The sequence below is a fragment of the Zavarzinia sp. genome (assembly GCF_041650655.1).
In the GTDB taxonomy this organism is placed as follows: Bacteria; Pseudomonadota; Alphaproteobacteria; order Zavarziniales; family Zavarziniaceae; genus Zavarzinia.
On record NZ_JBAZKR010000022.1, the window covers coordinates 1 to 50615 of the forward strand.

A 50615-nucleotide genomic window follows, 5' to 3' on the forward strand; every position below is an offset into this window, starting at 1 on the left:
ACTGCTGAAGCGAGGCGGGGGCGGCGTAGCAGACATAGCAGCTGTCCGGCGCCGCCCCCCGTTGCGCCCCCTCCGGCGCCCTGGCCGCGTCGAAGCCATAGAGTTGGGGATAGTGGAAATCGATCGGCACCTCGGCCCGGTAGAAGAGGCAGACGTTCGGGTGATCCTGGAGATTGCGGCCGACCCCCGGCGCCTCCAGCACCGGCGCGATGCCGGCCGCCGCCAGTTCCTCGCGCGGGCCGACGCCCGAGACCATGAGGAGCTGCGGCGTGACCAAAGCACCGGCGCAGAGCACCACCTCGTGCCCGACCGCGGCCTGGCGGGTCTCGCCGTTCCAGTCGTAATCGACCGCGATCGCCCGCCGGGCACCGTCGAAACGCAGGCGCTGCACGCTGGCCCCGGTGCGCAGGGTGAGCCCCGGGATGTTCCGCCCGTGCAGGAAGGCGCGGTAGGAACTGCGGCGGTCGGTGCCTTGGTAATTCATGTCGTTGCAGCCGGCGACGCCGCCCAGGTCGCCGTCGTTCATATGGTCTTTCCGGGCGAATCCGCTCGCCGTCGCGGCGGACAGGAAGGCTTCGGCGAAGGGGGTGAGGGGGCGGGGGCGGATGCCCAGCTCGGCTTCGACCGCGTCATAGGCCGGCGCGATGTCGTCCCACTGCCAGCCCTTCGGCCAATGCGCGAAATCGCGCCGGTCGCCCCGCGTATAGACCATGCCGTTGACCGAGCCGCTGCCTCCCATGCCGCGGCCGGTGCCGATGAAGATCGAACGGCCGCCGCAATGGTCCTGCGGCGCCGACATGCGGTGCCACATCAGGGCTTCGTTGGCGAAGGCGTATTTGAAGCCGTCGGACGACAGGGTCTCGGGATGGGCGGTGGCCGGCTCCCCCGCCTCGAGCAGCAACACGCTGCCCGAAGCCGCCAGCCGCGCGGCCACGATGCAGCCGGCCGAGCCGCCCCCCACCACGACATAGTCGAAGCGTTCCCCCTCCATGCCGCTTGCGCCCCTTTTTTGTAATGCGCTTTGCAAAAGCAGTAATTTCAATTACCAAGTTACGGAACGCCGTTTCGGATGTCAACGGGGCGCAAAGCGATCGACTTTGGCGCCGGCCTCTGGGAAGAACGGCGCAAGCGAACGACAAGTCAGGGGAGGGGCTGAAAACTCATGACGGGGCAGGATTTTCCGGCAGGCGCCACGCTGGTGGTGGGGGGCAGCGGCGGCATCGGCCGCGCGGTGACCAAATGCTTCGCCGAGGCGGGTTCGGACATCGCGGTCACCTATCGCCGCAATGCCGAGGTCGCGGCTGAAGTGGTGGCGGAAGGCGTGGCGCTGGGTCGCAAGGCCAGCCGCCACGCGGTCGACCTGACCGATGCGGCGGCGGTCAAAGCCATGATCGCCGACGTGGTGGCCGAGCATGGCCGCATCCACACCGTGGTCTTCGCGGCGGGGCCGGTGGTCGAACAGGTGCCGATCGCCGAGGTGACGCCCGAACTCTGGCGTCAATCGCTGGAGACCGAGACTTTCGGCTTCTTCAACGTGGTTTCCGCCGTGGTGCCGCATATGCGGGAGAAGGGCGGCGGTTCCTTCGTCCACCTCGGCTCGGCCGGGCATCTTCGCTGGCCGGTGAAGGACGGGCTCTCGGTCGCCCCCAAGGCCGCCAACGAAGCCCTGATCAAGGGCTTGGCGCGGGAAGAAGGGCGGAACGGCATCCGCGCCAATTCGGTGCTGGTCGGCGTGATCGAGGCCGGCATGTTCCTCGAACTCAAGGCCCGCGGCGTGTTCGACGAGCGCTGGATCAAGGAGACCTTGAAGATGCTGTCGATCAAGCGCCTCGGCCGGCCGGAGGAGATCGGCCATGCCGCCGTCTTCCTGGCCTCGGCCCGGGCCGCCTATGTCACCGGCCAGACGATCAACGTCTCCGGCGGCTTCGGCCTATAGGTCGCGGAAGCGGGCGGGGCGCAGGCCGGCGGCGTCGAGCAGGACGCCGCATTCGTCGGACGCGAGGAAGGCGAGTTCCCGCTCCCGGGGTTCCAGCAGGCTGTCGAGGCTGCGCAATTCGGCATCGACCCTTCCGGGGTGGCAATGGAGCAGGATGCGCTGCCCCGGCCCGGCCAGGCAACGGCGGAACACTTCGGCATAGGGCGGAGTCTCGCCGAAATCGTAGAAGCCGCGGAAACTGTCGTTGGTCGGAATCGCATTCCGCGCCGCCAGCCCGGGCAGGCCGGCCGCCAGGGTCGAAACCACCTGCGCCTTGGCGGCCCCGATCCGGCGGCGAAGGATGCTGCCCAGCGGTTCCCCGCAGGTGCGCAGCCAGACCGAGCCGGGCGGGTAGCGCCGCGCGATCTCCTCCACCACCAGGCGGCGGATACCGGGCAGGACATGGGCGTGCTGGTGCCCGTCGACGAAATCGGGCGGGCCGCCCCAGGCATCCTCGAAAGCGTCGAGTTGGGCACCCAACTCGTCTCTGATCGATTCGCGCGGCAGGCTGCCGGTCAGGGCACCCCTGATCAGCCGGCCGACCGGCGGCAGCGCGCCGGCGTCGGCGAGGCCGGCGGCGGCGGTCAGGGGGCGCTGGTCGGTCAGGGTCAGGTGCAGGCCGACGTCGACTGGATATTGTTCGGCCAGGCGGCGCAGGCCCTGGGCGCGGCGCCGCCAGGCGGGGAGGCCGGTCATGGCGCCGGTCGCGGTCAGCCGGCCCTTGGCGATCAGCGCGTCGACGGCGTCGCAGATTCCGTCGCTCAAGCCATAGTCGTCGGCGCAGAGAACGAGAGAACCGGGCTCAGGCACGACCGCTCCTCAGACAAAGAAAGAACACAATTTTTTCCTATCACGGTCCGCAATCGGGCGGCGCCGATCGTGGCACGGCCCCAACCGGCAGGCGGCGGCCTATGTTGCACACCAAGAACGACGATCTGGAAGTTTCTCTGCGTGCCAGTCCGGACGGCGGGACCAAGCTCCTCTCGATCGTGGTGCCCGTCTACAACGAGGCGGCTTGCCTCCCCGAGCTGCATCGGCGGGCCTCGGCGGCGCTCGACGCCTATCCGGCATTGGCGCGGGAATTCGTCTTCGTCGACGACGGCAGCCGGGACGACAGCTTCAATGTTCTGACCGCACTCTCGTTCCAGGATCCGGCGGTGCGGGCGATCCGCTTCGCCCGCAACTTCGGCAAGGAGGCGGCGATGGCCGCCGGTCTTCGCGCCGCCCGCGGTGACATCGTCGTGCTGATGGATTCGGACCTGCAGCACCCGCCCGAAGTGATCCCAGAGATGATCGAGGCCTGGGCCAAGGGCGCGCAGATGGTGAACGCCGTGCGCCGTGCCAAGCCGAGGACCAGCTTCGCCCATCGCACCCTGCGTCATACCTTCTACCGCATGTTCCGGGCGGTCTGCGAAGTCGACATTCCGGAAGGGGCCGGCGATTTCCGCCTGTTCGACCGCCGCGCAGTCGACGCCATCAATGCCATGCCCGAGCGCAACCGCTTCATGAAGGGCATCACGAGCTGGGTCGGCTTCCGCCAGGTCTCGATCGAATTCGACGTCGCCGAACGGGCCGCCGGGGTCAGCTCCTTCTCCTTCTGGCGCCTGCTCCGCTATGCCATGGACGGGCTGTCGTCCTTCTCGATGATGCCGCTCCGTGTCTGGTCGCTGTTCGGCATCGGCCTCGCGCTGCTCTCCGCCCTCTACGGCGCCTATCTGATCGGCGAGACCCTGTTTCTCGGCATCCGCACGCCGGGCTTCGCCTCGATCATGGTCGGCATGCTGTTCCTTTCGGGCGTGCAGTTGATCAGCCTGGGCGTGATCGGCGAATACATCGGACGCATTTTCACGGAAGTGAAACAGCGGCCGCTGTATCTTGTCGCCGATGAAGTGGGTGCCGCCCGGCACCTGCCCACCGCCACCGTTCCCGCCGCGGCCAACGCTCAGACCTCCCTGCTCGACGAAATCGCTCGATGACCGTTCAGGCTACCGAATTCGACAGGGCCTCCCGCCCTGCCGGCCTCTTGGTGCGCGGGCTCGCGGCCCTGCGCGCCCTCTGGCTCTCGCCCGCGGCGACCCGGCTCGTCAGCATCGCCCTCTTCGCGGCCACCATCGCCTGGGTGCTCCATGTCTTCCGGGACTATGGCATCAGCAACGACGAGCCGGTTCAGCATACCTATGGCCAGCTCCTCTGGGCCTGGTATGAGAGCGGTTTCACCGACGACCGCGCCTTCCACTACATCAACCTCTATCTCTACGGCGGGCTGTTCGACCTGATCGCCGCCGGGCTGGACGGGCATGTGCCGCTGCCGACCTATGAGCTGCGCCATCTCCTGTCGGCCACCTTCGGCCTCGTCGGCATCTTCGGCACCTGGAACCTGGCGCGCCTGCTGGCGGGCGAGAAGACCGGCATCGTCGCCGCCTTGATCCTCGTCTTCACCGGCATGTATGGCGGCGCCATGTTCACCCATACCAAGGACGTGCCCTTCGCGGCCGCCATGGTGTGGAGCCTCTATTTCATCACCAGCGTGGCCCGCGGCCTGCCCGGGCTGCCGGCCTGGCGCCATGTCGCCGGTCTCGGCGTCGCGGTCGGCTGCGCCATGGGGCTCCGGGTCGGCGGCGTCTTCGCCGTGCTCTACCTGATGCTCACGGTCGGCGGCGGCATGATGCTGCTCGGCGGCTGGCGGCGACTGCCGGCCCTGGTCGGCCGGCTCGCGGTGGCGGGCCTGATCGCCGTCGCGATCATGGCGGTGTCCTGGCCGTGGTCGGTGCAGGCGCCGGGCAACATCTTCACCGCCATGGGCGCCTTCAGCAATTTCGCCTTCGATCTCTCGACCCTGATCAACGGCGTCGATACCGAGATCGACCAGGTGCCGCGCTATTACATGTCGGAATATCTGGCGATCAAGCTGCCGGAGATCACCCTCCTCGGCATGGTCGCGGCGCTCGGCTTCGGCGTGGCCGGTCTCATGAACAAGGCCTGGCGGCGGCGCCTGGCCGATCACCTGCCGCTCGTTCTGGCGCTGGCGGTGCCGGTCGTCTTCACCCTCATCTCGCGGCCGCCGCTCTATAACGGCATCCGGCATTTCCTCTTCGTCATTCCGGTGGCCACGGTCGTCGGCTCGATCGGCCTCGCCGCGCTGTTCCGCTGGTCCTACGGCAAGGCCGCCGGGCTCGGCGTCGGTGTCGCGGTCGTGGTGCTGGCGCTCTTCGCCTTCGATGCCGCTAGCTTCATCCGCCTGCATCCTTACGAATATGTCGGCTACAACCAGTTGGTCGGCGGTCTCAAGGGGGCGACGGGGCGCTTCGAGGGCGACTATTGGTCGGACTCGCTCCGCCAGGCGGCGATCGAACTGCGCCACGGCGTCGAGTTCGAGGCGAACCGGCAGGACAAGCCCTATACGGTCGCCGTCTGCGCCGAAGATCCGCAGGTCGCTACCTACCTGGGCCCCAAGTTCCGCATGGTCGACGACTGGGACGACGCCGACTTCTTCATCACGGCGACCAATATCGGCTGCGACAATGCGATGCCCGGCCCGGTCTACCGCGCCATCACGCGCGACGGCGTGGCGCTCTCCGTGGTGATCGACACCCGCGCCCATCACCGCGAGATGATGGACCAGCTCCGCGACGAGGACAGCCCGGACTCGGAAGACACTTCGGCCATCGACCACTGAGGCCGGTCATGCCGCGAGGGCTGCGTTCTCGCGGCGGAGGTCGTCGCAGAAGGTCGAGACCACCATGTTCGGCTTGCCCACGGCCGGGGTCGCCAGGAAGACCTCGGACGGCAGGGTGAAGCGCTCCGGCGCCACCGCCTGCATCCGCCCGGCGGCGACGAAGCTCCGGGCGTAATGCTCGGGCAGGAAGCCGATGAAACAGCCCGACAGGATCAGATGGGCTTGGGCTTCCATGTTCTCGACGCTCGCCTTGTGGGAGACATGGCCGATCGCGTTCAAGTCGCGCTCCAGGCTGTAGGCCCGCGCCACGAAGTGGGAACGGCCGAGGGCAATGGCATCGATCGCCTCGGGCGGCTTGCCGAACAGGTGGTGGCCGATGCCGCAATAGAGCTGGCCCTTCTCGGTATAGAGCTTCTCGTAGTTGACCCCGGCGACCGGCCGGGGGAAGAAGCCGACCGCGAGATTGAGGCGCCCGTCCAGCAGGGCGTGATTGAGCCCGGCCGGGCGGTCGACGATCAGGCGCAGGTGCACGTCGTTGTCGCGCGCCTCGAAGCGGCGGATGGCGGCGGCGATCGGCGAATGTTCGTCGGTCACCGTCGAATCGGCGATGCCGATCGCGAGTTCGCCGACCAGCTTGCCGCGCAGCGAGGCGGTCTCGGCCCGGAAGCCTTCGAGGGCCGCGAACAGCCGTTTGGTCGAGAGGAAGACACGCTCGCCCTTGTCGGTCAGGCGGAAGCCGCCGCGGCCGCGCTCGCACAAGACGACGCCGAGCCGTTGCTCGAGGTTCGAGAGATGGATCGACAGCGTCGACGGCGTCAGGCCGAGCTGCGCCTGCGCGCCCGCGAAACCGCCGTGCTCGGCCAAGGCATGGAAGACCCGGAGCAGGCGAAGGTCGATATTGTCGACATTCATGACCGCAAGGCTAACGGATGGCGGCCCGGTGGTACAACATCCGGCCGATGACATTCATCAGGAGCTGGGCTGCCAGGATGGCGGTCGTCCCTGTATGGTCGTAGTCCGGTGCAACCTCGACGAGATCGATGCCCACCACCGTACCCCGCTTGGTCAGCGCCTCCAACAGCTCCAGGACCTCGTAATAGAGGAAGCCGCCGTGGGACGGCGTGCCGGTGCCGGGCGCGATCGAAGGATCGAAACCGTCGATGTCGATGGTGAAATAATAGCGGGCACCGGCCGGGATGCGGTCGATCACGGCCTCGAGCCCCAGTTGCCTGAACTGGCGGACCGAGATGATGTCCGAGCCCATGCGCCGCGCGTCGTCATAGCCTTCCTTGGCGGTCGAGGAGACGTTGCGGATGCCGATCTGGGTCAAGCCGCTGACCCAGGGCTTCTCCGCCGCCCGGCGCAGCGGATTGCCATGGCCGAAGCGGACACCCTGGCGCTCGTCGACGAAATCGAGATGGGCGTCGATATGGACGATGTGGAACGGCTCCTGCCCCTCGAAGGCGTTGATGCAGCCGATGTTCACTGAATGATCGCCGCCCAGCACCACGGGGATCGCCCCGGCGGCCAGGATCTTGCGCACGCCGAATTCGATCGCGGCGAGAGAGCGGATCTGGTCGGTGTGGATGATGTCGGCATCGCCGATGTCGAGGATGCGGCCCTGGTCCGCGGTCAGATAGGTGACGTCGTCCTCGTGGTCATAGGCGCCGTCGTGCCCGAAGGAGAACAGGGTGGAAGCTTCGCGGATGGCGCGCGGGCCAAGGCGGGCGCCGGCCCGCCACTGCGTGCCCATGTCGAGGGGGGCGCCCAGCACCGCGACGTCTGCTTCGATCCTGTCCCAGTCTGTGCAGATGCCGCTCTTGGCAAAGGTGCAGAAGCCGGTGAAGGGCAGGTCCAGCCGCCCGCCCTCATAGCCATGGGCCATCTCACTTCCCCCGGTTGCCGGCGATGACGCAGAGCAGTTCGAACATCAGCGTCGCCCCGAGCAGGGAGGTCATGTTGGAGACATCGAAAGGCGGCGAGACTTCGACCACGTCGGCGCCGATGATGTCGAGCCCGGCGAGGCCACGGATCATGCGCTGGCCCTCGAAGGTCGAGAAGCCGCCGATTTCCGGCGTGCCGGTGCCCGGCGCCTGGGCGGGATCGATCGCATCGACGTCGAAGGAGACATAGGTCCGCCCGCCGCCCACGATCTCGCGCGCTTCGGCGATGATGTCCTCCGCCGTCCGCTTGATGAATTCCTCGATGAAGATGATGCGGAAGCCGACCGCCTTGGCGAAGTCGAGGTCCGAGGGATCGTAGATCGAGCCGCGGATGCCGATCTGCACCGCCCGCTTGGGATCGATCAGGCCTTCCTCGACAGCACGGCGGAAGGGCGTGCCGTGGGTATAGAGATTGTCGCCGAAATAGCGGTCGTTGGTATCGGAATGGGCGTCGAAATGGATCAGGCCCACCGGCCCGTCTGCGGCCAGGGCACGCAGGATCGGCAGGGTGATCAGATGGTCGCCGCCGGCTGCGATCGGGGTGCAGCCATGGGCTTTCAAGCTGTTGAAGAAGCCGGTGATCAGCTTCAGCGATTCCATCACGTCGATCGGATTGACCGGGGAATCGCCGAGGTCGGCCACCACCGCGAGGTCGTAGGGCGAGACGCCGGTGGCGTGATGGATGCGGCGCATGAAGGCGGAAGCGTTGCGCACCTCGCGCGGGCCGTGGCGGGCGCCGGCCCGGTTGGTGGTGCCGCCGTCGAAGGGAACCCCGACGAGGGCGATGTCGACGCCTTCCGCGGTCGCCCGCATGGGCAGGCGCATGAAGGTGGGCAGCCCGGCATAGCGCGGGATCAGCGCGGCATCCTGGGGCTGGGGGTTCGACGGCTGGGTGGTCATGATGTTCGGGAACCTGGCTATCAGTGAAGGATCTGGCTCAGGAAGTCCTGGAGCCTGGGGCTTTTCGGCCGCTCGAAGAAGTCTTCGGCCGGGGCCTGCTCGACGATCTCGCCCTGGTCCATGAACAGGCAGCGGTCGGCGATGCGGCGGGCGAAGCCCATCTCGTGGGTGACGCAGATCATGGTCATGCCGTCGGCGGTCAATTCCTCGATCGCGCGCAGCACCTCGCCCACCATCTCGGGATCGAGGGCGGAGGTCGGCTCGTCGAACAGCATGATACGCGGCTCCATGCACAGCGCCCGGGCGATCGCCACGCGCTGCTGCTGCCCGCCCGAGAGCTGGGCCGGGAACTTGTGCGCCTGGTCGGCGATATGGACCCGGGCGAGATAGCGCATCGCCCGCTCCTCCGCCTTGCCGCGGGGGAGTTTCAGGCTGGTCCGGGGCGCGAAGGTGCAGTTCTCCAGGATCGTCATATGGGGGAACAGGTTGAACTGCTGGAACACCATGCCCGCCTCGCGCCGGACGTCGAGGATCGAGGCGCGGTCCTTGCCGAGGGCGATGCCATTCACCGTGATGGCGCCGCCGTCATGGGCTTCGAGGGCGTTGATGCAGCGGATCAGGGTCGACTTGCCGGAGCCGGAGGGGCCGCAGATCACCAGTTTCTCGCCCCGTTCGACGGTGAGGTCGACGGCGCGCAGCGCATGATACTGCCCGTACCATTTCTGCACCCCGGCCAGGGCGACGGCGGGATAGCGGTCGAGCTTGGCGAATTCCATCCGGGGCTCCTAGGCGGCGCTGATGTGACGGTTCAGCCGGCGGTCGATCCAGCCGAAGCCCGTGCGCATGACGAAGTTGATGACCCAATAGATCACGCCCGCCGTGATGATCGGCGTGAAGGGGTCGTAGGTCAGATAGAAGATCTCGTTGGCCGCCGAGGTCAGGTCGACCAGGGTGACGGCGCCGACCGCCGCCGTGCTCTTCATGAACAGCAGGGCTTCGTTCTGATAGGCCTTCAGGCCGTAGCGGACGGCGATCGGCAGGCGCACCTTCCACAGGATCTGGCGCGGGCTGAGGCCCAGGGCGGCGGCGGCTTCGACGAGGCCGGCCGGCACCGCCTCCATGCCGCCGCGCAGGATCTCGACGATATAGCCCGAATGATTGAGCGCGAAGGCGACGACGACGCAGAAGAAGGCGTGCTGGAACAGGAGCCAGGCCCAGCCGTGGCGCACGATGTCGAGCTGCGCCAGGCCGTTGTAGATCAGATAGAGCAGGATCAGGCTGGGCGCGCCGCGGCACACCGCGACATAGGCGGCACCGAAGGCGGCGAGCCAGCGGCGCTTCGACATCCGCGCGAAGGCGATCAGCAGGCCGAGGGGGGCGCCCACCGCCATCACGGTGAAGGTGACCATCAAGGTCACCCAGGCGCCGTTGAGCAGGGCCGGCAGGTTTTCCCGGGCGAGGGCGAAATCGAAGGTCATGGCCGGGCCCCCACCACGTCAGGCGCCCGCCTTGCGCTGGCCACGGTCGAGCCGCTGGGCCGCCCGCCGTACCGCGGGCATGGTCAGCGTGCTGATCAGCACGAAGAACAGCAGGGCGGCGGTATAGAAGACGAAGGGCTGCTTGGTCGAACCGGCCGCGATCTTGGCCTGGGCGATCAGGTCGTTCAGCCCGGCCAGCGAGACCAGTGCGGTATCCTTCAAGAGCACGATCCAGATATTGGCGAGGCCGGGCAGGGCGAGGCGGAGCGCCTGGGGCAGCACGACGTCGAACCAGAGATGGCGGCGCGGCACCGACAATGCCTCGCAAGCCTCGAACTGGCCCTTGGGCACATTGACGATGGCGCCGCGGATCAGGTCGCCCAGATAGGCGGCATAGACGAGGCCGAGGGCGGCGACGCCGGCCTGGAACGAGGTCACGTCGAGGCGGAGATTGACGCCGAGCGGGGCGAGCACGCTACGCACGATCTCGGCCCCGCCGAAATAGAACAGGAAGATCACCAGGAGCGACGGCACCCCGGTGAAGACCGAGGCATAGGCCCGGAAAGCCCACCAGCGCGGCCCCTTGCCCTTCAGCGCGAAAAGGCCGAGGCCGATCCCCAGCACGAGGGCCAGGAGATAGCCGAAGACGGCGAGCTGGATCGTGATCAGGGCGCCGTAGAAAAGCTCGTCGCCGTAACCCTTGTCGCCGAAGGACAGAAGCTCCATCCATATAACTCCCGGGCGCATGCCCCATGGGCGCTCTCGCTGGTCGAAAAGGGGCGGTTTCCCGCCGAGGCTCCGGTGCAGCCGCTTCAGGTGTCCGTCTTCCCACTTCCGTCATGGCCGGGCCTGGCCCGGCCATCCATGTCCGCTCGTCGCCGACGGTGTTCGCGTGGATGCCCGGGACAGGTCCGGGCATGACGAACGCGGGTGTTTTAGACATGCCCGGCCGGCGCGGGGGGCTGCGCCGGCCGGGCTTCCGTGCGATCAGCCGGCCTTGCCGACGCAGGCCTTCTCGTCCGGCGAGATCGGCACGGAGAGGTATTTCTCGCGGATCTTGGTGAAGCTGCAGTCCGCCAGCATGGCTTCGAGGGCGGCGTTCATCTTCTCGACCAGCGCTTCCTTGCCCTTGGGCACGGTCCAGCTCGAGCCGCGCTCGGCTTCGGGCAGCGTCGGGTCGCCGGTCCAGACGGTGAAGTCGGCCAGGCGCCAGTCCTTGCCTTCCGGCTTGTCGATCAGCGACGAGGTCCAGTTCAGGTTGGCGCCGAACACCATGTCGAGACGGCCGGCCAGCAGGTCGAGGCGCATCTGGTCGGGGTTCGTATAGAGCTTCGGCGTCAGCACGTCGCCATAGGTGGTCTGGACGTATTTGGCCTGGGGCGTGCCGCTCTGCACGCCGATCACCACGTCCTTCATCGCCTCCTTGTTGGCGAAGTCGTAGGTCTTGTCCGTGCGATAGACGAAAGTGTCGTGGTTGAAGATGATCGCCTTGGCGAACAGCATCTTGGCCTTGCGCTCGGGCAGCGGGGTGAGCTGCGAGCCCAGCATGTCGATCTTGCCCTGGAGCAGGGACGGGATCAGGGCCTGGAAGTCCATGACCGAGAATTCGCACTCGATCGCCATGCGCTTGCACATCTCGCGCACCAGATCGGGCTCGATGCCGACCAGGGCGCCGTCGGGCTGCTTCATGCTGAAGGGCGGATAGGTGCCTTCGTTGCCGACGATCAGGGTTTCGGCCGAAGCCGGTGCCGCTGCCGCGAACAGGCAGAAGGCGAGGGCGCCGAGGCGGGGTAGACGCATCACGTTACTCCTGGTTGGGGGAAGGCGTTGCTCTTGGACACCGGGTGCGCTTCGGGCCGGCCCTGCCGTCACCGAATTCGCCCCGCCGGCTTCGGGTTTCGTCGTCTCGTCCTCAGTGTAGGGGAGGGGGGTGCGGTACTGTCAATCGGACCGGACCTGTCCAATATTTGATCGAGACTGCACAATTTTTCCGCAAGCCCGCGGAATTAAAGGATTTGCGCGGCCTATTATTTGGACTTTATCGGACTTCAAATGACGCTTTGAAAGATTCATAATCGCCGCTCGCGGCGGTTCTGCGAGCTTCGGCCGTGGACGACGACGACAATCGGGGCCGACATGAAGCGTATCATCCTGTTTTCGAGTGACCTGGACGATCCCGCCGCCTGGGGCGAAGCGGTAGCCGCCCGCCGGCCGGACCTCGCCATGGTGGACTGGCGCGCGATCGAGGATCCCGAGGCGGTCGAATTCGCCCTCATGTGGAAGCCCCCGCCGGGCGGGCTTTCCGCCTATCGCAACCTGAAGGGCATTCAATCGCTGGGCGCCGGGGTCAATCAGCTCGATCTTACGGCCCTGCCGCCGGGCGTACCGCTGGCTCGCCTGGTCGACGCCAGCCTGACCGACACCATGGTCGACTATGCCCTGGCCGCCACGCTTCGCCATTTCCGCGGCTTCGATCGTTTCGAGCGCCAGACCCGCGCGCGTCTCTGGGACTATGCGCCGGCACCGGCCAAGGCGGATTTTCCGGTCGGCGTGATGGGTATCGGCGTGCTCGGCGGCGCCGTTGCCGCGGCACTTCGCGATTTGGGCTTTCCCGTGCTCGGCTGGTCGCGCACGGCACGCGCGATCGAGGGCGTGCAATGTTTCGCCGGCACGGGCGAACTGCCGGATTTCCTGGCCCGCTGCCGCCTGGTGATCAATGTCCTGGCGCTCACGCCGGAGACGGCGGGGATCCTGAACGCCGGCACTTTCGCCCTGATGCAGAAGGGCAGTTTCGTCGTCAACATCGGGCGCGGCGCCCATCTGGTCGAGGCCGACCTGATCGCCGCGATCGAAGCCGGACAGATCGCCGGGGCGACCCTGGACGTCTTCTCGGAAGAGCCGCTGCCGGCCGATCATCCGATCTATGGCCGGCCCGAGATCCTGGTGACGCCCCATGTCGCCGGCAGTATCGCGCCTTCCAGTGCCGCCGCGACCGTGATCGAGAATTTCGAGCGGGCGGTCCGGGGCGAGACCATGCTGAACGCCGTCGACCTCGCCCGAGGCTATTGATCAGGCGGCTGTTGATCAGGCCGCGACGTCGAGGATCGTCGTCCGGTACATGAGGCGGAGGTAACGCTCGTAATCGAAGACGGTCGCGGTATGCAGCGTGCCGCGATTGTCGAAGAACACGAGGTCGCCCTTGTTCCACTTGTGGCGATAGGTGAAGCGCGGTGCCGTCGTGTGCACCGTCAGGCGTTCCAGCAGCGCTTCCGCCTGGGCGGCACTCATGCCCGGGATCTCCGCCACCACCTGGGGCGCCAGCCAGAGCGATTCCCGCCCGGTCACTGGGCTCCGGAACACCAGGGGCTGAGGTACGGGTGCGAATTTCCGCTTCGCTTCGTCGGACAGCGGCGTGCGCGTCGGGTCCATGGCTTCGAGCTGTTCGTGCAGCCGGGCCCAGGAATGGATGCAGGTGAGCCCGCGGAGATAGGCCTTCTCGTCCTCGGGCAGGGCCTCGAAGGCGGCGGTCGAATCCGCGAACAAAGTGTCGCCCCCCTCGGGCGGGATTTCGACCGCGTAGAAGAGGGCGGCGATCGACGGCTTGGCGACATAGGAATAGTCGAAATGCCATTCCTCCCGCGCATTGACGAAGAGCGACTTCATCACGCCGCCTTCCTTGAGATTACCGATCTTGATGATCTCGGGATGGCCGTCGAGCAGATATTTGCTGTCGATATGGGCTTCGGTGAAACCGATGCGCCGGCTCCAGTCGACGATCTTCTCGGGCAGCGCCGGCTGGTTCGGCAGCACGATCACGCGGTATTCATGGAAGGCACGCTCGACCTCGGCCCAGACGGCGTCGTCGATCGACGCGCCGATGTCGACGCCGTCGACCCGGGCGCCGAAGGTGCCGCCCAGCGGCGTCACGGTGATATGGGTATAGGGGGCCGCCGTCGACATTTCAGAACTCCCGCAAAAGCTCACGCCGGCTTCCGATGATGCCCATGAATTCGGGTTGCGCAACAAGCTTTGACCGGCCTCAAAACATGCTTTTCACATTCGTTCACTAACCGTGATTGTCCCGGGCCGGCACGACGTGTTACCGGATTCACATCATGATGAACGTGTCCTTGCCGGGTGGAGAGGTCGACATGCTGGAAGTGTCCAAGATCGCCGAATTGCGCCGCCAGCTCGCCGCGGCGCTCCGCCTCGCCGTCCGCTTCGGCCTGCACGAGGGTGTCTGTAACCACTTCAGTGTCCGCGTGCCCGGGGACGAGGAACTCTATCTGATCAACCCGATGGGCGTGCATTGGTCGGAGATCACGGCGAGCCGGCTGCTCCTGGTCGACGGCGCCGGCGTCGTCCTCGAAGGCAGCGGCGTGGTCGAGCCGACCGCTTTCTTCATCCATACCGAAGGCCACAAGGCGAGGCCAGACGCGGTCTGCATCCTGCACACCCACATGCCCTATGCGACCGCGCTGACCTGCGTCGAGGGCGGCCGGCTCCGCTTCGTCCATCAGAACGCATTGCGTTACTACGGCCGCATCGCCTATGACGATGGCTACAACGGCCTCGCCATGGACGCGGAAGAGGGCGAGCGGATCGCCGAGGGGGCTTCCGGCGGCGAGGATATCATCTTCCTCGCCCATCACGGCGTCGTCGTGCACGGCCGTTCGGTCGCCGAAGCCTTCCACGACCTCTACTACCTCGAACGCGCGGCCCAGGTGCAGGTGCTCGCCGCCTCGACCGGGCTGCCGCTCCGCGAGATCAGCCCCAATGTCGCGGCCCAGACGGCGAAGCAATTCGCCGATCTGGCCGAATTCGAGTCGTCCTATCACTTCGCGGCGCTCGAACGGGTATTGGCGGCCGAGACGCCCGATTATCGCGACTGAGACGGGCTTGAGCGGCGGGGGAGACAGGGCGTCCGGCCGGCGGCTGGACGGGCGGGAGGCGGGCGTGCTGGCCAGGCTCGCCCTGCCCATCGTTATGGCCCGCATCGGCCTCACCCTGATGCTGGTGGTCGACAATATGATCGTCGGCCATTTCGGTACCGCGGCGCTCGCCTCCTTCGCCCTCGGCCTCGTCCTGGTGCAGACCATGCAGACCGTCGGCCTCGGCCTCTTGATGGGCGGCATGGTCGAAATCTCGGCCGCCTTCGGGCGTGGCGACATGGCGGAATGCGGGCGGATCTGGCGCCGCTCCCTCCTTTATGCCGCGGTGATCGGGCTCGCTTTCGTGGTCGTCGCCCATCAGGCCCCGGCGATCTTCGCCGCCCTCGGCCAGGCGCCGGAGCTCGCCGCTTCGGCGGGCCATATCTCCGCGCTGATCGGCTGGTCGCTGCCGCCCATGCTGATCTATATCGCCTCGATCGGGCTCCTGGAGGCGACCGGCTACCCCTACGTCGGCGTCGTCATGCTGGCGCTCGCCAATGTGCTCAATCTCGTCCTCAACCTTGTGCTGGTCGACGGCGCCGCGGCCATGGGGGCGGAGGGGGCGGCGCTCGCCACATTGATCGCGCGCCTGGTGCTGGCCGCCGGCACGGTCGGTTACATCGTCTTCCTGATGCGCGAGCGGGCTTCCCTCGGCCGGCCGTCATGGCGCGATCATGCCTGGTCGGCCGGCCGGCACCAGCGCCGCATCGGCTATGCCGAAGGCATGAGCATGGGGATCGAGAGCGGCTCCTTCTCGGCCCTCACGCTCTTCGCCGGCCAGATGGGTGCGGTCGAACTGGCCGCCTATACGGTCGCCATCAACATCAACATGATGCTGTTCATGCCGGCGGTCGGCGTCGGCGGTGCGGCGGCGGTGCGCGTCGCCCAGGCCCGCGGCCGGCACGACGGGCCGGGCATGGCCCGTTCGGGCACCACCGGCCTCGCCGTCTTCGCCGCCCTCATGCTGACCGTGGCCCTGCTCTTCCTGGCCGTGCCGGAGGCGGTGACGGCGCTCTATACCGCCGATCCGGCCTTGGCCGTGGTGGCGGTTCCGATCGTCGCCCTGATCGGCTTCCTCGCGCTGATCGACGGGGCTCAGCGCGTGGTCGCCAATATCCTGCGCGGCTATGGCGAGACCTGGCTGCCGACCACGAGCCATTTGTTCTCCTATGTCGCGGTCATGGTGCCGGCGGCCTGGATGCTCGGGGTTCATTTCGGGCTCGGCGCCCGCGGGCTGATCGCGGCGATCGCCTTCGCCTCGGTGGTGGCGACGGCGCTGCTGCTGTTCCGATTCCGGCAATTGGCGGCGCGGCCGCAGTTCAACGAGGAGGTGACATGGGCAAGTTTCTGAGCCAGGCGCAGATCGACGGTTTCCAGCGCGACGGTTTCGTCAGCCGGCTGCCCGTCCTCTCTCCCGACGAAGTGGCGCGCCTGAACGCCCTGACCGAAGCCTTCGAGGCCGAGCGGCCGGGAGACACCGCCTGGGCCTTCGACATCAAGGCCAATCTCCTGTTCGACTGGGTCTACGAGCTGGGCCGCCACCCGCGCCTGCTCGACGCGGTCGAGGACCTGATCGGCCCGGACATCCTGATGACCAACGCGACCTTCCGGATCAAGAACCCGGGCAGCCATGTCGATTATGGCTGGCACCAGGATTCGGCCCGGATCGAGGTGACGCCGTCCTTCGTCATCGCCTATGTGGCGCTCTCGCCTGCGACGATCGAGAACGGCTGCCTCCAGGTCATCCCGGCGACCCACGACCGCGTCCGCCCCTTCTCCCTGACCGAGGGGCCGGGCCAGCGGAAGCGCCTGGTCGCAAGGGTGATCGACGTCGACCCCAGCCAAGCGGTCAATCTGGAACTGGAGCCCGGCGACGTCGCCATCTTCCACGGCAATGCGGTGCACGGCTCGCCCGCCAATATCAGCGCCATGCGCCGGGTCGCCATCCTCTACGACTACACGCCCGCGGCGGGGCGGCAGAACATCGGCATGGGTTCGGGCCAGCTCGTGCGCGGACGCGACCCCTACGGCTTCTGGGGCCACGAGCCGGTGCCGGAACCCGGCCTGACCGAGGGCAATGTGCTGGCCCGGCGCCGCATTCTCTCGACCTATCACGAGAATGTCCTGATGGGCCCCCGCCTGCCGGGCGAGACGGTGACCTTCCCCGATCGGCCCTATTGACCGTTCTTTCGGAACGCGCCCCAATCCCCCCGCCCGCAACGACGGGCCGGGGGGAGACGACATGAGCCTGATCGCCGAATTCGAAACCGTGACGCTCCGCCGCGAGGGGCCGATCGCGCTGCTGACCCTGAACCGGCCGGCGCGCATGAATGCCTTCGACCAGCAGATGCCCTTCGATCTGATCGACGCCTTCGACGCGACCGATGCCGATCCCGAGGTGCGCGCGGTGATCGTGACCGGCGAAGGCAAGGCCTTCTGCGCCGGGGCCGATCTCGGCTCGGGCGGTGCCACCTTCGATGTCGAAGCGTCGGCCGGCCATCCCCGCGATACCGACGAGACGCGGGAACGGGATGCGGGCGGCCGGGTGACTCTCCGCATCTTCGCCAGCCTGAAGCCGGTGATCGCGGCGATCAATGGCGCCGCGGTCGGCATCGGCGCCACCATGACACTGCCCATGGACATTCGCCTGGCGGCCGAAGGGGCGCGCATCGGCTTCGTCTTCGCCCGCCGCGGCATCGTGCCGGAAGCGGCCTCTTCCTGGTTCTTGCCGCGCCTGGTCGGGATTTCGACCGCGCTCGAATGGTGCATGACCGGGCGCCTGATCCCCGCCGCGGAGGCGGAGCGCCGCGGCCTCGTCCGCTCCGTTCATGCTCCGGCGGACCTGCTGCCGGCGGCCAGGGCGATCGCGCTCGAGATCGCCGAACAGGCGGCGCCGGTCTCGGTCACCCTGACCCGGCAGATGATGTGGCAGATGCTCTGCGCCGATCATCCGCTGGAGGCGCATCGACTGGACAGCCGCCTGATCGCGGCGCGCGGACGCAGCGCCGACGCCCGGGAAGGCGTGGTCTCCTTCCTGGAAAAACGCCCGGCCGATTTCCCCGAACGGGTCCCGGCCGACCTGCCGCAGCCCTTCCCCTGGTGGCCGCCCCGGACTTGGCGCTGACCGCACGGGCGGGGCGGGGCTTTCCGCCCCTGGACAGGCGAGGCCCGATCCGGAATATGACAGTCGAAAGACGGTCCGGAGGGGTGTCGAGGTGAGTGAGGCGGCGATCCATCGGCCCGGCGGCCAGCGCGACCATCGGGTCGACATGTTCCGCGGTTTGGCGCTGGTGCTGATCTTCTGGGACCATATCCCGGGCAATGTCGTCGGCCTGCTGACGCCGCGGAACTACGGCCTCAGCGATGCGGCCGAGATCTTCGTCTTCCTGGCCGGTTTCAGCTCGGTGCTGGCCTATGGCCGGAAGCTCGGGCGGGACGGCCATCTGGTCAGCGGGCTCCGGGTGTTGCGCCGGGTCTGGACCCTCTATATCGCCCATGTCTTCGTTTTCGCCCTGTTGACCGGCGTCGTTTTCGTCACCAATGCCCATGTCGAGACGCGCGACTTCGTGCAGGAGATGGGCCTCGGCTATTTCGTGAACGACACGGAACGGGCGCTGCTGGCCGAACTCACGCTCCGCTTCAAGCCGAACCTGATGGACCCGCTGCCGCTCTATATCGTGCTGCTGGCCGGTTTTGCGCTCGCCCTGCCGCTGCTCATGCGCCGGCCGTGGACGGCGCTCTGCCTCTCGGCCGCGCTCTATCTGGCGGCCCGGCTCTATGGCGTGAACCTGCCGGCCCAGCCGGACGGCGCCTGGTTCTTCAACCCGCTGACCTGGCAGGTGCTCTTTGTCGCCGGGGCGGTCGCGGCGGTGACCGGTTTCGGGCCGGTGTCGCCCCTGGTCACCGCACGGCCCTGGCTGCGCGGGGCACTTGCCTGGGGCTGCGGGATCTATCTTCTGCTCTCGGCCCTGCTGGCCCTGTCGTGGCACTTCCCGGCGATTCACGGCGCCCTGATCGGCGAGCCGGTCGGCCGCGTCCTCTACCCGATCGACAAGACCAGCCTGGCGCCGCCCCGCCTCCTGCATTTCCTTGCCCTGGCCTATGCGGCGGCGGCGGTATGCCGGCCCGGGGCCTGGCTGGAGACGCCGCCGTTCCGCGCGCTCCGCCTGCTCGGCCGGCATTCGCTGGAGATTTTCTGTGCCGGTGTCCTGCTGGCGCCCATGGCCGATGCTGCCAATGCGCTCTCGGGCGATGCGGCGTCGATGCAGGTGGCGACCTCGGCCGCCGGACTCGCCGCCATGATCGGTTTCGCCGTCCTGCTGGAATGGAGCGCGGCCACGCTCCGCCGCGAAGGGGGCCGGGTCCAGCGGCTCACCATCATCCGCGGCGCCAACGAAGCCGAGGCCCCGGAACAGCGCCGCCGCGCTGGCTGAAACACGGTTTTATGCGCCAGATCAAAGCGGCCACTTTCGCTGCCGTCCAGGATGGGACAAAAGCGTAGAGGCGTGAGTCCCATGTTCAAGCATATCCTGGTGCCCATCGACGGGTCGGCCCTGTCTGCGTCGGCCCTCGATCAGGCCTTTGCCCTGGCCCGCGAGACCAAGGCCAAGGTCACCATCCTCACGGTGATCGAACCTTTCCACATGGTTTGGGCCGGTATCGACGAAGCCGGGCTGACCATGGGCGAATATGAGGAAGGGGCGCGCGAGCGGGCGGCGGCCACCCTGGCGGCGGCGGAAGCCAAGGCCAAGGCAGCCGGCGTCGACTGCCACGTGCTGCCGGTCGAACATGCCGAGCCCTACCGGGCGATCCTGGACGCGGCCGCAGACTGCGGCTGCGACCTGATCGCCATGGCGTCCCACGGCCGACGCGGGCTCGCCGCCCTGCTGCTCGGCAGTGTGACGGTGAAGGTTCTCACACATTCGACCCTGCCGGTGCTGGTCTATCGCTGATACGGTTGGCGTGTAGGGCGTCCGGTCTCCGCGAGGCGGCAGGCGCGGGCGACGGAGGTCGGTGATGACGGGTCAGGTGACGGCCGGAACGGCCGACGGAACACTGGACGAGATCTTCGGGCGGATCGCACCCGAAGCCCGCAACCTGATGGCCATCGCGCAGGCGGCGCAGCAGCGCCTCGGCCACCTCTCGGATGCCACGATCGAGGGGATCGCCGCGCGTCTCCATGTCCCGCCGGTCGATGTCCGCGACATGGTCTCCTTCTATGCCTTCCTCAATCTGTCGCCCAAGGGCCGCTTCCACATCCGCCTGTCGCGCTCGCCCGTCTCGCTGATCAAGGGGGCGCAGGCGGTGGCCGACGCCTTCGCCGCGGCGATCGGCGTCGCCATGGGCGAAACCTCGGCCGACGGCCATTTCACACTCGATTGGACCAGCGACATCGGCATGGCCGACCAGGAGCCGGCGGCGCTGATCAACGGCACCGTGGTGACCCGTCTCGAACCCGCCGACGCGGCCCCGATCGTTGCCGCGCTGCGCCAGCGGGACGGGGCCAACAGCCTGCCACTCTTTCCGGGCGGTGACGCGGCCGGTGCCGCCCTGCCCAAGGCGGTGGTGGCGAGCGGGCTCGAGCTGCGCGGGCCGGTCTTGCTGGGCGCCGCGGCGGCGGACGGGCAGGGGCTTCGTGCCGCCCTCGACCTGGCGCCGGAAGAGGTGATCCGCGAGGTGACGCGCTCGCGCCTGCGCGGGCGGGGTGGCGCCGGCTTCCCGACTGGCATGAAGTGGAAATTGTGCCGCCAGGCCCCCGGCGCCGCGCACCATCTGCTGTGCAACGCCGACGAGGGCGAGCCCGGCACTTTCAAGGACCGCCTGCTGCTGGCCGAATTCCCCGACCTCGTGTTCGAGGGCATGACCATCGCCGGCTATGCCATCGGCGCCACCGAGGGGCTGATCTATCTGCGCGGCGAATATGCCTATCTCTGGGACCGTTTGCAGGACGCGCTGGAGGACCGCCGCCGCCGCGGTCTGCTCGGCCGGTCCGTGTGCGGCCGGGAAGGCTTCGATTTCGACATCCGCATCCACCTGGGGGCGGGGGCCTATGTCTGCGGCGAGGAATCGGCGCTGATCGAATCCCTCGAGGGCCGCCGCGGCACCCCGCGCGACCGCCCGCCCTTCCCGACCGAAAGGGGCCACCGCTCCGAGCCGACCGCGGTCGACAATGTCGAGACCTTCGCCTGCGTCACCCGTGTGCTGGGCCTCGGCGCCGACTGGTTCGCCCGCCACGGCACGCCGGAATCGACCGGGACCAAACTGCTCTGCGTCTCCGGCGATTGTCCGAGGCCGGGCGTCTACGAAGTGCCCTTCGGCATCACGGTGAACGAGGTGCTCGACATGGTGGGCGCGCCGGAAGCGGGCTTCGTGCAGATGGGCGGTCCTTCCGGCCAATGCGTGGCGCCCAAGGACTACGGCCGGCGCATCGCCTTCGAGGACCTGGCGACCGGCGGTTCCGTGATCGTCTTCGGGCCCGGGCGCGACGTGCTCGACGTCGCCCGCCAGTTCGCCGATTTCTTTGCCCATGAATCCTGCGGCTGGTGCACGCCCTGCCGGGTCGGCACCACCTTGCTGCGCCAGGGCATGGAGCGGCTGCTGGCCGGTCAGGCTTCGGTCGGCGAACTCCGCCAGCTCGAGGAAGTCGCCGTCACCGTGGCGCGGACCAGCCGCTGCGGCCTCGGCCAGACGGCACCGAACCCGATCCTCAGCACCATGCGCAATTTCCCCGAAGCCTATGAGGCGCTGCTCCGCCCGGGCGATTTCGTGCCGAGGCTCGATCTCGAAGCGGCAATCGCCCCGGCCGCCGCGATCCGAGCGGAGGCCCGGTCATGACCGACACCTTCACCTTCACCATCGACGGCGTGCAGGTCGAGGCGGAGCCGGGCCAGACGGTGATCGAAGCCTGCGACGCTGCCGGCGTCTACATTCCGCGCCTGTGCCACCATCCGGAGCTGCCGCCGGTCGGCCAATGCCGGCTCTGTACCTGCAAGATCGACGGCCGGATGCTCGGCGCCTGCGTCACCCCGGCGGCCCGCGGCATGGTGGTGGAGAGCGATACCGAGGCCCTGAACGAGGACCGCCGCCGCCTGGTCGAGATGTATTTCGTCGAGGGCAACCATTTCTGCCCGACCTGCGAGAAGAGCGGCGACTGCGAGCTTCAGGCGCTCGGCTACCGGCTCGGCATGGTCGGGCCGCAGCTCTCCCACCTGTGGCCGAAGCGGGAAATCGACGCCCGCCATCCGGACATCTACATCGACCACAACCGCTGCATCCTGTGCTCGCGCTGCATCCGGGCTTCCAAGCTGCTCGACGGCAAGTCGGTCTTCGGTTTCGAAGGGCGCGGCATCGAGATGCGCCTCGCGGTGATGGCGGAGACGTTGGACGAAACCGCACTGGCGGCGGCCGACCGCGCGGTCTCGGTCTGCCCGGTCGGCTGCATCGTGGTGAAGCGGCGCGGCTACCACGTGCCTTACGGCAAGCGGCATTTCGACGAGACGCCGATCGGCGCCGACATCGAAGCGCGGCGCAAGGGCTGAGGGAGGGGGCGATGCCGAAACCGAAACTCGCCACCGTCTCGCTGGCCGGCTGCTTCGGCTGCCACATGTCGCTGCTCGACATCGACGAACGCCTGGTCGAACTGATCGACCTGGTCGACCTCGACGTCTCGCCCCTCGACGACAAGAAACAGTTCGACGGCATGGTCGACGTCGGCCTGGTCGAGGGCGGCTGCGCCGACGAGCACAATGTCCATGTTCTCCGCAATTTCAGGGCCCATTGCCGCGTCCTGGTCGCCGTCGGGGCCTGCGCCATCACCGGCGGCGTGCCGGCCATGCGGAACCCGGTCGGTCTCCGCGAGTGCCTGGAGGAAGCCTATGTGAAGGGGCCGACGGTGGAGGGCGGCTTCATCCCGTCCGATCCCGAACTGCCCCTGCTGCTCGACACCGTGCGGCCGATCCACGAGGTGGTGAAGGTCGACTATTACCTCCAGGGCTGTCCGCCCTCGGCCGATGCGATCTGGGCCGCCCTGCGCGCCCTGCTCACCGGGGGCGAGCCGGTGCTGCCCTACAGCCTCTTCAAGTACGAGTAACGGGAGGAACGGACGATGGGCACGCCGCGCAAGATCGTGATCGATCCCGTCACACGGGTCGAAGGCCACGGCAAGGTCACGCTCCACCTGGACGAGGCGGGTGAGGTCACGGAAGCGCGCTTCCACATCGTCGAATTCCGCGGTTTCGAGCGCTTCATCCGCGGCCGCATGTATTGGGAAGCGCCGATCGTCATCCAGCGCCTGTGCGGCATCTGCCCGGTCAGCCACCATCTGGCGGCGGCCAAGGCGATGGACATGGTGGTCGGCGTCGACCGCCTGACGCCGACGGCGGAAAAGCTCCGCCGCCTGATGCACTACGGCCAGATCCTGCAATCCAACGCGTTGCACATCTTCCACCTGGCCTCGCCCGATCTCCTGTTCGGCTTCGACGCCCCGCCCGAGCAGCGGAACATCATCGCCGTCCTGAACCAGTATCCCGAGATCGGCAAATGGGCGATCTTCATCCGCAAGTTCGGCCAGGAAGTGATCAAGGCGACCGGCGGGCGCAAGATCCACCCGACCACGGCGGTGCCCGGCGGCGTCACCCAGAATCTCGCCGTCGCCGACCGTGACGCCTTGCGGGCCCAGGTCGACCAGATCGTCGACTGGTGCCGGGCGGCGCTCGTCCATCACCTCGGCTTCGTCGAGGCCAATCCGGCCTTGCACCGCGATTTCGCCAGCTTCCCTTCGAACTACCTGAGCCTGGTCGGGCAGGGCGGCGCCATGGATCTCTACGACGGCCGGCTGCATGCCATCGACGCCGCCGGGGCGACCCTGCTCGATGCGCCACCGGCCGATTACGTCAGCCACTTCGCCGAGGAAGTGCGGAACTGGAGCTATCTCAAGTTCCCCTATCTGCGCAGCCTCGGGCGCGAGGCGGGCTGGTACCGCGTCGGTCCGCTGGCTCAGGTCAATGTCTGCACGTCGATCGGCACGCCGCTGGCCGAGGCGGCGCGGCGCGACTTCATGGCGACGGGCGGCGGCGCCCCGGTCCACGCCACGCTGGCCTATCACTGGGCGCGGCTGATCGTGCTGCTCCACTGCGCCGAGGTGATCCGCGACCTGCTGTTCGACGACGATCTCCAGGGCAACGAGCTGATGGCCACGGGCACAAGGCGCGAGACCGGCATCGCCTGTGTCGAGGCACCCCGCGGCACCCTGATCCACCACTACACGGTCGACGACAAGGACCAGATCACCAGCGCCAACATCATCGTCTCGACGACCAACAACAACGAAGCCATGAACCGCGCCGTCGCCAAGGTGGCACGGGAGGAACTCTCGGGCCGGGACATCACCGAAGGCCTTCTCAACCACATCGAAGTGGCGATCCGCGCCTATGACCCGTGCCTGTCCTGCGCCACCCATGCGCTGGGTCAGATGCCGCTGATGGTCACCCTGCTGGACCACGAAGGCCATGAAATCGCGAAAGGAGTGAAGCAATGAGCCCGCCCCTGAAGCGCAGCCGGCCGCGCGTTCTCGTGTTCGGCTACGGCAATCCCGGCCGCCAGGACGATGGCGCCGGCCCCGCGGTGGCCGAAGCGCTGGAGCGCATGGGCCTGCCCGACGTCACGGTCTGGATCAACGACCAGCTCACGATCGAGGATTCGATCGCCATCGCCACGGCCGATGTCGTCTGTTTCGTCGATGCGGCGAGGACCGGCCGCGCCGGCATCGCCGTCCATCCGGTCCAAGCGGCAGAGACGGTCGAGGTGGCGAGCCATGCCCTCTCGCCCGAAGCCCTGCTGGCCATCGCGCGCGATCATTTCGGCGCCGTGCCGCCCGCCTATATGGTGGCCCTGCGCGGCCACCGCTTCGGCCTGGGCGAGGGACTGTCGCCCCGGGTCGCGGCCAATGTGGCGGTCGCCGCCGGCCTGATCCGGCGCGGCGTCGTCATGGCGGCGGACACACCGGCATGAGCAACATCGGCCTCGGCCCGAAGCGCCGCACCATCCTGCTGGTCGACGGCGATGCCCATGCCCGTGCCGCGCTCCGCAAGGTGCTGGAAGGCGCCGGCTTCTCGGTGGGCGAGGCCTGCTCGGCCCAGGAGGGCGAGCGGACGGCGCTGCGCATCCTGCCCGACGCCATCCTGACCGATCTCATGGTGGAGACGATCTATGCCGGCCACGAGATCGCCGATCGGCTGCGCGCGGCCGGCCACGAGATCCCGCTCTATGTCGTCAGCGCGGCGGCGGATGCCCTGGTCGGTGCCGTCTCCTTCAAGGAACTGGGCATTTCCGGTGTCTTCCTGAAGCCGATCGATGCCGCGATCGTGGTACAGACGCTGAAGACCCGCCTCGGCGCCGCCTGACCGTCGCGCTCAGCGCCAGCGCGAGGCGGCACTGTCGTCGCTCGGTTTGGCGGCGACCCATTGACTGCCGGCCGCCGTGATCTCGCGCTTCCAGAAGGGCGCGTCGGTCTTCAGCCGGTCGATCAGGAATTGCGTCGCCTCCAGCGCCGCCTGGCGGTGCGGCGAGGCGGCAGCGACCAGCACGATGCGGGCCCCCAGCGGCAATTCGCCGACCCGATGGATGATCAGGCAATCGGCCAGCTCGAAGCGCTTGCGCGCCTCCGCCTCCAGGGCTTCGAGCGCGCGCTCGGTCATGCCCGGATAGTGCTCGAGGGCGATCCCCGTGACGTCCTGCTGGTCGCCGTGGCGCCGGACGAGCCCGACGAAGGAGGCGACGGCGCCCACCCCCGGCCCCTGGTCCAGCCGGGCCAGTTCTGCCCCGACGTCGAAATCTTCACTCTGGACGCGGATCACGGCGGAAGCCTCCCTGCGGCTACTCCAGATGGGCGGCGAGGAAGTCGAGCGTGCGTTCCTTGGCGAGCTTGGCCGCGGCGGCATCGAAATTGGCCCGGCGATCCGAATTGAAGCCATGGTCGGCGTCATAGACGTGGATCGCCACTTCCGGATGCTTTTCCGCCAGGATCTCGATCTTCTCCTGCGGGATTGTGGCATCCTTGGCGCCGAAATGCAGCATGGTCGGGCACTTGGGCGCCGCGTTCATGAAATTCAGGATGGCGGTGCCGTAATAGCCGACGGCGCAGTCGAGCCCGTCCACCTTGGCGGCGGCGAGCCAGGCCACGGCACCGCCGTAGCAATAGCCCACGATGCCGACCTCTTCCTTCTCCTTGCCGCGGCGGAGATGGGCGACACAGGCCGCGACGTCCAGGATGGGGCCGTCCCAGCCCACTTCCTCGCGCAGTTTGCGGCCGCGGGCGACACCCTCGGCGTCATAGGGCAGGTCGACGTTGCGCTCCACCCGGTCGTAGAGCTGAGGCGCCAGCACTTCGTAGCCCTCGGCCGCGAACTGCCCGGCCAGGTCGCGGATGTGGCCGTTCACGCCGAAGATCTCCATGGCGATGACGACGCCGCCGCGCGGCGTATCCTCCGGCATCACATGCCAGGCCTGGAACTTGTGGCCGTCGTCCGCCTCGAGTTCGATCCATTCGCCCGTCATGGCTGCCCCCGCCGCTTGAAGAATACCTTGCCCGTTACGCTGCACACCGTCTCGCCGTTCTGGTTGACGGCGCTGAAGCGCTGGATCACCAGGCCGCGGTCGGGCTTGCTGGCCGACGGCACCACGTCGATCACCTCGATCCAGACCTGCAGCACGTCGCCAGGTCTGACCGGCCGCTGCCAGCGCAGGTCCTCGAAGCCCGGCGAGACGATGAAACCCTTGCCGCCCATCGCGACCGCCCGGCCCGAGACCACTTTCATGATCTTGGCCATCGTATGCCAGCCCGAAGCGATCAGCCCGCCGAACTGCGATTTTTCCGCGGCCACCGGATCGGTGTGGAAATACTGGGGATCATAGGCGCTGGCGAAGCCGATGATCTCTTCCGCCGAGAATTCGACGGTGCCGGCCATCACCTTGGTGCCGGGCACATGGTCTTCCAGCCAGTCGATGCGCCCGCTCATGCGGCACCTTTGGCGTCACGGCAGCCCATCATCACCTTGCTGGTCATGGCGAGGACGACGGCATCGTCCTGGTTCATCAATTCGTGGCGGGCGGAGACGATGCCCATTTCCGGCCGCGAGGACGAGCGCCGGGCGTCCAGCACGCTGACGCGCACACGAAGCCGGTCGCCCGGGCGGACGGGCAGCAGATAGCGCACCTCGTCGACCCCGGGCGAACCCATGGAGGCCGAGCGCAGCATGTAGCCGTCGCACATCAGGCGCATCATCATCGAACAGGAATGCAGGCCGGAAGCGATCAGGCCGCCGAAGGGCGATTCGGCCGCGGCCACGGGATCGATATGGATCGCCTGGGGATCGTATTCGCGGGCGAAGGCGATGATCTCGGCGGCGCTTACGGTGATCTCACCATAGGTCTCGACGCTGCCGACGATGAAGTCCTCGAAATGGAGGATTTCGCTCATGCCCTCGAACCCCTGCCAATGCCCGGCCGGCAATCTAGACGGCCGGGGGGCAGGGATCAAGGATGCGGGTCTTTAGGCCGCATGCGGCGCCAGCCCGATCGAAGAAATCGGGTTGTTCGGGCACTTGCCACAACACTAGTCGTCATGCCCGGGCTCGTCCCGGGCATCCACGTCGGGACGCGCCACAGCTGTCGACGCAAGAGGCGGCTTGGCGGCGTGGATGGCCGGGACGAGCCCGGCCAAGACGAATTCGGGTGGTGAGGATGGAAGCAAGCCCCACTGAAGGCGTGGCTCTTCGGCCGGGACGACGCCTCTCGAGACGAGCCGGTCAGACGTTGAAGCGGAAATGCATGATGTCGCCGTCGGCGACCACGTAGTCCTTGCCCTCGAGCCGGAGCTTGCCGGCGTCCTTGCAGCCCGCCTCGCCCTTGAACTTCACGAAGTCGTCATAGGCCATGGTCTCGGCGCGGATGAAGCCGTGCTCGAAATCGGTATGGATCACGCCGGCGGCGCCGGGGGCCTTGGTGCCCTTCACGATGGTCCAGGCCCGCGTCTCCTTGGGTCCCACGGTGAAATAGGTGATCAGGCCGAGCAGGCCGTAGCCGGCGCGGATCAGGCGCGACAGGCCGGTTTCTTCGAGCCCGAGGTCGGCCAGGAAGGCACTCCGCTCTTCGGCGTCGAGCTGGGCCACTTCGGATTCGATCGCGGCGGAGATCACCACGAAGGCCGCCCCCTCCGCCTTGGCCATGGCGGCGACCATCTCGGAGAAGCGGTTGCCGGTCGCGGCCGAGGCTTCCTCGACGTTGCAGACATAGAGCACGGGCTTGGCCGTGATCAGGTCGAGGGTCTGGAAGATCGCCTTCTCGTCGGCCGCGACAGTGGTGGTGCGCGCCGGCCTGCCCTCGCGCAGCACGGCCAGCGCCCGTTCCATCAGCGCGAGGCGGACCTTGGTCTCCTCGTCGGCACCGCCCTTGGTCTTCTTCTGGAGCGCGGGCACGCGCTTTTCCAGGCTCTCCAGGTCGGCCAGCATCAGCTCGGTCTCGATGATCTCGGCATCGGCGAGGGGATCGACCCGGCCTTCGACATGGGTGATGTCGCCGTCCTCGAAGCAGCGGAGCACGTGGCAGACCGCATCGACCTCGCGGATGTGGGACAGGAACTGGTTGCCCAGCCCTTCACCCTTGGAGGCGCCGCGCACCAGACCGGCGATGTCGACGAAGGTGATCTGGGTCGGGATGATCTGGGCCGAGCCGCCGATCTTGGCGATCGTGTCGAGCCGGGGATCCGGCACCGGCACCTGGCCGACGTTCGGCTCGATCGTGCAGAAGGGATAATTGGCGGCGGCCGCGGCGGCGGTTTCCGTCAGGGCGTTGAACAGGGTCGACTTGCCGACGTTGGGCAGGCCGACGATGCCGCATTTGAAACCCATCTCACACTCCCGAAGATTTGGCCGGCGGTTGTTTGGCCGGCTTCGGCGGCGCCGTCAACAGCGCCACACGGTTCTGGAACCCGGCCTCGTCGCCCGCCGCCAGCAGCGGCGCGGCATCGGCCACGGCGTCGAGCAGGGGCTCGAGCCAGGCCTGGTCGGCCTTGGAAAAATCGCCGAGGACATGGCGCGTCACCGCCGCCTTGTCGCCCGGGTGCCCGATGCCGAGACGGACCCGGCGGAAATTGGCGCCCATATGGGCGTCGATCGAGCGCAGCCCATTGTGGCCGGCGTGGCCGCCCCCGGTCTTGGCCTTGAGGCGCCCGGCCACGATGTCGAGCTCGTCGTGGAAGACGACGATCGACTCCGGCCCGATCTTGTAGAAACGCGCGGCCTCGCCCACGGCACGGCCGCTCTCGTTCATGTAGGTGAGGGGCTTCAGCAACAGGACCTTGTCGCCGCCGGGGGCGAATTTGCCTTCCGCCGCCTCGCCCTGGAAGGCGCGCTTCCACGGGCCGAAAGTGTAGCGGCGGTGGATGGCGTCCAGCGCCATGAAGCCGATGTTGTGGCGATTGCCGGCATATTGGCTGCCGGGATTGCCGAGTCCGACCAAGAGAAGCATCAGAGATCGGCCCTCGATAGGGTGGGCGGCCCGCCGACGAGGGCGTGGCGGGCCGCCGCGACCGGATTACTTCTTGGCCGGGGCCTTCTTCTCGGGGGCCTTGGCCGGGGCAGCGGCAGGAGCCGCTTCGGCCGGGGCGTCCGAGCCGCTCGGCGGCGCGATGGTGACCACGGTGAAGTTGCGGTTGCCGATCGTCGGGACCACGCCGGCCGGCAGGGTGACGGCCGAGATATGGACCGAGTCGCCGATGTCGAGGCCGGCGAGCGAGACGGTGATCTGCTCAGGCACCGCGTCGGCGGGGGCCTTCAGCTCGATCTCGTGGCGCACGATGTTCAGCACGCCGCCGCGCTTGATGCCCGGCGAAGCGAGCTGGTCGACGCAGACCACCGGCACTTCGACGATGATCAGGCCGTCCTTGGCGATGCGCATGAAGTCGACATGCAGCGGACGATCGGTGACCGGGTGGAACTGCACGTCGCGCGGCAGCACGCGCTCGGTGCGGTCGCCGATGGTCAGGTCGTAGACGGTCGACAGGAACTTGCCCTTCGACAGTTCGCGGTCCAGCACCTTGTCGCCGATGGTGACGACTTCGGCGGCTTCTTTGTTGCCATAGATCACGGCAGGAACTCGACCTTCGCGGCGGGCAGCCCGGGCGGACCCCTTACCGGCCCGGTCGCGCGCTTCGACGGCGAGCGAAACAATCTGAGTCATTGGTATCTCCAATGGAAAAACGCCCGCCTCCAGGGGTGCGGGCGCCGATGAACGCGGGTGTGTATCGCAAAAGCGGGAAAATGGCAATTCCGAATGCCGGTCACCGGGGCTTTCGCCCTGATCAGCCCTGTTCCCGCTGCAAGGCACCGATGATTCCGTAAGGATGGCATCTGCCGGCCTCATATGAGATTGCGTATGCCCTTCGCGATACGAAAGAAAATTAGATCGAGACGGTCATGTCCCCTGCTTCCCCCGCTGCCGGCCGGCACCATCGCCTGACCCGGCGCGACGCCCGCACCCTGGCCCTCGCCTCGCTCGGCGGCGCGCTCGAATTCTATGATTTCATCATCTATGTCTTCTTCACGGTGGCGATCGGGCATGTCTTCTTCCCGGCCGACATGCCGGACTGGCTCCAGCAGGTGCAGGCCTTCGGCATTTTCGCCGCCGGCTATCTGGCCCGCCCGCTGGGCGGCGTGGTGATGGCGCATTTCGGCGACCTGTTCGGGCGGAAGCGCGTCTTCACCTTCTCGGTCTTCCTGATGGCGGTGCCGACCCTGATCATCGGCCTGATCCCGACCTATCAGTCGATCGGCTATGCCGCCCCGCTGCTGCTGCTCCTGATGCGCGCGCTTCAGGGGGCTGCGATCGGGGGCGAGGCACCGGGCGCCTGGGTCTTCGTCGCGGAACATGTGCCGGCGCGCCATGTCGGCCTCGCCTGCGGCTTGCTCACCGGCGGGCTCACGGGCGGCATCCTGCTCGGCTCTTTGATGGCGACGGGCATCAATGTCGCCTTCACGCCCGAGGAAGTGGGCGCCTTCGCCTGGCGCATTCCCTTCGTGGTGGGGGGCATCTTCGGCCTGATCGCCATGTATCTGCGCCGCTTCCTGGAGGAGACCCCGGTCTTCGAGGAAATGCGCAAGGCGGCCGCCGTCTCGGCCGAGATGCCGCTGAAGGCGGTCATCAAGCGCCACGGCCGCGGCGTTGTGGTCTCCATGCTGGCGACCTGGATGCTGACCGCCGGCATCGTCGTGCTGATCCTGATGACGCCGTCGCTGATGCAGAAGCTGCACAAGATTTCCCCGGCCGAGACGCTGGCGGCCAATGTCGCGGCGACGCTCACCCTGACCGTCTCGGTGATCGCGGTCGGCGCCCTGGTCGATCGTTTCGGCCCGCGGCGGGTGACGGCGCTGGGCGGCGTCCTGCTGATCGCGGCCGCCTATGCCCTCTATCTGGTGCCGGCGGCGGATCCCAGCCTGCTCCTGCCGGTCTATGCGCTGGTCGGTTTCGCGGTCGGTGTCATCGGCGTGGTGCCCGTCGTCATGGTCCAGGCCTTCCCGCCGGCCGTGCGCTTCTCGGGGCTCTCCTTCTCCTACAATGTCGCCTATGCGATCTCGGGCGGCTTGACGCCGTTGGTCGTGTCGCTGCTGGTCGCTGTCGATCCGCTGTCGCCCGCCCATTACGTGGCAGCGGTCACGGTGGTCGGCATCCTGGCCGTGCTGGTCGGCGCCCGCCGCCCGGTAGCCCATGGCCGGCGATCGGTCGTACAACCTGCGCGGCCTTAACCGTCGATTAAATCCCTCCAATTCATAAAGGACGAATTGGGGGGATGCCGGGGGCACGGCGTCCGGGGCACTTCCGATTCTGCTGGAGGTGTGTTGATGCGACGCTATTCCGATCTGCCGGTCTGGCTGAAGATCGTCTTTCCGGCGCTGTGCATGATGCTGGTCGCGGTCGGCGCCACCGGCCTGATGATCCGCAGCCTCGACAATGCCGATGCGGGCTATGTCCGCATCATCGACCACTACGAGGGGGCGGCCGCAGACGCGCTGCGCGTCACATTGGTGACCGAGCGTCTGCCGGCGCTGACCTATCGCCTGATCGCCGAGACCGAAGACGCCGCGATGGCGTCGATCAAGGGTGACCTCGACGCCCTCCCGGCCGACTTCGGCCGCCAATTGGAGGGCATCCTGGCAGCCTTGCCCGGAGAAGGCTTGGAAGGCGGCGTCGCAAAGATCCGGCAGAGTTTCGAGGCCGCCTTCGGTGTCGCCGTCAAGCAGGTGGCCCCTCATGCGCTGGCCAACGACAATGTCGAGGCGACGCGCATCATGAGCCGTGATTTCACGCCCCGCATCGCCGATCTGCGGGCGGCGACGGCCGATTTCCAGAAGACGATGGACGAACTGATCTCGAACGGCGTAGCGGAACAGAAGCGGCTGATCGCCGAATCCAACCGCAACACGTTGATCGGCGTCGCCGTCGGCATCCTCGCCGTGCTGGCTTTCAGCATCTGGAACGCCATGGCGGGGCTCATCCGGCCGTTGGGCGGGTTGGTCGCGGTCATGGGCCGGATCGTCGAGAAAGATTGGGCCGTCACCATTCCCTGCCTCGGCCAGAAGGATGAGATCGGCCGGGTCGCCGAAGCCGTCAGCGTGTTCAGGGAACGCGGCATCGAAACCGACCGCCTGACCGCCGAAGCCGAGGAAAACCGGCGCCGCGAGCAGGCGGTCCAGTCCGAGCGCGAGGAGGCCGAACGACGTGCGTCCGAGGCGGAAAAGCGCCGCATGGCCGATGACCTCGCCCGTGCCGAGGCCGAACGCGCCCGTGCCCAAGCGATCGCCGCCGCGGTCGCCAGTTTCGAGGGGCGCATGGGGACGGTGGTCAGCGGCCTGAGCGGGGCGGCGGACCATCTCAAGGGCAATGCCCTCCAGTTGTCCGATCTCTCCGGCCGTACCACCGACCAGGTGATGGCGGTCTCCAGCGCCTCGCAACAGGCTTCGGGCAATGTTCAGACGGTCGCCGCAGCGACCGACGAACTGGCCGCGACCTCCAAGGAGATCGGCCGCCAAGCCCAGCATTCGGCCGAAATGTCGGCCAGGGCTGTCGATCTGGTCGGCCAGTCGACCGTGAATGTCCGCGGGCTCGAGCAGGCGGCCGAACAGATCGGCTCGGTCGCGCAACTGATCGAGGAGATCGCCGGTCAGACCAACTTGCTGGCCCTGAACGCCACCATCGAGGCGGCGCGGGCAGGTGAGGCGGGCAAGGGTTTCGCCGTCGTCGCATCGGAAGTGAAGAGCCTCGCCTCCGAGACCGCCAAGGCGACCGAGCAGATCGCCCGCCAGATCCAGGGCATCCAACAGGCGACCCGCAACACGGTGACGGCGATCGACGACATCGGCACCACGATCCAGGCCATGGCCCAGGTCACCACCACGATCGCCTCTGCGATCGAGGAACAGATTTCGGCGACGGCGGAAATCGCCCGCAGCATCGAACATGCGGCGCGCGGCACCGAGACGGTCTCGGCCGGCATCGGCGAGGTCAATCGTGCCGCCGACGACACCAGGACGGCTTCCGGTGCCGTGCTGACCGCGGCCAACGACCTCGGGCAGCAGGCGGAGAGCCTGCGTGCCAGTGTCGGCGAATTCATCGGCCAGGTGAAGGCGGCCTGAGGCGAGGTATTCCCGGCGCGGAGCGCCGGGTCGGCGGCGGTCAGTCGAACAGGCTGGAGACCGAAGTCTCGTCGCTGATCCGGCGCATCGCTTCGGCGATCAGAGGGGCGATCGAGACGCGGCGGATGTTACGGCACAGGCGCACCGCCTCGGTCGCCAAGATCGAGTCCGAGATGACCAGGGATTCGAGCTGCGAGGCCGAGACGCGGGCGACCGCACCGCCCGACAGCACGCCGTGGCTGACATAGGCGGCGACGCTGACCGCGCCCTTGGCCTTCAGCGCGGCGGCGGCATTGCAGAGCGTGCCGGCCGAATCGACGATGTCGTCGACCAGGATGCAGCGCCGGCCGCCGACGTCACCGATGATGTTCATGACTTCCGATTCGCCGGCCCGTTCGCGCCGCTTGTCGACGATCGCGAGATCGGCGTCGATTCGCTTGGCGATGGCGCGGGCGCGCACCACGCCGCCGACGTCGGGCGACACCACCATGAGCCGCTCGCCCGCCGGATATTGTTCCTTGATGTCCTGCACGAACACCGGGGCGGCGAACAGATTGTCGGTCGGGATGTCGAAGAAGCCCTGGATCTGGCCGGCGTGCAGGTCGAGGGTGAGGACGCGGTTGGCGCCCGCCGTGGTGATCAGATTGGCCACCAGCTTGGCCGAGATCGGGGTGCGCGGGCCGGGCTTCCGGTCCTGCCGGGCATAGCCGAAATAGGGAATCACGGCCGTGATCCGCTTGGCCGAGGCGCGGCGCAGCGCATCGATGCAGACCAGCAGTTCCATCAGGTTGTCGTTGGTCGGATAGGACGTCGACTGGATCACGAAGACGTCCTGCCCGCGGACGTTCTCCTGGATCTCGACGAAGACTTCCTGGTCCGAGAAGCGCCGCACGCTGGCCTTGGTCAGCGGGAGGTTCAGATAGGCGGCGATCGCCTCCGCCAGCGGTCGGTTGCTGTTGCCGGCCAGCACCTTCATGCGCGCACCTGTCTGCTATCGTCTGGGGGACGGGGCAACCGGTCGGGGACCTGTCGCATCCGCGAAATGCGCGGGCTTTTTATCAAGCCGTCATCAGCCTGTAAACGCACGGACCGCATTTACGGCCGCATGTGTGGATTAGCGGCCACGCAGGGCTTGTACCAATTGGAGCACGCCGTCGGCGCCGCCCTGCGCCGCGGCACCCGCGATCGGGCCCCAACTATGGTCCAGACTGCCCACGGGGACATCGTTTTCCTGGGCGATGGTGGCGATCAGCTCGCCCTTGACGTTGCTCACGCTCCAGGTCAGCACGACATGCTGACGCCTTGCGTCGATCGGCGTCACCGCGACCTTGCCGGCCACGCTCAGGCTGTCCGCCGCCGGCTTGTCCACGACCTTGAGGCCGGCGACGGCGAGGGCGCGGCTGATCGCACTGCGCAGTGCCTTGTTGCCGTCGCCGGGCGCACCGGTCACCGGGGCGACCACGATGGTCGGATTGGCAGCGAGATGCGGCGCTTCCGGGGCGGGGGCCGGCGCGGTACCGCCCAGCACGGCGCCCGCGATCCGCGCCGCCAGGGCTTCGAGGGCGGCACCGTCGATGGTGGCGGCGGGCTGGCCCAGCGGCACCCGCCATTTCCCGGCTGCCATGCCATCCGGCCGGGCCAGTTCGGCCACCACGGTCTCACCCTCGACCCGAGTCGCCAGGATGTAGCTCTGGCTCGCGGCGTTGCGCATGGTCGCCAGAACGTCGGCGGCGACGAGTTGCTTCACCAGGGCGGCGGCCAGGTGAAAGGCCCGGCCGTCGTCCTTGGCGGAGAGATCCTGGGTCGGTGGCACCAGCACGGGCAGGCCGGGCAGAATTGTGTCGTCCTGGCCCTGTGAGGGCGGCGGCAGGAGGGATTGCGCCGGCCGGTCGCGGCGGCCGAACAGGCGGCCGAGCCGGCTCTGTCCCGTGCTGGAGCAGCCGGCGAGTGCCGCCGAGAGCCCCAGGAGGGCGAAGTCGCGCCTAGAGAAGGACACAGCTTGCCAGCATGCCGAGGATCAGAAAGCCGGCGAACATCAGGATATGGGGCATGTCCCTTGTCTCCCCTCAGTCGAGGGCGATGGTCGCCAGTTCGCGGCCGTAATCGGCGAGGCCCGCCAGGGTGGTGCGCCGGAACGAGAAGAAATCGCCGTCGCCCGCCGCCGTGTCCAGCCCCAGCACCTCGACCGAGCCGAGGCCGAGGCGGCCGAGTCTGTCCGCCACATAGCCGGCGAGGTCGAAATGGGGCCGGGCCGCCGGTTCGGCGCGGGTGAAGAAGCGCGCCGCCGCGGGGCCGTCCGCCTCCAGGAAACGGGCCTCGAATTCGGGGCCGACCTCGTAGGAGGCTTGGCCGATGCAGGGGCCGACGGCCGTGCGGATGTCGTCCGGCCGCGCCCCCAGCGCCACCATGGCGGCGACCGTCGCCTCGGCCACGCCGGAAAGGGCACCCTTCCAGCCGGCATGGGCGGCGCCGACGACGCCGGCCTTCGGATCGGCGAAGAGGATCGGCGCGCAGTCGGCGGTGAGCACGCCCAGGGTCACGCCGCGCCGGGCCGTCACCATGGCGTCGGCCTGTTCGCCGCTACCGGGGGCCCAGGGGGCGTCAACCGTGACGACGCGGGTACTGTGGATTTGATGCAGGGTGACCAGGGGACGGCCGCCCATGGTCTCCGCCACCCGGTCCCGGTTCTCGACCACCGCCTCCCTCGAGTCGCTCGAACCCAGGCCGCAATTGAGCGAGGAATAGATCCCTTCCGATACCCCGCCGCGGCGCCCGAAGAAGCCGTGGCGGACGCCGTCCAGGCCGATTGCGCGGTGAAAGGGGGGAGGGGTCATGGGGCGGCCTCGAAGGCGGGCGGAAGCGGGACACCGGGGGCGCAGAGCGCCAGCGCCTTGAACAGGCTGCCCATCTGGTCGTCCGCGGTCAACCGGCGAAGGGCGGCCTCGATCGACGGCGCCGCGGCCGGGTTGGCGGCGGCGAGCCGGGCCGCCCGCTGCCCGATGCCGAGGCGGGCCAGCAATTCGCCCTGGCCGATCGGGCCATAGGCCCTGGCGCCTGCGGCGGTCGCGGCAGCGGCGAGATGGGCGAAGTTGACATGGGCGGTCAGATCCGCCTCGCCGAGCGTGGTCAGCACGTCGGCATAGGCATGGCGGGCGACCGCTTGCAGGGTGTCGCTGAAGCCCCGGTGCGCGGCGCCATAGTCGATCGCCAGCGCAGCCCCACCCTGGGCCGCCAGCCGGGCGCCCAGCTCGGACGCCACCGCCACGCCCGCGGGGGACCATTCCAGGACGTCGCCCGGTGTCGGCGGCACATGGGCGGGCAGGCCGGCCGCCGGTTCGGGCGCCAGGCCGAAGATCAGGGCACCCGCATCGTCGAGCCCGACCATGCGCTCGTGGAAACCGCGCCCGGTCCAGACGAATTGGCGGATCGGCAGGGCGTCGAAGAATTCGTTGGCGACCAGCAGGAGCGGGGCGTCGTCCGGCAGGCCGGCGAGCCTGTCATGATGGCGGACCGGCGCCTTCACCGTCGCCGCCTGGATCGCGCGCAGCCTCTCGCTGGTCTCGACCAGATGGACAGGGCCTGCGAGCGGAAAGCCCGGCACCTTGGCCAGCGCCCGCAAGGCATCGGCCATCAGCGTGCCGCGTCCCGGACCCAGCTCGGCCAGCACGACCCGCGCCGGCCGGCCGATCGAATCCCAGACCGCGGCGAGCCAGAGGCCGACCAACTCGCCGAACATCTGGCTGATCTCCGGTGCGGTGACGAAATCGCCGGCCGCCCCGAAGGGCTCCCGCGTCATGTAATAGCCGTGAGCGTGATGGGCCAGCGCCTCTTCCATCACGATCGAGACGGGCAGGGGCCCGGCGAGGGCGATCCTCTCGGCCAGGCTGCGGCCGAGTGGGGTCATGCCGGCTTGCCGGCCTCGGCCGGGAGGCTGCGGTCGGGGGCGGGGCGGCGCTTCGCCGTCGCCATCAGCCAGACACCGATGGCCGCCATCGGGATCGACAGGATCTGCCCCATGGTGACGCCGAAGGCGAGATAGCCGATCTGCACGTCCGGCTCGCGGAAGAATTCGCAGCCGATCCGCGCGCTCGAATAGAAGAACAGGAAGGCGCCGGTCATCATCCCCATGTAACGCCTCACCCCCCGCGCGTTCAGCACCATGAGGATGGTGAACAGCGCGATCCCCTCGAAGAAGGCTTCGTAGAGCTGGCTCGGGTGGCGGGGCAGCATGAATTTGTCGCCCGGGAAGACCATGGCCCAGGAAACGTCGGTGGCGCGGCCCCAGAGCTCGCCGTTCACGAAATTGGCGATCCGGCCGAAGAACAGGCCGATCGGTACCACTGCGGCGACCACGTCGCCGAGGGCGAGCAGCGGGATGCCGCGGTTCCGCGCGAAGAGGACGATCGCGGTGACCACGCCGAGCAGCCCGCCATGGAACGACATGCCGCCCTTCCAGACCTCGAGGGCCGTCAGCGGTTCCTGAAGGTAACTGTCGAAATTGTAGAACAGGATATAGCCGATGCGGCCACCCAGGATGATGCCGAAGGTGAGCCAGACGATGAGGTCGTCGACCTCGACCGGCAGCACCGGCGTCTTCGGCTTGTTGGCCAAGCGCATGGCGAGCCGCCAGCCGAACACGATGCCGGCCACATAGGCCAGCGCATACCAGCGGATGGCGACGGGCCCGATCTGCAGGGCGACGGGATCGAAGGCGGGAAAGGCGATCTCGGCAAGCATCACGGGCGGGGCTCCTGCTCGGGGTCGGCCTTGGAGGGCGACGAGGCGGTTTGTCAACTCCGCCCGCCGGCATGTCAAGCTGCGACGCCGGCACGATTGCATCCGCGCGCCCGCCGGGGCAGACTGCGCCCATGCAGACCGACAACCGTTTTCTCGACGATCTGGCACGCCTCGCGACGGGTGCCGTGGGTGCCCTTCAGGGCGTGAAGCAGGAAGCCGATGGCGTCGTCCGCCAGTTGGTCGAACGCTTCGTGGCCGACATGCATCTCGTCCCGCGCGAGGAGTTCGAGGCCGTGAAGGCCATGGCCGCCAAGGCACGGGCCGAGAACGAGGCCCTGGCCGAACGGCTGGCGGCGCTCGAGGCGAAACTCTCCACCACCGCCTGAGGCCGGACTTGAGCCTGCGTCGCGAGGATCTGGCGGCGGAGGGCTTCGAGGTCCTGCTGCAGCAGCTCGTACCCGCGGGCACGCTCGACTTTCTGAGCGCCGAGGCGCGGGAAGCCTCGCTCCAGGCCGCATTGGCGGGGGCGCCCGCGGGCGACATCTGGCTGTTCGGCTACGGCTCACTGATGTGGAGCCCGGCGATCCATCACGAAGGGCACCGCATCGCCCTGCTGCGCGGCTGGCACCGCCGTTTCTGCCTATGGACGCCGCTCGGCCGGGGCACGCCGGAACAGCCCGGCCTGGTCCTCGGGCTGGAGCGGGGCGGGGCCTGCCGCGGCCTCGCCTTCCGGATCGACCGTAACCGGGCCGAGACCGAGCTTCGCCTGGTCTGGCGGCGCGAGATGCTGACCGCCGCCTATGTGCCGCGCTGGGTCACACTGGAAACCCCGGGGGGCGCGCTCAGGGCCATCACCTTCGTGATCAATCGATCCGGTGCGCGCTATACCGGCCGCCTGGACGAGACGGTGACGGCTGCTGCCATCGCGGGTGCTGCGGGCCATCTTGGCACGTGTCGCGATTATCTCCGACTCGCGGTCGAAACGTTGCAGTCCCACGGGATCGAGGACCGGCGTATGGCTCGTCTCAACGAATTGGTGGCTCGACTTAACGCTACCTGACAGAAACGCACGAATTGTTCCGATGTAGCGTTGGGAAGCCCGGGGGCGGGTCGAATTTTCACTCAATTCCACCGTTTCGGCGCAACCCAGCTTGTGATTCTTAACCTTTAACGCCTAGTCTGGCCTCGTAGGTCGATGACCCTCATTCGCTGGCCGATGGTCCGGTAACAGCACGTCGACCTACCGTTTCGACTAGGACATCATCCACTCATGAACTGGCCCGCCGAGCCGGCAATCTCGGCGGGCCTTCTTTCGGGCATGGTTGATGGACGGGTGGGAACGATGAAACTGCTGCTGCTCGGCGCGACCGGTGCCGTCGGTACTGCGGTCCTGGACAAGGTTCTGGCCGACCCGCGCTTCGACGCGGTGACCGCGCCGACGCGGCGAACGTTGCCGGCCCACCCCAAGCTGACCAATCCCGTGCTCGACTTCGCCGCGCTGGACGGCGGCGATCCGCTCTGGCGGGCGGACGCGGTGATCTCCGCCCTCGGCACCACGCAGAAGATCGCGGGCAGCCGGGCCGCCTTTCGCGCCGTCGACCACGATCTCGTGCTGGCGACCGCCGGCTTCGCCCGCAAGGCCGGGGCAGGCGCGCTCGCCGTCGTCTCCTCCGTCGGGGCGTCGAGCCGCTCGCCCTCCTTCTACCTGAAAACCAAGGGCGAGATGGAGGAGGGGCTGCAAAGCCTCGGCTACCCGTCGCTCACCATCGTGCGGCCTTCCATGATCGACGTGCGTCGCCCGCCACCGCGTGCAGGCGAGGCGTGGGGCCTGCTCGCCTTCGACCTCCTGCGCCCCGTCCTGCCGCGCCGGCTGCGCTCGGTCACCCCGGCCCGGATCGCCGATGCCCTGATCGGTGCCGTCGTGGCGGCACCCGACGGGGCAAGGGTGATCGAGTCCGAGGCGATTCCCTGATCCGGATATTATTCGCTTTTACCTAATAGTTCGCTCGGATCGTCAAGCCTTATCCTCGGCGCTAAAAGGTCCATCTTCTCGTCATGCGGGCCGGGCCCGCCGTGAAGGAGTAAGGACATGAGCACGAGCAATGAGAAGGTCGCGATCGTCACCGGCGCCTCGCGCGGCATCGGTGCCGCCGTCGCGCGGCGCTTGGCGGCCGATGGTTTCGCCGTCGTGGTGAATTACGCCGGCAGCCGTGACGCGGCCGAGGCAGTGGCGGCAGAGATCGCCGCGGCCGGCGGCAAGGCGATCGCGGTCCAGGGCGACGTCGCCGATGCGGCCGCGGTGCACAACCTGTTCGACCGGGCCGATGCGGCATTCGGCGGGATCGACGTGCTGGTCAACAATGCCGGCACCATGCAGCTCGCCCCTCTGGCCGAGGCGAGCGACGCCCAGTTCGACACCCAGATCGGCATCAACCTGCGCGGCACCTTCAACACGCTGCGCGAAGCGGCGAAGCGGCTCCGCAACGGTGGCCGCATCGTCAATTTCTCGACCAGCGTGGTCGGCCTGAAATTCGAAAACTACGGCCTCTATGCCGCGACCAAGGCGGCGGTCGAAACCCTGACCGCGATCCTGGCCAAGGAACTGCGCGGCAAGAACATCACGGTGAACGCCGTCGCCCCCGGCCCGACCGCGACCGACCTCTTCCTCACCGGCAAGAGCGAGGAAATGATCCAGCGCCTGGCCAAGATGAACCCCCTGGAACGGCTCGGCACACCCGACGATATCGCCGCCGTGGTGGCCTTCCTGGCCGGTCCTGACGGCGCCTGGATCAACGGCCAGGTGCTGCGCGCCAACGGCGGCATGGTCTGAGGCGGGGAAGGGCCGGGGTGCGGCTGGCTGGGGCGGGAGGATTCGAACCTCCGAATGGCGGTACCAAAAACCGCTGCCTTACCACTTGGCGACGCCCCAGCAGGGCCGGGCGGGGCCCGGCTGCGAGTGCCGGAACATATGGATTCGGCGGCCGATCCGCAAGCCGCTCGGTGACCGCCGCGGCTCCGGTTCGGTCACGAAAGTTTCGCACCATGGTAAGTTCCCGGCCTTGAAGCGAATCGATTGCGCTGTCACCGTTTACCCATGGTGGATGCGACAGCCATTGCCCACGAAATCTGCTCCCGATCCTCTGCGGCGGCACGGTGGGCATGGTTTTCGCTGCAGCGACGGTTCCCGCCCCGGCGGCCGGTCGCATCCCGTCACTCCCGCATCCTGGTCACCCACGCGAACGGACGCCTTCGGTCCGTTCGCCCAGCCTGAGGAGTCAAGGTCATGGCCACGCTTTATGTCGAGCGCGAAACCGCCTCCCTCGATCCGATCGACGTGATCGAGCAGATCGTGGCCGCCAACGAATGGCCCTTCGACCGCGCGGGTGACGGCGAGCTTTCGGTCGCGGTGAACGGGAGCTGGTGCGACTATCACTTCGGCTTTTCCTGGCGCGAGCCGGAACGGGCGCTGCAGCTCACCCTCGCCTTCGACATGCGGGTGCCGCCGGCCCGCCGGACCGAGATCTATGCCCTGCTCGGCCTGATCAACGAACAGCTCTGGCTCGGCCATTTCGACCTCTGGTCGGAAGACGGCGCCATCCTGTTCCGCCACGCCAGCCTGATCGGCGAGAATGTCTCGGTCGGCGTCTGCGAAGAGCTGATCGATATCGCCGTTTCCACCTGCGAGCGCTTCTACCCGGCCTTCCAATTCGTTCTCTGGGGCGGTAAGAGCGCGCAGGAGGCTCTGGCGGCATCCTTGATCGATACCGTCGGCGAAGCCTGAGACGAAGTTTTCGAGAGGCTTTGGAATGACGGTTGCGTCGACAGCGCCCGCGCTGGCGCTGGAACGGCCGCTGCTGCTGGTCGGTTGCGGCAAGATGGGGGGCGCGATGCTGGAGGGCTGGCTGGCCCGCGGCCTCGCACCTTCGAAGGTGGTGGTGGTCGAGCCGGCGGGGGCGCCTGCGCTCGTCGCCCGCGGCGTCACCGTCGTTGCCGAACTGGCCGCGGTGCCGCGCGATCTCGACCCTCGCGCGGTGGTCGTCGCCGTCAAGCCCCAGACCATGGACAAGGTGCTGCCGGCACTGAGCCCCCTGGTCGGGCCGGGCTGCCTCGTGCTCTCGATCGCGGCGGGCAAGCGCGTCGCCTTGTTCGAAGGCGCTTTCGGTCCGGGCGTTCCCGTGGTGCGGGCGATGCCCAATACGCCGGCGGCGGTCGGTCGCGGCATGACCGTGCTGGTTGCCGGCGCTGCCGCCGGTCCGGCCGAGCGGGCCCTGGCGGAAACCCTCTGCGCCGCCGTCGGAGCGACCGGCTGGGTCGAGGCGGAAGACCTGATCGACGTCGTCACCGCGCTCTCGGGCGGCGGACCGGCCTATGTCTTCCTGCTGATCGAAGTTCTGGCCAAGGCGGGTGCCCGCCTCGGGCTCGATCCCGATCTCGCCATGCGCCTCGCCCGCGAGACGGTGACCGGCTCGGGCGAGCTGGCCCGCCTGTCGCCCGAGCCGGCGGATCAGTTGCGCCGCAACGTGACCAGCCCGGCCGGCACCACGGAACGGGCGTTGAACGTCCTGATGGCCGGCGACGGATTGCAACCACTGTTCGATAAGGCGATTGCCGCCGCCACCGCCCGGTCGCGCGAGCTGGCCGGGTGAACCCCCGGCGAATGTCCACTGGCGCTTTGCACCATTCCGTTTCATCCTGCAAAAAAATGAGGCGGTGAGGGCAGAATGGCGCCGCGGGCGCGAAAGACAGCCGGGCAGGGCGACATCGAGACGGCCGTGGTCGACGCTGCGCTGGCAGCCGCGGCCGAGCGCCCGTGGCAGCAGGTCACCTTGGCGGAGATCGCGGCCGCGGCCGGCGTTTCCCTGGCATCTCTCTATCCGAAGCTGGGTTCCAAGGCGGCGATCCTCGACGCCTTCGCCCGCCGGATCGACCGCGCCGTGCTGACCGGCGACGATCCCGAGCTTCTGCGCGAACCGCCGCGCGATCGGCTGTTCGACGTCCTGATGCGCCGCTTCGAGGCGCTCGCCCCCTTTCGTCCCGCCCTCCGCTCGATCGCGGCGGCGCAGCGGCGCGATCCCCTCTCGGCCGTGGCCCAGGTCCCGGCCTTCGCCCAATCGATGCGCTGGATGGTCGAGGCGGCGGGGCTGGACGGCACGGGCCTGCTCGGCCGCATCCGAAGCCGGGGCGCCGCTCTGGTCTTTCTCGCCGTCCTGCCGACCTTTCTCGCCGACGAGAGCGAGGACTTGGCCAAGACCATGGCCGCCCTCGACCGCCAGCTCGCCCGGGGCGACCGGCTGATGCGCCGGCTGCCCGGTTTTCTGCGCCGGGGCGGCGGCGCAATCGACCTGTCTTGAGGCATGTTTATAGTGTTTTCGGCGCCCTGCGAATCAGGGCACACCCTTCAGGAGAACCGCCGATGAGCGACGAAAAGGAAAAGGCTTCCCCCAATCTTCTCGGTCTCGATGTCGGCAAGATCCTGAACAGTTTCCGGCTGCCCACGGTCGACGTCGGCCAGCTGATCGAAACCAACCGCAAGAACATGGACGCCCTGATTGCGGCTCAGCGCTCGGTCACCGACGGTTACACCAGCATGGCCAAGCGCCAGCTCGAGATCTTCCAGAACACGATGGAAATGGCGCAGTCCGCGATCAAGGCCCGGCGCGATGCGAAGAAGGGCGGCGAGGAACTGGCCGGCGGCCCGGCCCCGGCCGAGATCGTGAAGATGGCCGTCAACATGGCCGTGCAGAACATGAAGGATCTTGCCGAAGCCGCCTCCAAGGCGAACGGCGAGGCGCTTTCGATCATCAACGAGCGCATGAAAGAGACCCTGGCCGAACTGAAGTCTCTGCGCGGATCGAAAGAGTAGGTGTTATATTGTGCGCCGCCGTTAGCCCTTTGCGGCGGCGCACAAGAAAACAGGCATCACCGGTACCTCCCCCCCCATCGCATCAGCGGTGCCATCCGAGGAAAGGATTCGCTATGGCCTCCGACAAGCCTGAATTTCCATTTTTCAATTTCGACGTGAAGAAGTTCGTGGGCGACCTGAAGGTCCCGAACGTGGACCTCGACTCGATCGTCTCCTCGTCGCGGAAGAACATCGAGGCGCTGACCCAGGCCAACAAGATCGCCTTCGAGGGGTTCCAGGCCGTCGCCAAGCGCCAGGTCGAGATCATGCGCGAGACCATGACGGAAGCCGCCAGCGTGCTGCGCGGCATGATGTCGGGGGGCTCGGGTGATGCCAAGGTGGCGCCGGAAGTCCTGAAGAAGGCCTTCGAGGCGGCCCTGGCCAACATGCGTGAACTGGCCGAGATGACCTCCAAGGCCAATTCCGAAGCCTTCGACGTGATCCAGAAGCGCGTCGCGGACTCGATCGAGGAACTGAAGTCCCTGACCGCCAAGGCCAAGGGCGAGAAGTAAGCTGTCGGACGGACGGCGGGATCACCGCCGTCCGCTTCGGCGGCCGTGAGGCGTGAGTGATGAGCGACAGCAGTGGCGCGACGATCGACGATTTCCTGAAGCTCGACATCAGGGTCGGCACCGTCGTGGCGGCGGAAGTCTTTCCCGAAGCACGCAAGCCCGCCTACAAGCTGACCGTCGATTTCGGCGCTGCCATCGGGCTTCGCCGCTCGTCGGCCCAAGTGACCGTCCATTATCGGCCCGAGGATCTGGTCGGCCGCCAGGTGCTCGGCGTGGTCAATTTCCCGCCCCGGCGGATCGGCCCCTTCGTGTCCGAAGTCCTGGTATTGGGCCTGCCCGACGCGGCCGGCGAGGTCGTGCTGATCGCGCCCGAATGCGCGGTGCCGAACGGCGGCCGCCTCTACTGATCCACCTTGTCCGTCAGCGCGCACTGCCCGGGGTGAGGGCCGGGGCCGCAGGTTCCTCCGCCTCTGGCGGCGGTGGCGGCGTGCCGTTCAGGCGCGCCGTGGCGGCGGCCACCGCGTCTTCGCCGCCCGCTGCTAAGACGAAACCGGCGCCCAGGGTGACGCCGGCGACGGTGACGCCGGCATGGACGGCGCCCCGTTCCAGGATGCGGCGGCGCAGGTTGCCGTCGGCATCTTCGATCATGCAGCCCATGCGGTCGAAACTCAGCGCCTGCGGCCCGGCGGGCGAAGGGGCCGACGGACGGGGCGGAATGATCAGGCGCCTGCAGCGACCGTTTTCCGGCGGGCCATCATTGAACGACAGGCTATAGGCGGCGCTGGCGCCGAGCACGGCGGCATTGCCGGAGAACCGCGCGTTCAGGGCCTTCCGCCGGTCGTCCGGGACCGGGAAGTCGAAAGCGACCGCGGCCGGCCGGCGCGCCACGCCTTCCGCATCCAACGCCTCGGTCCAGAAGGTCAGCGACGCATCGCCGCCCTCCCCCGGGACGGAGAGACGGGCGGCGCAGGCGGTGGCGGGCATGACCTTGCCCTCGACGATCGCCGAGGTCGGCGCGCAGTTGGTCCGCCAGGCAGGGCCCTGCACCTGTTCCTGCTCGGCCGGTGCCTCTGCCGGCTGCGCCTCGGGGGATGCGGTTTCGGTCTGATCCCCGTCTGCCGGTGGTTCCTCCGCGGCCGGCTCGGGGGCGAGGTCGCGCGCCCGAGCCTCCGGCATGGCCGCCAGGGCGAAAACCAGGGCGAGGACGAGCAACCGGCTCATACCGGCAGGCGCAGGCGGGCACGCAGGCCGCCGATCCGGCTGGTTTCCAGGAAGATGTCGCCGCCGTGGCTGCGCGCCACGTCACGCGCGATGGCGAGGCCGAGGCCGACGCCGCCATCGAGCGGACTGCGCGCCTCGTCCAGGCGGACGAAGGGACGGAAGGCGTCTTCGCGCTGCTTTTCGGGAATCCCCGGGCCGTCGTCCTCGACGCTGATCTCGATCCAGCGGGTCGAGGCGGCCAGGGTGATGATCACATGGCGTGCGTGGCGCTGGGCATTGTCGACCAGGTTGACCAGGCAGCGCTTCACCGCTTGGCGGCGGAGCGTGACGATCAGCGGGGCCGATTCCGCGATCTCGACCGGGGTCTGGCGCTGGCCCGCGTTGGCGTCCTCGGCGATTTCGGCGATCAGCGCCGCGATGTCGAATTCGCTCGGCTGCTCGCCTTCCTGGCCGCGGGCGAAGGCCAGGAATTCCTCGATCATGCGTTCCAATTCGGCGACGTCCTGGGCCAGTTCGGCCTGGTCGTCCCCGCCGGGCATCATGGCGAGGCGGAGCTTCATGCGGGTGATCGGCGTGCGCAGATCGTGGCTGATGCCGGCCAGCATCTCGGTGCGCTGGCGGAGATGGCGCTCGATCCGCTGGCGCATGGCGATGAAGGCGGCCGCGGCCCGCCGCACCTCGCGTGCGCCGGAGGGTTTGAAGTCGTCCGCCCGCTGGCCCTTGCCGAAGGCTTCGGCCGCCTCGGTCAGGCGCACGATCGGGCGCACCTGATTGCGCAGGAACAGGATCGCCACCGTGAGCAGCAGGACCGAGAGGCCGACCATCCAGAAAAACAGCAGCTCGTTGGTCGAGGTGGTGATCCGCCGCAAGGGCACCGTGACCTGGAGCACGCCGCCGCCGAGATCGAAGGCCATGTTCACCTGGTCGGGGACCGACATGGCGTCGATCACCACGGGCAGACCGACCACCCGGGTGAGTTCGGTGCGCAGCACCCGTTCCAGGATCGGGTACTGGACCTCGCCCGGTGCCGGCAATCTGGCGCCGGGCCGGTAGTCGACCGTCAGTTCCATGGTCTGGCGTGCCAGACGGAAGATCGCCGTATTGTCCGCGTCGGGCTTCAGGTCCAGCTCCGCGACGACATAGGCGATATCGCCCGCGACCAGATAGCAGATCCGCCGGGTCACCAGTTCCCAGTGCCGGTCGATGAAGATGAAGGACAGGATCGACTGCGACAGCAGCACGGGCGCCACGATGATGATCAGGGCGCGGCCGAACAGGCTCTTCGGCAGCAGGCGCTTGATCGCCACCCCGAGCCGGTCGAAAGGATTGGCGAAGCTCAGTTCAGCCATAGGACATAACCCTTGCCGCGCACGGTCTGCAGGTGGTGCGGGGCCTTGGGATCGTCCTCGATCTTGCGGCGCAGCCGGGTGACCTGGACATCGATCGTGCGCTCCTGGGCCTGGCCTGTCGCGACCGCCAGCTCTTCGCGGCTGATCGGCTCGCCCGGGCGTTCCGCCAGGAGGCGCATCAAGGTGAGTTCGCCCGAAGTCAGGCGCACGGATTCGGAACCGCGCTGGAGTTCGCCGCGCTTGAGGTCGAGGCGCCAAGCGCCCAGGCGGATCACGTCCCCGTCCTCTTCACGGGCGGGCGGCGGCGCGGTGCGGCGGCGCAGGATGGTCTTGATGCGCAGGACCAGTTCGCGCGGCTCGAACGGCTTGGGCAGATAGTCGTCGGCCCCCGCCTCGAGCCCGGCGACGCGATCGTCCGGCTCGCCCCGTGCCGTCAGCAGCAGCACGGGCACGTCCGAACCGGCACGCAGCCGGCGGGTCAGGGCGATGCCGTCCTCGCCCGGCATCATCACGTCGAGGATGACGAGGTCGAAGGCCAGCATGTCGATCTGCCGGCTGGCCTCGGCGGCATCGCCCGCGGTCGAGACGCGGAAACCCTGGTCGCCCAGGAATTTGGCGAGCAAGGCGCGCAGCCGGGCGTCGTCATCGACGATCAGCAGATGGGCGGGCGGGGCGCTGGCGGCATCGGCCATCGGCTCAGTCCCGGTCGACGGCGGCCAGGATCGAGTCGCGGTCGGTCTCGTTGATCAGGCCGATCAGAACCTTGCGGAAGCCCGCCACCGCTTCGGCCCCGGCCTCGCGATAGGCGCGGGTGACGCGGGCGCGCTGCAGGCCGGACAGTTGGCGTTCCAGTTCGACCCCTTTCTCGGTCAGGGAGAGCAGGCGCTGGCGGCGGTCGCGCGTGCCCTGGACCTGGGCCACCAGGCCCTCCTCGATCAACTGGGACAATACGCGCGACAGGCTCTGCTTGGTGATGCCGAGAATGCCGAGCAATTCGTTCACGGTGACGCCAGGCCGGCGGCCGACGAAATGGATCACCCTATGATGCGCCCGGCCCATGCCGTGGCGCGCCAGGACGGCGTCGGCGTCCGAGGTGAAGTCGCGATAGGCGAAGAACAGAAGCTCGATCCCCTGGCGGATTTCCTCGTCGCGCAGGAACAGAGGATTGGGGCGTGCGGCGGGCGGCAGGCTGTTCATCGCGTACAGCGTCCTTGGCTGGCAGCATCCACGGGCGGGACGGCTCGTCATCCTGCCTCGCTCGGGCGATTCCGCAAGATGCTGCGTCATTATGTCAGTATCGTTGACGTATTAATAGGGCGGGGATGGCACTAGGCTCGGCCGATCAAAAATACGGGGCAGGAACGCGAAATGGCAGGCGCACCCTTCGACGATCGCGACGGTTTCATCTGGTACGACGGCGCCCTGGTGCCCTGGCGCGATGCCAAGGTCCATGTCCTCACCCACGCGCTGCATTATGCGAGCTGCGTCTTCGAGGGCGAACGGGTCTATGGCGGCCTGGTCTTCAAGCTTCGGGAACATTCCCAGCGCCTGGCCGATTCGGCCAATATCCTGGGCTTCGAGCTGCCGGTCTCGGTCGACGAGGTCGAAGACGCGACCCGCGCCGTGGTCGAGGCGAACGGCATCGTCGACGGTTACGTCCGCCCGCTGGCCTGGCGCGGCTCGGAGATGATGGGCGTCGCGGCCCAGGGCTCGAAGATCCATGTCGCCATCGCCTGCTGGCTGTGGCCGTCCTATTTCTCGCCCGAGGCCAAGCTGAAGGGGCTGCGCCTCGCCATTTCGGACTGGCGCCGCCCGGCGCCGGATACCGCGCCGACGGCGTCCAAGGCGGCCGGCCTCTACATGATCTGCACGCTCTCCAAACACAAGGCGGAGGCGGCAGGTTACGACGACGCCCTGATGTTCGATTATCGCGGCCAGGTCGCCGAGGCGACCGGGGCCAACATCTTCTTCGTCAAGGACGGCAAGCTGCACACGCCGAAGCCGGACTGCTTCCTGGACGGCATTACCCGGCGCACCGTGATCGACCTCGCCCGGATGCATGGCATCGAGGTCGTCGAACGGGCGATCCAGCCCGCCGAGATGGAGGGGTTCGAGCAGGCCTTCCTGACCGGGACGGCGGCCGAAGTCACCCCGCTGCGCGAGATCGGGCCCTATAACTTCGAGGTCGGCACGGTGACCAAGACCCTGATGGAGACCTACGAGAACCTGGTACGCGGGCGCCTGCGCGACTGACCGCTCAGGCCGCCGTCGCGCCCTCCAGGACGGCCAGCGCCTGGTCGAAGCGCAAGCCTTCGACCGCCGCCTTCATGGTATGGAAGTCGTGCGCCGTCAGGCGCGCCTCGAGCCCCGGCGACAGGCGCTGAAAGGCCGCGAGCGCAGCGAAATCCCGCTTCGCCAGCATGGCCGCCAGCGCGTCCAGGTCGCTGGCCTCGATGGTCGTGGTGGCGGCGCGCGTGCCCTCGCCGGTCGAGAGGGCAGCCGTGCTCGCCCGGCGCAATTCGGCCAGGGCGCGCGCCAGGGTGGTCAGCCCTTCGACGATCAGGGCCGCGCCGGCATCGGCGCTGAGACGTTTCTCGAGGTCGCCCGCCAGGCGCGCCACGGTCAGCGCACCGATCAGCCCGGCACTGCCACGCAGCTTGTGCAGCCGGGCCGCCAGCGTCCGCCCCGCCAAATGGTCGACGGGGGGCGTCACCGTCTCGAGGTCGGCGAATTCGCCGAGGATCCGACGCAACACGGAAAGGAACAGGGGGGTGTCCCGGTTGAGGCGGACGCCGGCATCGACGGCATCGATGCCGTCGATCCCTTCGACCAGCGACCACGGCAGGGTCTCGGGCCGAGGTACCGCCGGTGCGGCCCGGTGGGCCGGGGCATCGCCCCGGGCGGCGTCGGCGAGGCGCCGGATGCGCCCGATCAGCATGGTCGGGTCGAAGGGCTTCAGGATGAAGTCGTTCATGCCGGCGTCCAGCGCCTTCTGGCGCTCGGTTCCCAGGACATCGGCCGAGAGCGCGATCACAGGAAGGTTGGTCAGCCCCAGGTCGCGGCGGATCCGGCGGGTCAGTTCGATGCCGTCGATGCCGGGCATCTGCACGTCGGTCAGCACGACGTCGAAACCATCGGGCGCCCGGCGCAGTGCTTCGAGGGCGGCGACGCCGTCGGCGCAGCTCTCGATCTCGGCACCCCGGTGTTTCAGCAGGTGGCTCGCGATCTCCCGGTTGACGTCGGCGTCGTCGACCACCAACACGCGGATGCCGTCCAGCCTGACCGCGCTGGCGGCCGGGGTTTCGTTG

General features: G+C 68.1%; 56 protein-coding genes and 1 tRNA gene. 29 read left to right on the forward strand and 28 right to left on the reverse strand.

Annotation, left to right across the window (positions count from 1 at the left end; genetic code table 11):
- On the reverse strand, positions 1 to 991 hold a 991-nt coding region (locus WC493_RS06915), incomplete at its 3' end, for a GMC family oxidoreductase (RefSeq protein ID WP_373063917.1).
- A gap of 171 nt (positions 992 to 1162) precedes the next feature.
- Here WC493_RS06915 and WC493_RS06920 point away from each other — a divergent pair.
- Positions 1163 to 1936: an SDR family NAD(P)-dependent oxidoreductase gene (locus tag WC493_RS06920; RefSeq protein ID WP_373063919.1), complete on the forward strand. Its 774-nt coding sequence runs from the start codon at positions 1163 to 1165 to the stop codon at positions 1934 to 1936.
- Here the strand turns inward: WC493_RS06920 and WC493_RS06925 are convergent.
- A complete protein-coding gene (locus WC493_RS06925; protein ID WP_373063921.1) occupies positions 1931 to 2785 on the reverse strand; it encodes a ChbG/HpnK family deacetylase in 855 nt (284 codons plus the stop codon). The two genes, WC493_RS06920 and WC493_RS06925, sit on opposite strands and share 6 nt — an antisense overlap.
- A gap of 101 nt (positions 2786 to 2886) precedes the next feature.
- On the opposite strand from WC493_RS06925, the gene WC493_RS06930 reads away from it, so the two are divergent.
- On the forward strand, positions 2887 to 3951 hold the full coding sequence (locus WC493_RS06930; protein ID WP_373063923.1) for a glycosyltransferase family 2 protein: 1065 nt from the start codon (positions 2887 to 2889) through the stop codon (positions 3949 to 3951).
- Positions 3948 to 5651: an ArnT family glycosyltransferase gene (locus tag WC493_RS06935; RefSeq protein WP_373063925.1), complete on the forward strand. Its 1704-nt coding sequence runs from the start codon at positions 3948 to 3950 to the stop codon at positions 5649 to 5651. The genes WC493_RS06930 and WC493_RS06935 overlap by 4 nt, the downstream gene beginning before the upstream one ends.
- A gap of 6 nt (positions 5652 to 5657) precedes the next feature.
- Here the strand turns inward: WC493_RS06935 and WC493_RS06940 are convergent, their stop codons facing one another.
- The 7 genes from WC493_RS06940 to WC493_RS06970 form a co-directional block, all read right to left on the reverse strand.
- A complete protein-coding gene (locus WC493_RS06940) occupies positions 5658 to 6563 on the reverse strand; it encodes a LysR family transcriptional regulator (protein WP_373063927.1) in 906 nt (301 codons plus the stop codon).
- 10 nt (positions 6564 to 6573) lie between these two features.
- A complete protein-coding gene (gene speB, locus WC493_RS06945) occupies positions 6574 to 7536 on the reverse strand; it encodes an agmatinase (protein ID WP_373063929.1) in 963 nt (320 codons plus the stop codon).
- A gap of 1 nt (position 7537) precedes the next feature.
- The gene (gene speB / locus WC493_RS06950) at positions 7538 to 8494 is read right to left on the reverse strand and encodes an agmatinase (protein ID WP_373063931.1); all 957 of its coding nucleotides are present in this window, start codon (positions 8492 to 8494) and stop codon (positions 7538 to 7540) included.
- Between the two features lie 20 nt (positions 8495 to 8514).
- A complete protein-coding gene (locus tag WC493_RS06955; protein WP_373063933.1) occupies positions 8515 to 9270 on the reverse strand; it encodes an amino acid ABC transporter ATP-binding protein in 756 nt (251 codons plus the stop codon).
- Positions 9271 to 9279: 9 nt separating this feature from the next.
- Positions 9280 to 9972 (reverse strand): ABC transporter permease, encoded by a 693-nt coding sequence (locus WC493_RS06960; RefSeq protein ID WP_373063935.1) that lies wholly within the window; start codon positions 9970 to 9972, stop codon positions 9280 to 9282.
- Between the two features lie 18 nt (positions 9973 to 9990).
- Positions 9991 to 10698 carry an ABC transporter permease gene (locus WC493_RS06965; RefSeq protein ID WP_373063937.1) on the reverse strand — a complete coding sequence of 236 codons (708 nt, stop codon included), beginning with the start codon at positions 10696 to 10698 and terminating at the stop codon, positions 9991 to 9993.
- 261 nt (positions 10699 to 10959) lie between these two features.
- On the reverse strand, positions 10960 to 11772 hold the full coding sequence (locus tag WC493_RS06970) for a substrate-binding periplasmic protein (RefSeq protein ID WP_373063939.1): 813 nt from the start codon (positions 11770 to 11772) through the stop codon (positions 10960 to 10962).
- A 336-nt stretch (positions 11773 to 12108) separates the two neighbouring features.
- Between WC493_RS06970 and WC493_RS06975 the strand changes: the two genes are divergently transcribed.
- Entirely contained in the window at positions 12109 to 13041 is a 933-nt protein-coding gene (locus tag WC493_RS06975; RefSeq protein ID WP_373063941.1) for a 2-hydroxyacid dehydrogenase, read from the forward strand.
- A 15-nt stretch (positions 13042 to 13056) separates the two neighbouring features.
- Here WC493_RS06975 and WC493_RS06980 read toward each other — a convergent pair whose 3' ends face one another.
- Positions 13057 to 13932, reverse strand: coding sequence for a TauD/TfdA dioxygenase family protein (locus WC493_RS06980; RefSeq protein WP_373063943.1), 876 nt, complete (start codon positions 13930 to 13932; stop codon positions 13057 to 13059).
- 155 nt (positions 13933 to 14087) lie between these two features.
- On the opposite strand from WC493_RS06980, the gene WC493_RS06985 reads away from it, so the two are divergent.
- From WC493_RS06985 to WC493_RS07040, 12 genes are all read left to right on the forward strand, one after another.
- The gene (locus WC493_RS06985) at positions 14088 to 14864 is read left to right on the forward strand and encodes an aldolase (protein ID WP_373063945.1); all 777 of its coding nucleotides are present in this window, start codon (positions 14088 to 14090) and stop codon (positions 14862 to 14864) included.
- 7 nt (positions 14865 to 14871) lie between these two features.
- Positions 14872 to 16254 (forward strand): MATE family efflux transporter, encoded by a 1383-nt coding sequence (locus tag WC493_RS06990; RefSeq protein ID WP_373063947.1) that lies wholly within the window; start codon positions 14872 to 14874, stop codon positions 16252 to 16254.
- Complete coding sequence (locus tag WC493_RS06995) at positions 16239 to 17084, forward strand: phytanoyl-CoA dioxygenase family protein (RefSeq protein WP_373063949.1); 846 nt, start codon at positions 16239 to 16241, stop codon at positions 17082 to 17084. The genes WC493_RS06990 and WC493_RS06995 overlap by 16 nt, the downstream gene beginning before the upstream one ends.
- A 61-nt stretch (positions 17085 to 17145) precedes the next feature.
- Positions 17146 to 18027, forward strand: a complete 882-nt coding sequence (locus tag WC493_RS07000; RefSeq protein WP_373063951.1) for a crotonase/enoyl-CoA hydratase family protein — start codon at positions 17146 to 17148, stop codon at positions 18025 to 18027.
- A gap of 91 nt (positions 18028 to 18118) precedes the next feature.
- Positions 18119 to 19336 (forward strand): OpgC family protein, encoded by a 1218-nt coding sequence (locus WC493_RS07005; RefSeq protein ID WP_373063953.1) that lies wholly within the window; start codon positions 18119 to 18121, stop codon positions 19334 to 19336.
- An 81-nt stretch (positions 19337 to 19417) separates the two neighbouring features.
- On the forward strand, positions 19418 to 19855 hold the full coding sequence (locus tag WC493_RS07010; RefSeq protein WP_373063955.1) for a universal stress protein: 438 nt from the start codon (positions 19418 to 19420) through the stop codon (positions 19853 to 19855).
- A 64-nt stretch (positions 19856 to 19919) separates the two neighbouring features.
- The gene (locus tag WC493_RS07015) at positions 19920 to 21737 is read left to right on the forward strand and encodes an NADH-ubiquinone oxidoreductase-F iron-sulfur binding region domain-containing protein (RefSeq protein WP_373063957.1); all 1818 of its coding nucleotides are present in this window, start codon (positions 19920 to 19922) and stop codon (positions 21735 to 21737) included.
- A complete protein-coding gene (locus WC493_RS07020) occupies positions 21734 to 22441 on the forward strand; it encodes a 2Fe-2S iron-sulfur cluster-binding protein (protein WP_373063959.1) in 708 nt (235 codons plus the stop codon). The genes WC493_RS07015 and WC493_RS07020 overlap by 4 nt, the downstream gene beginning before the upstream one ends.
- 11 nt (positions 22442 to 22452) lie before the next feature.
- A complete protein-coding gene (locus tag WC493_RS07025; protein ID WP_373063961.1) occupies positions 22453 to 22992 on the forward strand; it encodes an NADP oxidoreductase in 540 nt (179 codons plus the stop codon).
- A gap of 15 nt (positions 22993 to 23007) precedes the next feature.
- Complete coding sequence (locus tag WC493_RS07030; RefSeq protein WP_373063963.1) at positions 23008 to 24438, forward strand: Ni/Fe hydrogenase subunit alpha; 1431 nt, start codon at positions 23008 to 23010, stop codon at positions 24436 to 24438.
- Positions 24435 to 24911 carry a hydrogenase maturation protease gene (locus WC493_RS07035; RefSeq protein WP_373063965.1) on the forward strand — a complete coding sequence of 159 codons (477 nt, stop codon included), beginning with the start codon at positions 24435 to 24437 and terminating at the stop codon, positions 24909 to 24911. The genes WC493_RS07030 and WC493_RS07035 overlap by 4 nt, the downstream gene beginning before the upstream one ends.
- On the forward strand, positions 24908 to 25303 hold the full coding sequence (locus WC493_RS07040) for a two-component system response regulator (RefSeq protein ID WP_373063967.1): 396 nt from the start codon (positions 24908 to 24910) through the stop codon (positions 25301 to 25303). The genes WC493_RS07035 and WC493_RS07040 overlap by 4 nt, the downstream gene beginning before the upstream one ends.
- A gap of 9 nt (positions 25304 to 25312) precedes the next feature.
- On the opposite strand, the gene WC493_RS07045 is transcribed toward WC493_RS07040, so the two are convergent.
- The 7 genes from WC493_RS07045 to WC493_RS07075 all read right to left on the reverse strand — a co-directional run bounded on the left by WC493_RS07045 (position 25313) and on the right by WC493_RS07075 (position 30137).
- Entirely contained in the window at positions 25313 to 25756 is a 444-nt protein-coding gene (locus WC493_RS07045; RefSeq protein WP_373063969.1) for a molybdenum cofactor biosynthesis protein MoaE, read from the reverse strand.
- 19 nt (positions 25757 to 25775) lie between these two features.
- Positions 25776 to 26456, reverse strand: coding sequence for a dienelactone hydrolase family protein (locus WC493_RS07050; protein WP_373063971.1), 681 nt, complete (start codon positions 26454 to 26456; stop codon positions 25776 to 25778).
- Complete coding sequence (locus WC493_RS07055) at positions 26453 to 26917, reverse strand: MaoC family dehydratase (protein WP_373063973.1); 465 nt, start codon at positions 26915 to 26917, stop codon at positions 26453 to 26455. The genes WC493_RS07050 and WC493_RS07055 overlap by 4 nt, the downstream gene beginning before the upstream one ends.
- On the reverse strand, positions 26914 to 27378 hold the full coding sequence (locus tag WC493_RS07060; protein WP_373063975.1) for a MaoC family dehydratase: 465 nt from the start codon (positions 27376 to 27378) through the stop codon (positions 26914 to 26916). The genes WC493_RS07055 and WC493_RS07060 overlap by 4 nt, the downstream gene beginning before the upstream one ends.
- A 328-nt stretch (positions 27379 to 27706) precedes the next feature.
- Positions 27707 to 28807, reverse strand: a complete 1101-nt coding sequence (gene ychF / locus WC493_RS07065) for a redox-regulated ATPase YchF (protein ID WP_373063977.1) — start codon at positions 28805 to 28807, stop codon at positions 27707 to 27709.
- Position 28808: 1 nt separating this feature from the next.
- Positions 28809 to 29426, reverse strand: coding sequence for an aminoacyl-tRNA hydrolase (gene pth, locus WC493_RS07070; RefSeq protein WP_373063979.1), 618 nt, complete (start codon positions 29424 to 29426; stop codon positions 28809 to 28811).
- A 66-nt stretch (positions 29427 to 29492) separates the two neighbouring features.
- Positions 29493 to 30137, reverse strand: coding sequence for a 50S ribosomal protein L25/general stress protein Ctc (locus WC493_RS07075; protein WP_373063981.1), 645 nt, complete (start codon positions 30135 to 30137; stop codon positions 29493 to 29495).
- A 236-nt stretch (positions 30138 to 30373) separates the two neighbouring features.
- Between WC493_RS07075 and WC493_RS07080 the strand changes: the two genes are divergently transcribed.
- Both WC493_RS07080 and WC493_RS07085 read left to right on the forward strand, forming a co-directional pair.
- Positions 30374 to 31699 (forward strand): MFS transporter, encoded by a 1326-nt coding sequence (locus tag WC493_RS07080; protein ID WP_373063983.1) that lies wholly within the window; start codon positions 30374 to 30376, stop codon positions 31697 to 31699.
- A 96-nt stretch (positions 31700 to 31795) separates the two neighbouring features.
- A complete protein-coding gene (locus WC493_RS07085) occupies positions 31796 to 33586 on the forward strand; it encodes a methyl-accepting chemotaxis protein (protein WP_373063985.1) in 1791 nt (596 codons plus the stop codon).
- Between the two features lie 40 nt (positions 33587 to 33626).
- On the opposite strand, the gene WC493_RS07090 is transcribed toward WC493_RS07085, so the two are convergent.
- The 5 genes from WC493_RS07090 to lgt form a co-directional block, all read right to left on the reverse strand.
- Entirely contained in the window at positions 33627 to 34562 is a 936-nt protein-coding gene (locus WC493_RS07090; RefSeq protein ID WP_373063987.1) for a ribose-phosphate pyrophosphokinase, read from the reverse strand.
- A gap of 138 nt (positions 34563 to 34700) precedes the next feature.
- Positions 34701 to 35582, reverse strand: a complete 882-nt coding sequence (locus WC493_RS07095) for a hypothetical protein (protein WP_373063989.1) — start codon at positions 35580 to 35582, stop codon at positions 34701 to 34703.
- Between the two features lie 70 nt (positions 35583 to 35652).
- Positions 35653 to 36420: a peptidoglycan editing factor PgeF gene (gene pgeF / locus WC493_RS07100; protein ID WP_373063991.1), complete on the reverse strand. Its 768-nt coding sequence runs from the start codon at positions 36418 to 36420 to the stop codon at positions 35653 to 35655.
- On the reverse strand, positions 36417 to 37490 hold the full coding sequence (locus tag WC493_RS07105; RefSeq protein ID WP_373063993.1) for a class I SAM-dependent methyltransferase: 1074 nt from the start codon (positions 37488 to 37490) through the stop codon (positions 36417 to 36419). Before WC493_RS07105 ends, pgeF begins: the two co-directional genes overlap by 4 nt.
- Positions 37487 to 38323, reverse strand: a complete 837-nt coding sequence (gene lgt / locus WC493_RS07110; protein ID WP_373064027.1) for a prolipoprotein diacylglyceryl transferase — start codon at positions 38321 to 38323, stop codon at positions 37487 to 37489. The genes WC493_RS07105 and lgt overlap by 4 nt, the downstream gene beginning before the upstream one ends.
- A gap of 131 nt (positions 38324 to 38454) precedes the next feature.
- Here lgt and WC493_RS07115 point away from each other — a divergent pair, with 131 nt between their 5' ends.
- The 4 genes from WC493_RS07115 (at position 38455) to WC493_RS07130 (ending at position 41153) form a co-directional block, all read left to right on the forward strand.
- On the forward strand, positions 38455 to 38709 hold the full coding sequence (locus WC493_RS07115; RefSeq protein WP_373063995.1) for an accessory factor UbiK family protein: 255 nt from the start codon (positions 38455 to 38457) through the stop codon (positions 38707 to 38709).
- Positions 38710 to 38717: 8 nt separating this feature from the next.
- Complete coding sequence (locus tag WC493_RS07120; RefSeq protein ID WP_373063997.1) at positions 38718 to 39383, forward strand: gamma-glutamylcyclotransferase; 666 nt, start codon at positions 38718 to 38720, stop codon at positions 39381 to 39383.
- A gap of 282 nt (positions 39384 to 39665) precedes the next feature.
- A complete protein-coding gene (locus WC493_RS07125) occupies positions 39666 to 40295 on the forward strand; it encodes an NAD(P)H-binding protein (RefSeq protein WP_373063999.1) in 630 nt (209 codons plus the stop codon).
- Between the two features lie 117 nt (positions 40296 to 40412).
- Positions 40413 to 41153 (forward strand): SDR family oxidoreductase, encoded by a 741-nt coding sequence (locus tag WC493_RS07130; protein ID WP_373064001.1) that lies wholly within the window; start codon positions 40413 to 40415, stop codon positions 41151 to 41153.
- Between the two features lie 24 nt (positions 41154 to 41177).
- On the opposite strand, the gene WC493_RS07135 is transcribed toward WC493_RS07130, so the two are convergent.
- Positions 41178 to 41252: transfer RNA gene (locus tag WC493_RS07135), tRNA-Gln, on the reverse strand.
- 354 nt (positions 41253 to 41606) lie between these two features.
- Here WC493_RS07135 and WC493_RS07140 point away from each other — a divergent pair.
- The 6 genes from WC493_RS07140 to WC493_RS07165 all read left to right on the forward strand — a co-directional run bounded on the left by WC493_RS07140 (position 41607) and on the right by WC493_RS07165 (position 45144).
- Complete coding sequence (locus WC493_RS07140) at positions 41607 to 42104, forward strand: YbjN domain-containing protein (RefSeq protein ID WP_373064003.1); 498 nt, start codon at positions 41607 to 41609, stop codon at positions 42102 to 42104.
- Between the two features lie 25 nt (positions 42105 to 42129).
- Positions 42130 to 42969 carry a pyrroline-5-carboxylate reductase gene (proC, locus tag WC493_RS07145; RefSeq protein ID WP_373064005.1) on the forward strand — a complete coding sequence of 280 codons (840 nt, stop codon included), beginning with the start codon at positions 42130 to 42132 and terminating at the stop codon, positions 42967 to 42969.
- A gap of 75 nt (positions 42970 to 43044) precedes the next feature.
- Positions 43045 to 43674: a TetR family transcriptional regulator gene (locus tag WC493_RS07150; RefSeq protein ID WP_373064007.1), complete on the forward strand. Its 630-nt coding sequence runs from the start codon at positions 43045 to 43047 to the stop codon at positions 43672 to 43674.
- Between the two features lie 62 nt (positions 43675 to 43736).
- Positions 43737 to 44186, forward strand: coding sequence for a phasin family protein (locus tag WC493_RS07155; RefSeq protein ID WP_373064009.1), 450 nt, complete (start codon positions 43737 to 43739; stop codon positions 44184 to 44186).
- 155 nt (positions 44187 to 44341) lie between these two features.
- Positions 44342 to 44737, forward strand: a complete 396-nt coding sequence (locus WC493_RS07160; RefSeq protein WP_373064011.1) for a phasin family protein — start codon at positions 44342 to 44344, stop codon at positions 44735 to 44737.
- Positions 44738 to 44796: 59 nt separating this feature from the next.
- Positions 44797 to 45144, forward strand: coding sequence for a tRNA-binding protein (locus WC493_RS07165; RefSeq protein WP_373064013.1), 348 nt, complete (start codon positions 44797 to 44799; stop codon positions 45142 to 45144).
- A 13-nt stretch (positions 45145 to 45157) separates the two neighbouring features.
- Here the strand turns inward: WC493_RS07165 and WC493_RS07170 are convergent, their stop codons facing one another.
- Genes WC493_RS07170 through WC493_RS07185 form a run of 4 tightly spaced genes read right to left on the reverse strand, consistent with a single transcriptional unit; the run spans position 45158 to position 48504 of the window.
- Positions 45158 to 45958, reverse strand: a complete 801-nt coding sequence (locus WC493_RS07170; protein WP_373064015.1) for a hypothetical protein — start codon at positions 45956 to 45958, stop codon at positions 45158 to 45160.
- Positions 45955 to 47307 carry an ATP-binding protein gene (locus WC493_RS07175; protein ID WP_373064017.1) on the reverse strand — a complete coding sequence of 451 codons (1353 nt, stop codon included), beginning with the start codon at positions 47305 to 47307 and terminating at the stop codon, positions 45955 to 45957. Before WC493_RS07175 ends, WC493_RS07170 begins: the two co-directional genes overlap by 4 nt.
- On the reverse strand, positions 47295 to 47999 hold the full coding sequence (locus tag WC493_RS07180) for a response regulator (RefSeq protein ID WP_373064019.1): 705 nt from the start codon (positions 47997 to 47999) through the stop codon (positions 47295 to 47297). Before WC493_RS07180 ends, WC493_RS07175 begins: the two co-directional genes overlap by 13 nt.
- Positions 48000 to 48003: 4 nt before the next feature.
- Positions 48004 to 48504, reverse strand: a complete 501-nt coding sequence (locus WC493_RS07185) for a MarR family winged helix-turn-helix transcriptional regulator (RefSeq protein WP_373064021.1) — start codon at positions 48502 to 48504, stop codon at positions 48004 to 48006.
- A 171-nt stretch (positions 48505 to 48675) separates the two neighbouring features.
- Here WC493_RS07185 and WC493_RS07190 point away from each other — a divergent pair, with 171 nt between their 5' ends.
- The gene (locus WC493_RS07190) at positions 48676 to 49560 is read left to right on the forward strand and encodes a branched-chain amino acid aminotransferase (protein WP_373064023.1); all 885 of its coding nucleotides are present in this window, start codon (positions 48676 to 48678) and stop codon (positions 49558 to 49560) included.
- Between the two features lie 4 nt (positions 49561 to 49564).
- Here WC493_RS07190 and WC493_RS07195 read toward each other — a convergent pair.
- The coding region (locus WC493_RS07195; protein WP_373064025.1) for a response regulator at positions 49565 to 50615 on the reverse strand (1051 nt) is incomplete at its 5' end.

Bases quoted from the DNA above. Each gene is read 5' to 3' on its own strand.
- WC493_RS06920 (WP_373063919.1), top strand. From the start codon at position 1,163: ATGACGGGGCAGGATTTTCCGGCAGGCGCCACGCTGGTGGTGGGGGGC.
- WC493_RS06930 (WP_373063923.1), top strand. From the start codon at position 2,887: ATGTTGCACACCAAGAACGACGATCTGGAAGTTTCTCTGCGTGCCAGT.
- WC493_RS06935 (WP_373063925.1), top strand. From the start codon at position 3,948: ATGACCGTTCAGGCTACCGAATTCGACAGGGCCTCCCGCCCTGCCGGC.
- WC493_RS06940 (WP_373063927.1), bottom strand. From the start codon at position 6,563: ATGAATGTCGACAATATCGACCTTCGCCTGCTCCGGGTCTTCCATGCC.
- speB (WP_373063929.1), bottom strand. From the start codon at position 7,536: ATGGCCCATGGCTATGAGGGCGGGCGGCTGGACCTGCCCTTCACCGGC.
- speB (WP_373063931.1), bottom strand. From the start codon at position 8,494: ATGACCACCCAGCCGTCGAACCCCCAGCCCCAGGATGCCGCGCTGATC.
- WC493_RS06955 (WP_373063933.1), bottom strand. From the start codon at position 9,270: ATGGAATTCGCCAAGCTCGACCGCTATCCCGCCGTCGCCCTGGCCGGG.
- WC493_RS06960 (WP_373063935.1), bottom strand. From the start codon at position 9,972: ATGACCTTCGATTTCGCCCTCGCCCGGGAAAACCTGCCGGCCCTGCTC.
- WC493_RS06965 (WP_373063937.1), bottom strand. From the start codon at position 10,698: ATGGAGCTTCTGTCCTTCGGCGACAAGGGTTACGGCGACGAGCTTTTC.
- WC493_RS06970 (WP_373063939.1), bottom strand. From the start codon at position 11,772: ATGCGTCTACCCCGCCTCGGCGCCCTCGCCTTCTGCCTGTTCGCGGCA.
- WC493_RS06975 (WP_373063941.1), top strand. From the start codon at position 12,109: ATGAAGCGTATCATCCTGTTTTCGAGTGACCTGGACGATCCCGCCGCC.
- WC493_RS06980 (WP_373063943.1), bottom strand. From the start codon at position 13,932: ATGTCGACGGCGGCCCCCTATACCCATATCACCGTGACGCCGCTGGGC.
- WC493_RS06985 (WP_373063945.1), top strand. From the start codon at position 14,088: ATGATGAACGTGTCCTTGCCGGGTGGAGAGGTCGACATGCTGGAAGTG.
- WC493_RS06995 (WP_373063949.1), top strand. From the start codon at position 16,239: ATGGGCAAGTTTCTGAGCCAGGCGCAGATCGACGGTTTCCAGCGCGAC.
- WC493_RS07000 (WP_373063951.1), top strand. From the start codon at position 17,146: ATGAGCCTGATCGCCGAATTCGAAACCGTGACGCTCCGCCGCGAGGGG.
- WC493_RS07010 (WP_373063955.1), top strand. From the start codon at position 19,418: ATGTTCAAGCATATCCTGGTGCCCATCGACGGGTCGGCCCTGTCTGCG.
- WC493_RS07015 (WP_373063957.1), top strand. From the start codon at position 19,920: ATGACGGGTCAGGTGACGGCCGGAACGGCCGACGGAACACTGGACGAG.
- WC493_RS07020 (WP_373063959.1), top strand. From the start codon at position 21,734: ATGACCGACACCTTCACCTTCACCATCGACGGCGTGCAGGTCGAGGCG.
- WC493_RS07025 (WP_373063961.1), top strand. From the start codon at position 22,453: ATGCCGAAACCGAAACTCGCCACCGTCTCGCTGGCCGGCTGCTTCGGC.
- WC493_RS07030 (WP_373063963.1), top strand. From the start codon at position 23,008: ATGGGCACGCCGCGCAAGATCGTGATCGATCCCGTCACACGGGTCGAA.
- WC493_RS07035 (WP_373063965.1), top strand. From the start codon at position 24,435: ATGAGCCCGCCCCTGAAGCGCAGCCGGCCGCGCGTTCTCGTGTTCGGC.
- WC493_RS07040 (WP_373063967.1), top strand. From the start codon at position 24,908: ATGAGCAACATCGGCCTCGGCCCGAAGCGCCGCACCATCCTGCTGGTC.
- WC493_RS07050 (WP_373063971.1), bottom strand. From the start codon at position 26,456: ATGACGGGCGAATGGATCGAACTCGAGGCGGACGACGGCCACAAGTTC.
- WC493_RS07055 (WP_373063973.1), bottom strand. From the start codon at position 26,917: ATGAGCGGGCGCATCGACTGGCTGGAAGACCATGTGCCCGGCACCAAG.
- WC493_RS07060 (WP_373063975.1), bottom strand. From the start codon at position 27,378: ATGAGCGAAATCCTCCATTTCGAGGACTTCATCGTCGGCAGCGTCGAG.
- ychF (WP_373063977.1), bottom strand. From the start codon at position 28,807: ATGGGTTTCAAATGCGGCATCGTCGGCCTGCCCAACGTCGGCAAGTCG.
- pth (WP_373063979.1), bottom strand. From the start codon at position 29,426: ATGCTTCTCTTGGTCGGACTCGGCAATCCCGGCAGCCAATATGCCGGC.
- WC493_RS07075 (WP_373063981.1), bottom strand. From the start codon at position 30,137: ATGACTCAGATTGTTTCGCTCGCCGTCGAAGCGCGCGACCGGGCCGGT.
- WC493_RS07080 (WP_373063983.1), top strand. From the start codon at position 30,374: ATGTCCCCTGCTTCCCCCGCTGCCGGCCGGCACCATCGCCTGACCCGG.
- WC493_RS07085 (WP_373063985.1), top strand. From the start codon at position 31,796: ATGCGACGCTATTCCGATCTGCCGGTCTGGCTGAAGATCGTCTTTCCG.
- WC493_RS07090 (WP_373063987.1), bottom strand. From the start codon at position 34,562: ATGAAGGTGCTGGCCGGCAACAGCAACCGACCGCTGGCGGAGGCGATC.
- pgeF (WP_373063991.1), bottom strand. From the start codon at position 36,420: ATGACCCCTCCCCCCTTTCACCGCGCAATCGGCCTGGACGGCGTCCGC.
- WC493_RS07105 (WP_373063993.1), bottom strand. From the start codon at position 37,490: ATGACCCCACTCGGCCGCAGCCTGGCCGAGAGGATCGCCCTCGCCGGG.
- lgt (WP_373064027.1), bottom strand. From the start codon at position 38,323: ATGCTTGCCGAGATCGCCTTTCCCGCCTTCGATCCCGTCGCCCTGCAG.
- WC493_RS07115 (WP_373063995.1), top strand. From the start codon at position 38,455: ATGCAGACCGACAACCGTTTTCTCGACGATCTGGCACGCCTCGCGACG.
- WC493_RS07125 (WP_373063999.1), top strand. From the start codon at position 39,666: ATGAAACTGCTGCTGCTCGGCGCGACCGGTGCCGTCGGTACTGCGGTC.
- WC493_RS07130 (WP_373064001.1), top strand. From the start codon at position 40,413: ATGAGCACGAGCAATGAGAAGGTCGCGATCGTCACCGGCGCCTCGCGC.
- WC493_RS07140 (WP_373064003.1), top strand. From the start codon at position 41,607: ATGGCCACGCTTTATGTCGAGCGCGAAACCGCCTCCCTCGATCCGATC.
- proC (WP_373064005.1), top strand. From the start codon at position 42,130: ATGACGGTTGCGTCGACAGCGCCCGCGCTGGCGCTGGAACGGCCGCTG.
- WC493_RS07150 (WP_373064007.1), top strand. From the start codon at position 43,045: ATGGCGCCGCGGGCGCGAAAGACAGCCGGGCAGGGCGACATCGAGACG.
- WC493_RS07155 (WP_373064009.1), top strand. From the start codon at position 43,737: ATGAGCGACGAAAAGGAAAAGGCTTCCCCCAATCTTCTCGGTCTCGAT.
- WC493_RS07165 (WP_373064013.1), top strand. From the start codon at position 44,797: ATGAGCGACAGCAGTGGCGCGACGATCGACGATTTCCTGAAGCTCGAC.
- WC493_RS07170 (WP_373064015.1), bottom strand. From the start codon at position 45,958: ATGAGCCGGTTGCTCGTCCTCGCCCTGGTTTTCGCCCTGGCGGCCATG.
- WC493_RS07175 (WP_373064017.1), bottom strand. From the start codon at position 47,307: ATGGCTGAACTGAGCTTCGCCAATCCTTTCGACCGGCTCGGGGTGGCG.
- WC493_RS07180 (WP_373064019.1), bottom strand. From the start codon at position 47,999: ATGGCCGATGCCGCCAGCGCCCCGCCCGCCCATCTGCTGATCGTCGAT.
- WC493_RS07185 (WP_373064021.1), bottom strand. From the start codon at position 48,504: ATGAACAGCCTGCCGCCCGCCGCACGCCCCAATCCTCTGTTCCTGCGC.
- WC493_RS07190 (WP_373064023.1), top strand. From the start codon at position 48,676: ATGGCAGGCGCACCCTTCGACGATCGCGACGGTTTCATCTGGTACGAC.